68 protein-coding genes and 2 other annotated features (1 of these 70 cut by a window edge) are annotated in these 56,476 nt (G+C 44.7%); all 68 genes read left to right on the forward strand.

Annotated elements, in window-relative coordinates:
• Window positions 1–163: 163 nt before the first annotated feature.
• Window positions 164–409 (forward strand): hypothetical protein, encoded by a 246-nt coding sequence (locus tag IRE19_RS17585; protein WP_191716843.1) that lies wholly within the window; start codon window positions 164–166, stop codon window positions 407–409.
• Between the two features lie 152 nt (window positions 410–561).
• Window positions 562–1,032, forward strand: coding sequence for a CtsR family transcriptional regulator (locus tag IRE19_RS17590; RefSeq protein WP_191716844.1), 471 nt, complete (start codon window positions 562–564; stop codon window positions 1,030–1,032).
• Between the two features lie 12 nt (window positions 1,033–1,044).
• Window positions 1,045–1,578 (forward strand): UvrB/UvrC motif-containing protein, encoded by a 534-nt coding sequence (locus tag IRE19_RS17595; RefSeq protein ID WP_191716845.1) that lies wholly within the window; start codon window positions 1,045–1,047, stop codon window positions 1,576–1,578.
• Window positions 1,568–2,659 carry a protein-arginine kinase McsB gene (mcsB, locus tag IRE19_RS17600; RefSeq protein ID WP_203341392.1) on the forward strand — a complete coding sequence of 364 codons (1,092 nt, stop codon included), beginning with the start codon at window positions 1,568–1,570 and terminating at the stop codon, window positions 2,657–2,659. Before IRE19_RS17595 ends, mcsB begins: the two co-directional genes overlap by 11 nt.
• Complete coding sequence (locus IRE19_RS17605) at window positions 2,656–5,118, forward strand: ATP-dependent Clp protease ATP-binding subunit (protein ID WP_191716847.1); 2,463 nt, start codon at window positions 2,656–2,658, stop codon at window positions 5,116–5,118. The genes mcsB and IRE19_RS17605 overlap by 4 nt, the downstream gene beginning before the upstream one ends.
• 61 nt (window positions 5,119–5,179) lie before the next feature.
• Window positions 5,180–6,556: a DNA repair protein RadA gene (radA, locus tag IRE19_RS17610; RefSeq protein ID WP_203341393.1), complete on the forward strand. Its 1,377-nt coding sequence runs from the start codon at window positions 5,180–5,182 to the stop codon at window positions 6,554–6,556.
• Between the two features lie 91 nt (window positions 6,557–6,647).
• Complete coding sequence (locus IRE19_RS17615) at window positions 6,648–7,742, forward strand: PIN/TRAM domain-containing protein (RefSeq protein ID WP_191716849.1); 1,095 nt, start codon at window positions 6,648–6,650, stop codon at window positions 7,740–7,742.
• A gap of 16 nt (window positions 7,743–7,758) precedes the next feature.
• On the forward strand, window positions 7,759–8,454 hold the full coding sequence (gene ispD / locus IRE19_RS17620) for a 2-C-methyl-D-erythritol 4-phosphate cytidylyltransferase (protein ID WP_191716850.1): 696 nt from the start codon (window positions 7,759–7,761) through the stop codon (window positions 8,452–8,454).
• Window positions 8,451–8,951, forward strand: a complete 501-nt coding sequence (gene ispF, locus IRE19_RS17625) for a 2-C-methyl-D-erythritol 2,4-cyclodiphosphate synthase (RefSeq protein WP_191716851.1) — start codon at window positions 8,451–8,453, stop codon at window positions 8,949–8,951. The genes ispD and ispF overlap by 4 nt, the downstream gene beginning before the upstream one ends.
• A 39-nt stretch (window positions 8,952–8,990) precedes the next feature.
• Window positions 8,991–10,454: a glutamate--tRNA ligase gene (gltX, locus tag IRE19_RS17630; RefSeq protein ID WP_203341394.1), complete on the forward strand. Its 1,464-nt coding sequence runs from the start codon at window positions 8,991–8,993 to the stop codon at window positions 10,452–10,454.
• A 43-nt stretch (window positions 10,455–10,497) separates the two neighbouring features.
• Window positions 10,498–10,716: a binding site (T-box leader), on the forward strand.
• 53 nt (window positions 10,717–10,769) lie between these two features.
• Window positions 10,770–11,432, forward strand: a complete 663-nt coding sequence (gene epsC, locus IRE19_RS17635; protein WP_203341395.1) for a serine O-acetyltransferase EpsC — start codon at window positions 10,770–10,772, stop codon at window positions 11,430–11,432.
• On the forward strand, window positions 11,429–12,829 hold the full coding sequence (cysS, locus tag IRE19_RS17640) for a cysteine--tRNA ligase (RefSeq protein WP_203341396.1): 1,401 nt from the start codon (window positions 11,429–11,431) through the stop codon (window positions 12,827–12,829). The genes epsC and cysS overlap by 4 nt, the downstream gene beginning before the upstream one ends.
• Window positions 12,830–12,834: 5 nt before the next feature.
• A complete protein-coding gene (locus tag IRE19_RS17645; RefSeq protein WP_191716855.1) occupies window positions 12,835–13,254 on the forward strand; it encodes a Mini-ribonuclease 3 in 420 nt (139 codons plus the stop codon).
• Complete coding sequence (gene rlmB, locus IRE19_RS17650) at window positions 13,251–14,006, forward strand: 23S rRNA (guanosine(2251)-2'-O)-methyltransferase RlmB (RefSeq protein ID WP_191716856.1); 756 nt, start codon at window positions 13,251–13,253, stop codon at window positions 14,004–14,006. The genes IRE19_RS17645 and rlmB overlap by 4 nt, the downstream gene beginning before the upstream one ends.
• Window positions 14,007–14,010: 4 nt before the next feature.
• Entirely contained in the window at window positions 14,011–14,520 is a 510-nt protein-coding gene (locus tag IRE19_RS17655; protein ID WP_191716857.1) for an NYN domain-containing protein, read from the forward strand.
• Between the two features lie 71 nt (window positions 14,521–14,591).
• Window positions 14,592–15,242: an RNA polymerase sporulation sigma factor SigH gene (sigH, locus tag IRE19_RS17660; protein WP_191716858.1), complete on the forward strand. Its 651-nt coding sequence runs from the start codon at window positions 14,592–14,594 to the stop codon at window positions 15,240–15,242.
• Window positions 15,243–15,322: 80 nt separating this feature from the next.
• Window positions 15,323–15,457 (forward strand): 50S ribosomal protein L33, encoded by a 135-nt coding sequence (rpmG, locus tag IRE19_RS17665; RefSeq protein WP_203341411.1) that lies wholly within the window; start codon window positions 15,323–15,325, stop codon window positions 15,455–15,457.
• Window positions 15,458–15,516: 59 nt separating this feature from the next.
• Window positions 15,517–15,702 carry a preprotein translocase subunit SecE gene (secE, locus tag IRE19_RS17670; protein ID WP_191716859.1) on the forward strand — a complete coding sequence of 62 codons (186 nt, stop codon included), beginning with the start codon at window positions 15,517–15,519 and terminating at the stop codon, window positions 15,700–15,702.
• Window positions 15,703–15,805: 103 nt separating this feature from the next.
• Window positions 15,806–16,339: a transcription termination/antitermination protein NusG gene (gene nusG, locus IRE19_RS17675; RefSeq protein ID WP_142830501.1), complete on the forward strand. Its 534-nt coding sequence runs from the start codon at window positions 15,806–15,808 to the stop codon at window positions 16,337–16,339.
• Between the two features lie 164 nt (window positions 16,340–16,503).
• The gene (gene rplK / locus IRE19_RS17680; RefSeq protein ID WP_006828906.1) at window positions 16,504–16,929 is read left to right on the forward strand and encodes a 50S ribosomal protein L11; all 426 of its coding nucleotides are present in this window, start codon (window positions 16,504–16,506) and stop codon (window positions 16,927–16,929) included.
• 105 nt (window positions 16,930–17,034) lie between these two features.
• A complete protein-coding gene (rplA, locus tag IRE19_RS17685; RefSeq protein ID WP_191716860.1) occupies window positions 17,035–17,733 on the forward strand; it encodes a 50S ribosomal protein L1 in 699 nt (232 codons plus the stop codon).
• A gap of 42 nt (window positions 17,734–17,775) precedes the next feature.
• Window positions 17,776–17,924 (forward strand) — a sequence feature (ribosomal protein L10 leader region).
• 31 nt (window positions 17,925–17,955) lie between these two features.
• Window positions 17,956–18,456: a 50S ribosomal protein L10 gene (gene rplJ, locus IRE19_RS17690; protein ID WP_191716861.1), complete on the forward strand. Its 501-nt coding sequence runs from the start codon at window positions 17,956–17,958 to the stop codon at window positions 18,454–18,456.
• 56 nt (window positions 18,457–18,512) lie between these two features.
• Window positions 18,513–18,872 carry a 50S ribosomal protein L7/L12 gene (gene rplL, locus IRE19_RS17695; RefSeq protein WP_191716862.1) on the forward strand — a complete coding sequence of 120 codons (360 nt, stop codon included), beginning with the start codon at window positions 18,513–18,515 and terminating at the stop codon, window positions 18,870–18,872.
• A 126-nt stretch (window positions 18,873–18,998) separates the two neighbouring features.
• The gene (locus IRE19_RS17700) at window positions 18,999–19,601 is read left to right on the forward strand and encodes a class I SAM-dependent methyltransferase (protein WP_203341397.1); all 603 of its coding nucleotides are present in this window, start codon (window positions 18,999–19,001) and stop codon (window positions 19,599–19,601) included.
• A gap of 214 nt (window positions 19,602–19,815) precedes the next feature.
• Window positions 19,816–23,370: a DNA-directed RNA polymerase subunit beta gene (gene rpoB, locus IRE19_RS17705; protein WP_191716864.1), complete on the forward strand. Its 3,555-nt coding sequence runs from the start codon at window positions 19,816–19,818 to the stop codon at window positions 23,368–23,370.
• Window positions 23,371–23,477: 107 nt separating this feature from the next.
• The gene (gene rpoC / locus IRE19_RS17710; protein WP_203341398.1) at window positions 23,478–27,083 is read left to right on the forward strand and encodes a DNA-directed RNA polymerase subunit beta'; all 3,606 of its coding nucleotides are present in this window, start codon (window positions 23,478–23,480) and stop codon (window positions 27,081–27,083) included.
• A 137-nt stretch (window positions 27,084–27,220) separates the two neighbouring features.
• On the forward strand, window positions 27,221–27,469 hold the full coding sequence (locus tag IRE19_RS17715) for a ribosomal L7Ae/L30e/S12e/Gadd45 family protein (RefSeq protein WP_191716866.1): 249 nt from the start codon (window positions 27,221–27,223) through the stop codon (window positions 27,467–27,469).
• A gap of 98 nt (window positions 27,470–27,567) precedes the next feature.
• Window positions 27,568–27,987 (forward strand): 30S ribosomal protein S12, encoded by a 420-nt coding sequence (rpsL, locus tag IRE19_RS17720; protein WP_049694534.1) that lies wholly within the window; start codon window positions 27,568–27,570, stop codon window positions 27,985–27,987.
• Window positions 27,988–28,031: 44 nt separating this feature from the next.
• Entirely contained in the window at window positions 28,032–28,502 is a 471-nt protein-coding gene (gene rpsG / locus IRE19_RS17725) for a 30S ribosomal protein S7 (protein WP_008432480.1), read from the forward strand.
• Between the two features lie 50 nt (window positions 28,503–28,552).
• Complete coding sequence (fusA, locus tag IRE19_RS17730; RefSeq protein ID WP_191716867.1) at window positions 28,553–30,631, forward strand: elongation factor G; 2,079 nt, start codon at window positions 28,553–28,555, stop codon at window positions 30,629–30,631.
• A 116-nt stretch (window positions 30,632–30,747) separates the two neighbouring features.
• Window positions 30,748–31,935: an elongation factor Tu gene (gene tuf, locus IRE19_RS17735; RefSeq protein ID WP_203341399.1), complete on the forward strand. Its 1,188-nt coding sequence runs from the start codon at window positions 30,748–30,750 to the stop codon at window positions 31,933–31,935.
• 325 nt (window positions 31,936–32,260) lie between these two features.
• The gene (gene ilvE / locus IRE19_RS17740) at window positions 32,261–33,160 is read left to right on the forward strand and encodes a branched-chain-amino-acid transaminase (protein ID WP_191716869.1); all 900 of its coding nucleotides are present in this window, start codon (window positions 32,261–32,263) and stop codon (window positions 33,158–33,160) included.
• 344 nt (window positions 33,161–33,504) lie between these two features.
• Window positions 33,505–35,232: a biosynthetic-type acetolactate synthase large subunit gene (gene ilvB / locus IRE19_RS17745; protein WP_203341400.1), complete on the forward strand. Its 1,728-nt coding sequence runs from the start codon at window positions 33,505–33,507 to the stop codon at window positions 35,230–35,232.
• Window positions 35,229–35,741 carry an acetolactate synthase small subunit gene (gene ilvN, locus IRE19_RS17750; RefSeq protein ID WP_191716871.1) on the forward strand — a complete coding sequence of 171 codons (513 nt, stop codon included), beginning with the start codon at window positions 35,229–35,231 and terminating at the stop codon, window positions 35,739–35,741. Before ilvB ends, ilvN begins: the two co-directional genes overlap by 4 nt.
• A gap of 27 nt (window positions 35,742–35,768) precedes the next feature.
• Complete coding sequence (ilvC, locus tag IRE19_RS17755) at window positions 35,769–36,803, forward strand: ketol-acid reductoisomerase (RefSeq protein WP_203341401.1); 1,035 nt, start codon at window positions 35,769–35,771, stop codon at window positions 36,801–36,803.
• Complete coding sequence (locus tag IRE19_RS17760; RefSeq protein WP_203341402.1) at window positions 36,790–38,331, forward strand: 2-isopropylmalate synthase; 1,542 nt, start codon at window positions 36,790–36,792, stop codon at window positions 38,329–38,331. Before ilvC ends, IRE19_RS17760 begins: the two co-directional genes overlap by 14 nt.
• A gap of 31 nt (window positions 38,332–38,362) precedes the next feature.
• On the forward strand, window positions 38,363–39,463 hold the full coding sequence (leuB, locus tag IRE19_RS17765) for a 3-isopropylmalate dehydrogenase (RefSeq protein WP_203341403.1): 1,101 nt from the start codon (window positions 38,363–38,365) through the stop codon (window positions 39,461–39,463).
• A gap of 18 nt (window positions 39,464–39,481) precedes the next feature.
• A complete protein-coding gene (leuC, locus tag IRE19_RS17770) occupies window positions 39,482–40,900 on the forward strand; it encodes a 3-isopropylmalate dehydratase large subunit (protein WP_203341404.1) in 1,419 nt (472 codons plus the stop codon).
• 25 nt (window positions 40,901–40,925) lie between these two features.
• On the forward strand, window positions 40,926–41,519 hold the full coding sequence (gene leuD, locus IRE19_RS17775; RefSeq protein WP_203341405.1) for a 3-isopropylmalate dehydratase small subunit: 594 nt from the start codon (window positions 40,926–40,928) through the stop codon (window positions 41,517–41,519).
• A gap of 250 nt (window positions 41,520–41,769) precedes the next feature.
• The gene (locus IRE19_RS17780; RefSeq protein ID WP_203341406.1) at window positions 41,770–43,092 is read left to right on the forward strand and encodes a Na+/H+ antiporter family protein; all 1,323 of its coding nucleotides are present in this window, start codon (window positions 41,770–41,772) and stop codon (window positions 43,090–43,092) included.
• Window positions 43,093–43,346: 254 nt separating this feature from the next.
• Window positions 43,347–43,655 carry a 30S ribosomal protein S10 gene (gene rpsJ / locus IRE19_RS17785; RefSeq protein WP_042478628.1) on the forward strand — a complete coding sequence of 103 codons (309 nt, stop codon included), beginning with the start codon at window positions 43,347–43,349 and terminating at the stop codon, window positions 43,653–43,655.
• A 49-nt stretch (window positions 43,656–43,704) separates the two neighbouring features.
• Window positions 43,705–44,334 (forward strand): 50S ribosomal protein L3, encoded by a 630-nt coding sequence (rplC, locus tag IRE19_RS17790; protein ID WP_191716878.1) that lies wholly within the window; start codon window positions 43,705–43,707, stop codon window positions 44,332–44,334.
• 29 nt (window positions 44,335–44,363) lie between these two features.
• Window positions 44,364–44,987, forward strand: coding sequence for a 50S ribosomal protein L4 (rplD, locus tag IRE19_RS17795; RefSeq protein WP_203341407.1), 624 nt, complete (start codon window positions 44,364–44,366; stop codon window positions 44,985–44,987).
• Window positions 44,987–45,271 carry a 50S ribosomal protein L23 gene (rplW, locus tag IRE19_RS17800; RefSeq protein ID WP_006828930.1) on the forward strand — a complete coding sequence of 95 codons (285 nt, stop codon included), beginning with the start codon at window positions 44,987–44,989 and terminating at the stop codon, window positions 45,269–45,271. The genes rplD and rplW overlap by 1 nt, the downstream gene beginning before the upstream one ends.
• 45 nt (window positions 45,272–45,316) lie before the next feature.
• Window positions 45,317–46,147 carry a 50S ribosomal protein L2 gene (gene rplB, locus IRE19_RS17805; protein ID WP_203341408.1) on the forward strand — a complete coding sequence of 277 codons (831 nt, stop codon included), beginning with the start codon at window positions 45,317–45,319 and terminating at the stop codon, window positions 46,145–46,147.
• Between the two features lie 60 nt (window positions 46,148–46,207).
• Window positions 46,208–46,486 carry a 30S ribosomal protein S19 gene (gene rpsS / locus IRE19_RS17810; protein WP_068871362.1) on the forward strand — a complete coding sequence of 93 codons (279 nt, stop codon included), beginning with the start codon at window positions 46,208–46,210 and terminating at the stop codon, window positions 46,484–46,486.
• 19 nt (window positions 46,487–46,505) lie between these two features.
• Complete coding sequence (rplV, locus tag IRE19_RS17815; RefSeq protein ID WP_008432509.1) at window positions 46,506–46,847, forward strand: 50S ribosomal protein L22; 342 nt, start codon at window positions 46,506–46,508, stop codon at window positions 46,845–46,847.
• A gap of 3 nt (window positions 46,848–46,850) precedes the next feature.
• Window positions 46,851–47,507: a 30S ribosomal protein S3 gene (gene rpsC, locus IRE19_RS17820; protein WP_006828934.1), complete on the forward strand. Its 657-nt coding sequence runs from the start codon at window positions 46,851–46,853 to the stop codon at window positions 47,505–47,507.
• 1 nt (window position 47,508) lies between these two features.
• Entirely contained in the window at window positions 47,509–47,943 is a 435-nt protein-coding gene (gene rplP / locus IRE19_RS17825) for a 50S ribosomal protein L16 (RefSeq protein ID WP_038701916.1), read from the forward strand.
• Window positions 47,933–48,133 (forward strand): 50S ribosomal protein L29, encoded by a 201-nt coding sequence (gene rpmC / locus IRE19_RS17830; protein WP_006828936.1) that lies wholly within the window; start codon window positions 47,933–47,935, stop codon window positions 48,131–48,133. Before rplP ends, rpmC begins: the two co-directional genes overlap by 11 nt.
• Before the next feature lie 24 nt (window positions 48,134–48,157).
• On the forward strand, window positions 48,158–48,421 hold the full coding sequence (gene rpsQ, locus IRE19_RS17835; RefSeq protein ID WP_008432511.1) for a 30S ribosomal protein S17: 264 nt from the start codon (window positions 48,158–48,160) through the stop codon (window positions 48,419–48,421).
• Between the two features lie 47 nt (window positions 48,422–48,468).
• Window positions 48,469–48,837 (forward strand): 50S ribosomal protein L14, encoded by a 369-nt coding sequence (rplN, locus tag IRE19_RS17840; RefSeq protein ID WP_006828938.1) that lies wholly within the window; start codon window positions 48,469–48,471, stop codon window positions 48,835–48,837.
• A 35-nt stretch (window positions 48,838–48,872) separates the two neighbouring features.
• Window positions 48,873–49,184, forward strand: a complete 312-nt coding sequence (rplX, locus tag IRE19_RS17845) for a 50S ribosomal protein L24 (protein ID WP_058386721.1) — start codon at window positions 48,873–48,875, stop codon at window positions 49,182–49,184.
• A gap of 27 nt (window positions 49,185–49,211) precedes the next feature.
• Complete coding sequence (gene rplE, locus IRE19_RS17850; RefSeq protein ID WP_191716881.1) at window positions 49,212–49,751, forward strand: 50S ribosomal protein L5; 540 nt, start codon at window positions 49,212–49,214, stop codon at window positions 49,749–49,751.
• A gap of 19 nt (window positions 49,752–49,770) precedes the next feature.
• Window positions 49,771–49,956 (forward strand): 30S ribosomal protein S14, encoded by a 186-nt coding sequence (rpsN, locus tag IRE19_RS17855; RefSeq protein ID WP_006828941.1) that lies wholly within the window; start codon window positions 49,771–49,773, stop codon window positions 49,954–49,956.
• A gap of 29 nt (window positions 49,957–49,985) precedes the next feature.
• Window positions 49,986–50,384, forward strand: a complete 399-nt coding sequence (gene rpsH / locus IRE19_RS17860; RefSeq protein ID WP_006828942.1) for a 30S ribosomal protein S8 — start codon at window positions 49,986–49,988, stop codon at window positions 50,382–50,384.
• Between the two features lie 30 nt (window positions 50,385–50,414).
• A complete protein-coding gene (gene rplF, locus IRE19_RS17865; protein ID WP_191716882.1) occupies window positions 50,415–50,954 on the forward strand; it encodes a 50S ribosomal protein L6 in 540 nt (179 codons plus the stop codon).
• Between the two features lie 33 nt (window positions 50,955–50,987).
• Window positions 50,988–51,350 (forward strand): 50S ribosomal protein L18, encoded by a 363-nt coding sequence (gene rplR, locus IRE19_RS17870; protein ID WP_191716883.1) that lies wholly within the window; start codon window positions 50,988–50,990, stop codon window positions 51,348–51,350.
• A 20-nt stretch (window positions 51,351–51,370) separates the two neighbouring features.
• Entirely contained in the window at window positions 51,371–51,871 is a 501-nt protein-coding gene (gene rpsE, locus IRE19_RS17875) for a 30S ribosomal protein S5 (RefSeq protein ID WP_191716884.1), read from the forward strand.
• A 14-nt stretch (window positions 51,872–51,885) separates the two neighbouring features.
• Entirely contained in the window at window positions 51,886–52,068 is a 183-nt protein-coding gene (rpmD, locus tag IRE19_RS17880) for a 50S ribosomal protein L30 (RefSeq protein WP_038701926.1), read from the forward strand.
• 33 nt (window positions 52,069–52,101) lie between these two features.
• A complete protein-coding gene (gene rplO / locus IRE19_RS17885; RefSeq protein ID WP_038701928.1) occupies window positions 52,102–52,542 on the forward strand; it encodes a 50S ribosomal protein L15 in 441 nt (146 codons plus the stop codon).
• Entirely contained in the window at window positions 52,542–53,837 is a 1,296-nt protein-coding gene (gene secY / locus IRE19_RS17890) for a preprotein translocase subunit SecY (protein ID WP_191716885.1), read from the forward strand. The genes rplO and secY overlap by 1 nt, the downstream gene beginning before the upstream one ends.
• A gap of 61 nt (window positions 53,838–53,898) precedes the next feature.
• Entirely contained in the window at window positions 53,899–54,552 is a 654-nt protein-coding gene (locus IRE19_RS17895; RefSeq protein ID WP_191716886.1) for an adenylate kinase, read from the forward strand.
• A 399-nt stretch (window positions 54,553–54,951) separates the two neighbouring features.
• Window positions 54,952–55,170 (forward strand): translation initiation factor IF-1, encoded by a 219-nt coding sequence (infA, locus tag IRE19_RS17900; RefSeq protein ID WP_006828950.1) that lies wholly within the window; start codon window positions 54,952–54,954, stop codon window positions 55,168–55,170.
• A 37-nt stretch (window positions 55,171–55,207) separates the two neighbouring features.
• The gene (gene rpmJ / locus IRE19_RS17905) at window positions 55,208–55,321 is read left to right on the forward strand and encodes a 50S ribosomal protein L36 (protein ID WP_006828951.1); all 114 of its coding nucleotides are present in this window, start codon (window positions 55,208–55,210) and stop codon (window positions 55,319–55,321) included.
• A gap of 23 nt (window positions 55,322–55,344) precedes the next feature.
• Window positions 55,345–55,710, forward strand: coding sequence for a 30S ribosomal protein S13 (gene rpsM / locus IRE19_RS17910; RefSeq protein WP_006828952.1), 366 nt, complete (start codon window positions 55,345–55,347; stop codon window positions 55,708–55,710).
• Window positions 55,711–55,735: 25 nt separating this feature from the next.
• Window positions 55,736–56,125 carry a 30S ribosomal protein S11 gene (gene rpsK, locus IRE19_RS17915; RefSeq protein ID WP_006828953.1) on the forward strand — a complete coding sequence of 130 codons (390 nt, stop codon included), beginning with the start codon at window positions 55,736–55,738 and terminating at the stop codon, window positions 56,123–56,125.
• Window positions 56,126–56,255: 130 nt separating this feature from the next.
• On the forward strand, window positions 56,256–56,476 hold the 5' end (the start) of the coding sequence (locus tag IRE19_RS17920; protein ID WP_191716887.1) for a DNA-directed RNA polymerase subunit alpha. The gene runs 724 nt beyond the window's last position; 221 of the gene's 945 nt are visible here — the first part of the coding sequence; its start codon is at window positions 56,256–56,258; its stop codon lies beyond the right edge, outside the window.

The raw sequence follows: 56,476 nt of genomic DNA on the forward strand, positions 1-56,476 counted from the left end.
GAGTAAGACGTCGCTGGGCACATGAATGAAAGTCGTTACCGATTCCGGTAACGGCTTTTTTCTTTGATGAAAAAAACGTTGTTCTATAAAAGTTATTTATAATAATTGAGAATCAGGATTGAAGAGGATGTGAAATGGGAAAAGCAGGAGTGAGGTGAGGATTATGAAACCCGGTATTTATAGAGTCGAAGCTATTGATAAAAGAACAGCATTGTTAAAAACAATTGAAAATGGGGAAGAACAGTATACTTTTCCAATAACAGATTTTACTCATAATGTTTCAGTTGGCGATGTAGTGGAGGTCTGGCAGGAAGGCATTAAGTGGAAGACTAAGTACATGGAAGAAAAAACAGAATCTGTATCCAGCCATGCAAAAGATTTTGTGAAAAGAATATTGGATCAGGAATAAACAGGAAGTCTTGAAGCGAAATTGCTTCGGGACTTTTTTGATTGTAAATTCTGATTCGTACTATTTGATATCCGCAAAAAGCTTGGTGTATAATTAAGTCAAATATAGTCAAAGTCAACTTTGACATATTATGTATCGAAGAGGTGAAAGCGATGCGGAATATTTCGGATGTAATAGAAGGTTATTTGAAGCAGGTTATCGAATTAAGCGAGAGAGACCATATTGAAATTAAACGCAGTGAAGTAGCTGAAAAGTTTCAATGTGTTCCTTCTCAAATAAACTACGTCATCAATACTCGATTTACAGTTGACCGTGGATATTTGGTAGAAAGTAAGCGCGGTGGTGGCGGGTATATTCGAATTAAACGAATCAGGCTTCATCAAAAATCAGATGTAATCGCAGATGTGATTCAGCGCTTAGAACATGGTGCCACTCAAGTAATGGCAGAAGATATTGTTTTTAGGCTGCTGGATGAAGAGGTTATTTCTAAAAGAGAAGCAAAGCTGATTCTCAGTGCTGTAGATCGCGCGACGCTGCTTTTGCCTCTTCCGACGCGTGATGAAGTCCGAGCTCGTATTCTTATAGCGATGCTCTTTACAATTAAGTATCAAACCACGATATAAAGGGGTGAAAAGATGATTTGCGATCAATGCGGAGAACGTTCTGCATCAGTAATAGTTAAACAACAGCAACAAGGACAGATAACGGAGCTTCATTTATGCCATATCTGTGCAGCTGAAAACCATAGCATTAATATTGCTTTTGAACAGGATCCATTGGCTATTCATCAGCTATTATCAAATTGGTTCCCTAATTCGCAGGCATCCGTTAACCCTGTCAGAAAAGAAGCGGTGACCTGTCCATCCTGCGGATTTAGTTTTCCGAAGTTCCTGCAGCTTGGCAAGTTTGGTTGTGCTTCTTGTTATGATGCATTTTCCTCCCAATTGGATGAAATATTTAAAAGGTTTCATAATGGGAATACAGAACACACTGGGAAGATCCCTGCTTCTTATGGCACAACTTTAAAAATAAAAAAAGAAATAGAGGAACTGCGCAAGCAAATGCAGGTTTCTGTGAGTGAAGAGGATTTTGAGGAAGCTGCACGGCTAAGAGATGAAGTAAAAGTTTTGAGTTCCAAGCTTGAGGGAGGTGCTTCCAATGGCAGTTGAACGGTTTCTCCAACCTCGAGCAAGCAGCTGGATGGCGAATGATGGAGAGAATGTTGATATTGCAATGAGTACAAGAATCCGGTTGGCTAGAAATTTAGAGAATTTCAAGTTTCCGTATTCTTTTACTGAAGATGAGGCACTTAAAGTAGATAAAGAGATTTCATCTGTATTACTGGATAAAGGTGGCGAGTTGGACTATACTTTCAGCCATATCAGTATTGAAGAACTTGCTAAACTCCAAAAGGAAGTACTGGTGGAAAAGCACCTAATCAGTCCTTATCTGGCCAATAGCCAACATTCCGGTTCTGTTTTATTGTCTGATAACGAAGAGCTGAGTATTATGGTAAATGAAGAGGATCATTTGCGGATACAAAGTCTGCAGTCAGGATTCCATCTTCAGAAAGCGTATAAGATAGCGAATGAGTTAGATTCCTTATTGGAAAAGAACTTATCTTATGCCTTTCACGAAAAATACGGCTACTTAACTAGTTGCCCTACGAATGTAGGGACTGGAATGAGGGCTTCAGTCATGCTCCATTTGCCGGCATTGACGATGTCCCATCAAATTCAACGGATCATTCCAGCAATTTCAAGGCTTGGCATGGTAGTTCGTGGCATTTATGGTGAAGGCAGTGAAGCATTAGGAAATGTTTATCAAATATCCAATCAATTGACGCTAGGTAAGTCTGAGTACGAAATTCTTCAGGATTTGGAGAATATGACAGAACAGATTATCCAACAGGAACGCAAAGCGCGGGAAGCAATTCTGTTGAATTCGCCGCTGGTGTTGGAAGATCGTGTCTATCGGTCACTTGGGACTCTTACCCATTCGAGACTGCTGACGACGGAAGAAGCTGCCACTTGTTTGTCAGATGTTCGATTGGGTATTGATTTAAAGATGATCCAAGATGTAGACATGTCGATTTTAAATGAATTGATGATTTTTATGCAGCCGGCCTTCCTGCAGCAATATGCAGATAAGCCGCTGCAGCCGAAAGAACGCGATTTTGCCCGGGCGAAGCTGTTCCGGGAGCGATTGAATAAAGAAGGTATAAATAGTGAAGGAGAGGATCTTGCATGATGTTTAATCGATTTACACAACGCGCACAAAAAGTTCTTCAGTTAGCTCAAGAAGAGGCCATTCGCATGAAACATGAATCAATCGGTACAGAGCACATTCTTCTCGGTTTAATTCGCGAAGGCGGCGGTATTGCTGCTAAAGCTCTGGAAGCGATTGAAGTGAATACACAATTGATTGAAGAAGGCGTTAAGGAACTTGTCGGTGTCGGCGAAAAAGATGTGGGCCCGATTGTGCATTATACGCCGAGAGCGAAAAAAGTCATTGAATTGTCAGTAGATGAGTCCCGCAAATTGGGCCATTCTTATATTGGTACAGAACACTTGCTGTTGGCGTTGATTCGCGAAGGTGAAGGCGTTGCAGCGCGTGTATTAGGTAATGCAGGCGTCAGCTTGAACAAAGCACGCCAGCAGGTGTTGCAGCTTCTGGGCAACAATGAACAGGCGTCTACAGGCACAAGCCCGAATGCTTCGGCAAATACCCCGACGCTGGATGGCCTGGCACGTGATTTGACTCAGGTGGCCCGTGATGGCGGCTTGGATCCGGTCATCGGCCGCAGTGATGAAATCACACGCGTTATTGAAGTATTGAGCCGCAGAACGAAAAACAATCCTGTATTGATCGGGGAACCAGGTGTCGGTAAAACAGCGATTGCAGAAGGTTTGGCTCAACAGATCGTCAACAATGAAATCCCGGAAACTTTGCGCGACAAGCGCGTTATGGTCTTGGATATGGGTACAGTGGTTGCTGGAACCAAATACCGTGGCGAGTTTGAAGATCGCTTGAAAAAAGTGATGGATGAAATTCGCCAAGCGGGCAATGTCATTCTCTTCATTGATGAGCTTCACACGTTAATCGGAGCAGGTGGGGCAGAAGGTGCGATTGATGCATCCAATATCCTGAAACCTTCCCTATCGCGTGGAGAACTTCAGTGTATCGGTGCTACAACTTTGGATGAGTACCGCAAGTACATTGAAAAAGATGCGGCTCTTGAACGCCGTTTCCAACCGATTCAAGTGGATGAGCCTACTGTTGAAGAGTCGATTCAGATTATCCGCGGATTGCGTGATCGCTATGAAGCGCATCACCGTGTGAAAATCACGGATGAAGCAATTGAAGCGGCAGCTAAAATGTCAGACCGCTACATTTCGGATCGTTTCCTTCCGGATAAAGCGATTGACCTGATTGATGAGGCAGGCTCTAAAGTAAGACTTCGCTCTTATACAACTCCACCAGATTTGAAGGAGTTGGAAGCACGCTTGGAAGCTGCACGTTCTGAGAAAAATGAAGCAGTGCAAAGCCAGGAATTTGAAAAAGCGGCTTCGCTCCGTGATGCAGAACAGAAATTGCAGAACCAATTAGATAAAACGAAGAAAGAATGGAAAGAAAAGCAAGGCAAAGAAGAGTCTGAAGTAACAGTGGAGGACATTGCGAAAGTCGTGTCCATGTGGACCGGCATTCCGGTTTCAAAACTGGCTCAAACAGAATCTGATAAATTGCTCAACCTGGAATCGATTCTTCACAACCGCATCATCGGGCAGGAAGAAGCTGTTACATCGATTTCGAAAGCGATCCGTCGTGCTCGTGCTGGATTGAAAGATCCTAAACGTCCAATCGGCTCATTTATTTTCCTTGGACCAACAGGTGTCGGTAAAACGGAATTGGCACGTGCACTCGCTGAATCTATGTTCGGGGATGAAGATGCGATGATCCGCATTGATATGTCCGAGTATATGGAAAGACATTCGACATCACGTCTGGTCGGTTCACCTCCAGGATATGTGGGCTATGAAGAAGGCGGACAGTTGACTGAAAAAGTTCGCAGAAAACCATATTCAGTGGTCTTGCTTGATGAAATTGAAAAAGCTCACCCTGATGTCTTCAATATCTTGCTGCAAGTCCTTGAAGATGGCCGTTTGACGGATTCTAAAGGCCGCAGAGTCGATTTCCGCAACACTGTCATCATCATGACGTCAAACGTTGGTGCAGAAGAGCTGAAATACAATAAATACGTCGGATTCAATTTAGAGGATTCGAAAACAGATTATAAAGACATGAAAGGCAAAATGCTTGCTGAATTGAAGAAAGCATTCCGCCCAGAGTTCTTGAACCGTATTGATGACATGATCGTCTTCCACTCTCTTGAAAAAGAGAACTTGAGAGAGATCGTGAATTTGATGACCAAGCAATTGGTGGAACGCTTGAAAGAGCAGGATATCGATTTGGAGCTGACCGATGCTGCGCTTGAAAAAGTCGCTAAAGAAGGATATGACCCGGAATACGGGGCGCGTCCACTTCGTCGTTCTCTTCAAAAACACGTGGAAGACCGCTTGTCAGAAGAGTTGTTAAAAGGTACAGCCCTCTCAGGCCAACGCATTATCTTCGATGTGGAGGACGATGACTTCATCGTTCGCACAAAAGCAACAGAAGAAGTGAAAGAAGCGGTAGTGGAAAAACAATAAGAACATTCCGCTCGCCGGAGACGCTCTCCGGCGAGCGGTTTTTCTATTTTAGGAGGTACACATGGCTAAGAAAAAGACGAAATTCATCTGTCAGTCTTGTGGCTATGAATCAGCCAGATGGATGGGGAAATGTCCGGGTTGTGCGGCATGGAATACGATGACTGAGGAAATGGAAGTGGCTGCACCGAAAGGGACACGCGGCGCTTTTCAGCACAGTGCATCGGTTCCTCAGAAAGCGACGCCGATCAATGCCATTGAAACACAGGATGAACCAAGAGTAGAAACAGAATTGAGTGAATTGAACCGTGTCCTCGGCGGGGGAATTGTGCCGGGCTCGCTGGTGCTGATTGGTGGAGATCCGGGTATCGGTAAATCGACTTTGCTGTTACAGGTATCGGCGATGCTTGCCAATAGCGGAAGCCGGGTATTATACATTTCCGGAGAAGAATCAATCCGCCAGACCAAGTTGCGGGCAGAACGTCTCGATGCTTCGTCTTCAGAGCTGTTCATTTATGCAGAAACGAATCTTGAATTGATTCATCATACCATTGAAGATGTAGCTCCTGATTTTGTCATTGTCGATTCGATTCAAACGGTTCACCACCCTGAAGTGACTTCTGCGCCAGGCAGTGTGACACAGGTTAGGGAAAGTACGGCCGAATTGATGCGGATTGCAAAAACGAAGAATATTGCCATTTTCCTCGTGGGCCACGTAACAAAAGAAGGCCAGATTGCAGGGCCGCGTATCTTGGAGCATATGGTGGATACTGTTCTGTATTTCGAAGGTGAACGCCATCATACGTACCGGATTTTGCGCAGCGTCAAAAACCGTTTTGGCTCGACCAATGAAATCGCTATTTTCGAGATGCTCCAGAGCGGCTTGAAAGAAGTGTTGAACCCATCTGAACTGTTCCTGCAGGAGCGGACGAGTGGTTCAGCCGGTTCGACAGTCGTCGCTTCAATGGAAGGCACACGTCCGATATTAGTTGAAATTCAGGCGTTGGTGACGCCATCGAGTTTCAACTATCCGAAACGCATGGCAACAGGCATCGATGTCAACCGTGTGTCGCTGCTGATGGCTGTGCTGGAAAAACGGGTGGGCATGCTGCTGCAGTCACAGGATGCGTACATCAAAGTGGCAGGCGGCGTGAAGCTGGATGAACCCGCTATCGATTTAGCTGTTCTCGCAAGCATTGTTTCCAGTTTCCGTGACAAGGCTCCAAATGTGTACGATTGCATCATCGGCGAAGTAGGATTGACCGGTGAAGTAAGGCGTGTGTCGCGTATTGAACAGCGCGTGCAGGAAGCAGCTAAGCTCGGCTTTAAACGGGCAATTGTTCCAGCGTCAAATTTAGGTGGTTGGGATTATCCGGAAGGGATTCGCGTAGTCGGTGTAGAAAGTGTTAATGATGCGTTAAAAGAGATTTTTCCACAGTAAGGAGGCTATATGCCTCCTTTTATTTCTAAATAAGGGTCATTAAAGCGTTTCAGATTTAAAATGTGTATAATTAAAAAAGGAGGTGGAGCGCGTGTTAAGACCTATTATTAAAATTATGTTTTTACTTATTGGTGCGACAGTCGGAATCTTATTATTGCCATCTGCATTTGAACTTATTCCCCTTCTCGACAATCCATGGATCAGTAACCCTTACGTAGCAGCAATTGTTGGTGCTCTGGTCTTTTTCCTGTTATCTTTATTATTTGTAGATTCTTTGATAAATTTCATGAAGTGGATGGAAGAGAAACTGCTTCATGCACCGACGCCGGATTTATTGTTCGGTACGGTTGGAATGATTATTGGCCTTGTGGTGGCGTTCCTGATTGGCTTTGCGCTGAGTACCGTTGATATTCCATTGGTGGCCACTGTGGCACCGTTAATATTATCTGTAGTGCTTGGTTATTTAGGTTTTCAGGTAGGCTTCCAAAAACGCGAAGAAATGCTGACGATGTTGACGCCGGCGAAGTTTGCCCCGGTGAAAAAGCTGGAGCCGGAAGAACCGGTTGAGAAAGTGTCTTATAAGCTGCTTGATACCAGTGTCATCATTGATGGTCGGATTGCGGACATCTCGGCAACTGGTTTTATGGAAGGCACCTTTGTCGTTCCGCAATTTGTGTTATCTGAGCTTCAGCATATTGCCGATTCTTCGGACACGCTGAAACGGACGCGCGGCAGGAGAGGCTTGGACATTTTGAAACGGCTTCAAAGTGAACGCGTAGATGCGATTATGATTACAGAAGAAAGCTTTGACGAAGTCAGCGAAGTCGATTTAAAATTGATGCGCGCTGCAAAAAAAATGGGCGGCAAAGTGGTCACCAATGATTTTAATCTCAATAAAGTATGTGAACTTCATAATGTACCTGTCTTGAATATCAATGACTTGGCAAACGCTGTGAAACCGGTTGTGATTCCGGGGGAAGATATGCATGTAGTGGTCATCAAAGACGGCAAAGAGCAAAATCAGGGTGTAGCTTATCTGGATGATGGCACGATGATTGTGATTGAAGATGGCAAAGGGTTTATTGGCCAGGCGATCAATGTCACTGTCACCAGCGTTTTACAGACTTCTGCAGGACGGATGATTTTTGCGAAGCCGCGAGACGGCAAACAAACTGCAACAAATTGATAAAGGATGTTATCCAATGAACTATACAGTCGTCCTGCCTGCTGCCGGCAGCGGGAAACGAATGAAAGCAGATAAAAATAAATTATTGCTCGAACTTTTCGGCAAACCGATTTTTCTCTATACGCTGGAAGTTTTTGAGCGGGATCCGAATTGCGAGGCTATTTGGCTGGCGGTAAAAGAGCACGAACGGGAACTGATCGAAGAGTATGTAAAACGCTATGATATTACGAAAGTGAAAGGGTACGCTGCAGGTGGAACGGAGCGGCAGGATAGTGTTAGAGCCTGTCTTGAAGCGATTCCGCCTTGTGGCGTTGTTTTGGTTCATGATGCTGCCCGGCCTTTCATCGATCACGAAGTCATTGCACGCTTGGTAGAGGCAGCGCAGGAATCCGGAGCTGCCGTCGCTGGAGTGCCGGTCAAAGACACTATCAAAAAAGTGGAAAATGGCGTCATTTCTGAAACGGTCGACCGCAATCAATTGTGGATGATCCAGACGCCGCAGGCTTTCCGCTATTCATTGATCTTAAAAGCGGCTCAGGCAGCGCACAATGATGGATTCATGGGAACCGACGAGGCGATGCTTGTTGAACGTATGGACTACCCGGTAGCTATTATTGAAAGTACATACGAAAATATTAAAATGACGACGCCGGATGACTTGATTTATGGACGAGCTATTTTGGAGAGTCGCATACAGGAGGAACAGAAATGATTAGAATTGGACAAGGTTATGACGTGCATCAACTGGCAGAAGGACGCCCATTTATTTTAGGCGGCGTGGAGATTGAACATGATCGAGGGCTTCTTGGCCATTCAGATGCGGATGTCTTGCTGCATACCATTACAGATGCAGCGCTTGGCGCAATTGGCGGAGGGGATATCGGCAAGCATTTCCCGGATACCGATCCTGAATTTAAAGACGCCGATTCCCGAAAATTGCTGACGCATATTTGGGAATATGTAAAAGAGCAAGGCTATGAGCTGGGCAATGTCGATTGCACAGTCATCGCCCAAAAACCGAAGCTGGCTCCTTATATCGAACAAATGCGCGAATCGATTGCGAACTTATTGGAAGCGGATATTTCGCAGGTCAATGTTAAAGCGACGACTTCTGAGCATCTTGGGTTTACTGGCCGTGAAGAAGGAATTGCAGCATTAGCGGTGATCCTATTGAACAAACGTCCGGTTTCGCTTGATGTCCCAGAGTGATAGAATAACAGAAGGATAGATAATTTAGGAGGAACTTACATGACACAAGAAGTACGCGTACGTTATGCGCCAAGTCCGACAGGCCATTTGCACATCGGCGGCGCACGTACAGCATTATTCAATTACTTATTTGCACGCCATAATAACGGGAAATTCATTGTACGCATTGAAGATACCGATACAGCCCGCAATATCGAAACCGGCATTATGTCTCAGCTGGATAACTTGAAATGGCTCGGCATCGAGCACGACGAGTCGATTGATATCGGCGGAGAATACGGTCCTTATCGCCAGATGGAACGGTTGGATACGTACAAAGAGCATTCAGATCAGATGCTTGAAAAAGGCTTGGCTTATAAATGCTTCTGTACACCTGAAGAATTGGAAGCAGAACGCGATGCGCAAAAAGCATCCGGTATCGCAGCGCCTCAATACAGCGGCACTTGCCGCAACTTGACAGCTGAAGAAGTGGCTGAAAAAGAAGCGGAAGGCAAGTCGTTTACGATTCGTGCGAAAGTTCCTGCTTCAGTAACATATGAGTTCAACGATTTAGTGCGTGGTCCGATTTCATTCGAATCAAAAGATGTCGGCGATTGGGTCATGGTGAAAACCAACGGTATCCCAACATATAACTTTGCTGTGGTCATTGATGATCATTTGATGAAAATTTCCCATGTGTTCCGAGGAGAAGAGCATTTATCGAATACACCAAGACAGATGATGATCTATGATGCATTTGGTTGGGAATATCCAAGTTATGGCCACATGACCTTAATCATCAACGAGGACCGCAAAAAATTATCGAAACGCGATGAGTCGATTCTGCAGTTCATTTCGCAGTACAAAGACCTTGGCTATATTCCGGAAGCTTTGTTTAATTTCTTTGCGCTTCTTGGCTGGTCTCCAGAAGGCGAAGAAGAGATTTTCTCGAAAGAAGACTTGATCCGCATCTTCGATGTAGAGCGTCTGTCTAAATCGCCATCGATGTTCGATAAGCAGAAATTAATGTGGATGAACAACCAATACATCAAGCAATTGCCGCTTGAAGAAGTGGTGAAATTGTCTCTTCCGCATTTGCAGAAAGCAGGCAAGCTGCCGGAAGAAATGACGCCGGAGCAAGCGGAATGGGCGAACAAGCTGGTGGCTTTGTACCATGAACAGTTGAGTTATGGAGCAGAAATCACTGAGCTTTCCGAGCAGTTCTTTACAGAAGAATTGTCTTATGGGGAAGCCGAAAAAAAAATTTTGGCTGCTGAACAAGTGCCTGAAGTGATGACGGCATTCAAAGAGCAATTGGCTTCATTGGAAAACTTTGAGCCGGCTGAGATCAAAGCCGCAATCAAGGCGGTCCAAAAAACAACTGGCCATAAAGGCAAAAACCTGTTCATGCCAATCCGTGTCGTAATCACTGGACAAATGCATGGGCCTGAATTGCCGGATGCCATTTCCTTGTTAGGAAAAGACAAAGCCATCGCCCGTGTTTCACAATACGCAAGTGCCTAACGTTGACTTATTGAGCTGACGGTGTAAAATGAATTTACCATTAATAAAAACGTTGACGAGAAGAAGTACATGCAGAAAGCTCTCAAGAGAAGGTCCCCACCGGCTGAAAGGGATCTGGGCCGCTGCTGCATCGAAATGCCTCTCTGAGTGCTGAGTCGAATCAAGTAGACCAGACGTCTTGCCTGCGTTATAGGCCTTCGAGAGAAAAGGGTGCAGTTGCCCTTTTAATCAGAGTGGAACCGCGCAGCTATGCGTCTCTGTCATGTAATGTGACAGGGGCGCTTTTTATTTTGGATACGAAAGGGAGCGATAGAGATGTTTAAATTATTGAAAGATGACGTTGATGTTATTTTCGAGCAGGATCCGGCAGCCCGCAATTATTTGGAAGTCATTTTGACGTATTCCGGTTTGCACGCCATCTGGGCGCATCGGCTGGCACATTTTTTCTTCAAGAATAAACTATTTTTCATTGCCCGTGTCATTTCACAGATCAGCCGCTTTTTCACGGGAATCGAAATCCATCCGGGTGCGGTCATTGGCCGCCGCTTCTTTATTGACCACGGGATGGGCGTGGTCATTGGAGAAACTTGTGAAATCGGTGACAATGTCACCTTGTACCAGGGCGTTACGTTAGGCGGTACCGGGAAAGAACGCGGGAAACGCCATCCGACATTGGAAGACAATGTGCTGGTTGCCACTGGCGCCAAAGTACTTGGATCGATCGTTGTCGGTGCCAATTCCAAAGTTGGAGCGGGATCAGTGGTGTTGAAGAACGTACCGATGAATTCGACAGTAGTCGGGATTCCGGGGAAAGTGGTGATTCAAAACGGCGTCAGAATTAAGCCGGATTTGAACCATCAGAATATGCCGGATCCCGTTATGGATAAATGCGAAAGCATGGAAATGAAGATTGCCAGATTACAGCAAGAAGTTGAAGAGTTAAAAAAAGCTAGGCAGGAAGAAGGGCAACGTTTATGACTATACAGATTTTTAATTCATTGTCACGGCAAAAAGAAGAGTTCGTTCCTTTAGAAGAAGGAAAAGTAAAAATGTATGTCTGCGGACCGACTGTTTATAATTACATCCACATCGGCAACGCGCGTCCGGTAATCGTCTATGATACAGTGCGCCGCCATCTGGAATACCGCGGCTATGATGTGAAATATGTATCAAACTTTACTGACGTTGATGATAAATTGATCAAAGCGGCCAACGAACTCGGCCAGGAAGTACCGGAAATTGCAGAGCGGTTTATCGCTGCTTATTTTGAAGATACGAAAGCGTTGGGCTGCGCAGAAGCGGACGTCCACCCACGTGTAACCGACCATATGGTGCAGATCATCGATTTTATTGCAGCGTTGATTGAAAAAGGTTATGCCTATGAGTCGCAGGGAGACGTCTATTACCGTACCCGGAAATTTGAAGGCTACGGCAAACTGTCCCACCAGTCAGTCGACGAACTGAAAGTCGGTGCGCGCATTGAAACCGGCGACAAAAAAGAAGATGAATTGGATTTCGTGTTGTGGAAAACAGCGAAGCCGAAAGAGATTTCATGGGACAGCCCATGGGGCAAAGGGCGTCCGGGCTGGCATATTGAATGCTCGGTCATGGCACGTGAGCATTTGGGTGATACCATCGATATCCATGCAGGCGGACAGGATCTGACTTTCCCGCATCATGAAAATGAAATTGCCCAATCGGAAGCTTTAACCGGTAAACCTTTTGCGCGTTATTGGATGCATAATGGGTATATTAATATTGATAACGAAAAAATGTCGAAGTCACTGAACAACTTTGTGCTGGTGAACGATATATTGAAGGAACTTGATCCACAAGTGTTGCGTTTCTTCATGCTGTCGGTTCATTACCGCCACCCGATCAACTACTCGCAGCAATTGGTGGAAGATGCCATTGCCGGATTGGAGCGGCTGCGTACGGCGTATGCCAATTTAAAGCATCGCTTAAGCACATCAGCTGATCTGGGTGACCATTCCGATATTTGGATCGATAAAATCGAAACCATTAAAACAGCTTTCGTTGAAACGATGGATGACGATTTCAATACGGCAAATGCCATTTCAAGTTTATTTGATTTGTCCCGTTTGTCGAATACGTATTTGCTGGAGAAGCAGACAGCAACAACGGTTCTGGAAACCTTTATTGCCGTCTTTGATGAATTAGCCGGCGTGTTGGGGGTTCCATTCAGCCAAGAGGAAGAATTGCTGGATGAAGAAGTCGAGGCTTTGATGGCAGAGCGCATCGAAGCGCGCAAAAACCGCGATTTTGCCCGGGCTGATGAAATCCGTGATTTATTTAAAGAGAAAAATATCATTTTGGAAGATACGGCACAAGGTACACGCTGGAAGAGAGGGTAATAAAGTTGAATGTTTTACGAAAAAATGATGTAGACCAACTGAACGCGTTGGCTCTTGCCTACATGGGGGATGCCGTTTATGAGCAGTCCATCCGCGAACATTTATTGCGTTCGGGACGCGTTAAACCAAATATCCTGCACCGCCAGTCGACCACTTTCGTTTCTGCCAAAGCGCAGGCGATGGTCCTGAAGCGGCTGACGGAAGAAGGATTTCTGACAGAAGCGGAATTGGCGGTCATGAGACGGGGGCGCAATGCCAAGTCGGGATCGGTTCCGAAAAACACCGACGTTCAGACTTATAATTTCAGTACGGCTTTTGAAGCGGTGCTGGGCTGGCTATACTTAAAAGAAGAACAAGCGCGTGTGGACGAAATCATTTCCTATGCGATTGAGATTGTCGAAGAGCTGGGAGGCGTGTTGAAATGACGGAAGAAGAATTGGCACCAGAGATAATCGGCGGCAAGAATCCGGTTTTGGAAGCGCTGCGTGCAGACCGGGATATCAATAAAATCTGGATTGCAGAAGGCGTCCAGAAAAAAGGCATCACCGAATTGCTGCAACTGGCAAAAGACAAAGGCGTTATCGTCCAGTCCGTGCCGAAGAAGAAAATCGACGGTTTGACGGACACCAACCACCAAGGCATTGCAGCAGCAGTGGCTGCCTATAATTACGCGAGCCTGGATGATTTGTTCGAGGCAGCTGCTTCAAAAAATGAAGATCCGTTTTTCCTGATTCTAGATGAGTTGGAAGATCCGCATAATTTGGGTTCCATTATGAGAACGGCTGATGCGATCGGCGTGCATGGTTTGATTATTCCGAAGCGCCGCGCTGTCGGCTTGACGGGTGTGGTAGCAAAAGCTTCAACAGGAGCGATTGAACATGTGCCCGTTGTACGCATCAATAATTTGTCGCAGACCGTGGATGAGTTGAAAAAGCGTGGAGTTTGGATTGCTGGTACAGATGCCAAAGAATCGGTGGATTACCGAAGAATGGATGCAGCTCTTCCGTTGGCCGTCATCATCGGCAGTGAAGGAAAAGGAATGAGCCGGATTTTACGCGAAAAATGCGATTTCCTTTACCAATTGCCTATGGTCGGCCATGTAACTTCATTGAATGCTTCAGTAGCAGCAAGCTTATTGATGTACGAAGTTTACAGAAAGCGCAATCCACTGGTTTAATGCCATGAATATTCTGCTGGTTGATGGGTACAATATCATTGGAGACTGGGTGGAACTGCAAGAACTGAAGAAAGACAAATTGGCCAATGCCAGAGACCGGCTCATAGAGCGCATGGCTGAATACCGGAGTTACAAAGGATGGCGTGTCATCATCATTTTTGATGCCCACCTGGTTCCAGGCATTGAAGCCAAGAATCTGCACCACGATGTTGAAGTCATTTTCACAAAAGAAAGCGAAACGGCAGATGAACGGATCGAGAAACTGGCGACCAGTTTAAACAACCGCCGCGACCAGATTTATGTAGCCACGTCGGATCTGACCGAGCAATGGGTCATTTTCGGCAAAGGCGCCTTGCGAATTTCAGCCCGTGAGTTGGAAATCGAAATGATTGAAATTCAGGAGAACATCACTAAAAAAGTAAAAGAAATCCAGGAGCAGCGCGGGATTTCCAAAATACCGCTGTCCGGCGAAGTAGCGGAAATTTTCGAAAAATGGCGAAGAGGCTTGAAATGAACGGTTGACGCTCATTTTTTTCTTCCTGTATACTGAAGATATCGAGGCTCACGCAATCGGAGGGATCACCCGTGGAGATTAATGATCAAGTTCAGCCCCAACGATTCACCGACATGACAGATGAGGAACTTGTCAGTTCAGTCCACAGTGGAAACACGGAAGCATTGGATTTTTTGATTACAAAGTTCCGGCCTTTTGTTCGAATGAAAGCCCGCTCGTATTTTTTGATCGGTGCCGATAAGGAAGACATCATCCAGGAAGGCATGATCGGCCTGTATAAGGCTATCCGTGATTTCCGAAGTGATAAATTATCTTCGTTCCGTGCGTTTGCAGAACTTTGCATCATCCGGCAAATCATCACGGCCATTAAAACGGCCACACGCCAGAAGCACATCCCGTTGAATTCTTATGTATCTTTGGATAAGCCGATTTATGATGAAGAATCTGACCGTACCTTGATGGACGTACTGACTGGAAACGGTGTGGACGACCCGGAAGATTTGATCATCCATAACGAGGAATTTCAGTATATGGAAGAGAAGATGGGAGAAGTACTGAGTGAACTTGAGCGTGAAGTGCTGGCCCTTTATCTGGATGGCCAATCCTACCAGGAAATTTCGGAAAAGCTTGAGCGCCACGTAAAATCAATTGACAACGCGCTGCAGCGGGTCAAGCGAAAACTCGAACGCCACTTGCAGATCAACGAGATGCCGAGCTCTTGACGCGCGGTTGACAGGTCTGTTTGAAGGTGATAACCTTGAAAAAGCTGTAAACTTGAATAAGGTGATAACATGGCTAAAAAATTGTTTTAAGCTGCTCGAAATGTGCATCCCGCAATTACACGGTTCCTGCGAAAGCGGAATCCAGCACACGTTTGGAACTCAAAAAATTCTGTGCTCATTGCAATGGGCATACCGTGCATAAACAAACGATATGAATTTTAACTGAATGCCGGACGATATAGAGTGATTTTGAAATTCGGAGGTTTTTTAAACAATGGGTAACATTGGCGGTTTCTTTAAAAATGTCGTTTCGGAAATGCGGAAAGTTAGCTGGCCGAAGCGAAAAGAACTAACTCGTTATACGATCGTTGTTCTTTCTACTTGTATTTTCATGGCCCTCTTCTTTGCAGTAATTGATGCAGGCATCTCGGAAATATTCCGTTGGTTCTTAGCACTTTAAGTCATCCGACAAGAATAACGCATAAAAAATAGCCCGTCATTCTATGAGAACGGGTTTTTTCATTTGGTAAAAAAGGAGGGATGGACGTTCAGTCCGCTCGATTATGGAGAAAAATTGGTATGTAGTCCATACGTATTCCGGGTACGAAAACAAAGTTAAAGCTAACCTGGAAAAACGTGTAGAAACAATGGGTATGGAAGATCTGATTTTCCGCGTCATCATTCCGGAAGAACAGGAAACAGATTTTAAAGACGGCAAGAAACGCACAGTCATGCGCAAAACATTCCCTGGGTATGTCCTTGTGGAATTGATCATGACAGATGAATCTTGGTATGTCGTCAGAAATACCCCAGGAGTTACAGGGTTTATCGGGTCATCAGGCGGGGGAGCAAAACCAACGCCATTATTAGACGAAGAAGTTGATTTCATTCTGAAACAAATGGGAATGACTGAACGCAAAGTGGATATTGACTTTGCAGTTGCCGATACAGTTGAAGTAATGGAAGGGCCATTCGCCAACTTCCAAGGGAAAGTGGAAGAAATCGATGATACAAAAGGCAAAGTTAAAGTGTCGATTGATATCTTCGGCCGCGAAACCAAAATGGAACTGGATTTCGAGCAAGTTCAAAAAGTATAAAAGCCCCTTGCTATTCTCAAGTATTAATGGTATTATTTCAGAGGTCAGACTGTCCTAGGATAATCTGTACAATTTAGCTAATTCTATCAACATCGTTGACAGACAGATATTGAGTGGGAGGGGAAACCCTATTACCACATCACGGACTTAAGGAGGTGTGTTTCGTGGCTAAAAAAGTTGTTAAAGTTGTAAAATTGCAGATTCCTGCAGCAAAAGCTAATCCAGCGCCACCAGTTGGTCCAGCATTGGGTCAAGCAGGTGTTAACATCATGGGCTTCTGTAAAGAGTTCAACGCGCGTACGGCAGACCAAGCAGGACTGATCATTCCAGTTGAGATTTCAGTATTTGAAGATCGTTCATTTACATTCATTACGAAAACTCCACCCGCAGCTGTTCTATTAAAAGTAGCAGCCGGTATTGAATCAGGTTCAGGCGAACCGAACCGCAATAAAGTAGCGACTGTGAAACGCGACAAAGTTCGCGAAATCGCAGAAACTAAAATGCCAGATCTAAATGCTGCTTCAGTAGAAGCTGCAATGTTGATGGTTGAAGGTACTGCTCGCAGTATGGGCATTACAATCGAAGACTAATTCTAGCAGTTGTTTTTGGATGGGTTGCGCAGTTCATCATGAGCCGCGCAGCCTTTAATCGTGGGAGGTTCATTCCGTTATACCACAACAAGGAGGACGTTTAAAATGGCTAAAACAGGCAAAAAGCTGCAAGAAGCAGCAAAATTGATCGACCGTTCAAAACAATACGAAGCTAAAGAAGCAATCGAACTTGCGAAAAAAGCAAGCACAGTGAACTTTGACGCTACAGTAGAAGTGGCTTTCCGTCTTGGAATCGACACGCGCAAGAACGACCAGCAAATCCGTGGAGCAGTAGTACTTCCAAACGGAACTGGTAAAACTCAAAGCGTATTGGTTTTCGCTAAAGGCGAAAAACTGAAAGAAGCTGAAGCAGCTGGCGCAGATTTCGTAGGCGATGCTGAATATATCCAAAAAATCCAACAAGGATGGTTTGACTTCGACGTGATCGTTGCAACTCCTGACATGATGGGTGAAGTTGGTAAACTTGGACGCGTTTTAGGGCCAAAAGGCTTAATGCCAAACCCGAAAACAGGCACAGTTACATTTGATGTAACCAAAGCTGTTCAGGAAATCAAAGCTGGTAAAGTGGAATACCGTGCAGACAAAACAGGTATCATCCACGCGCCAATCGGGAAAGTTTCTTTTGATGACAGCAAACTTGCTGAAAACTTGGAAGCAATCTATGACGTAGTCCTAAAAGCGAAGCCATCTTCTGCTAAAGGCACTTACATCAAATCATTGAATGTTACTACTACAATGGGGCCTGCTGTTAAAGTTGACCCAACTAAAGTGGTTGCTAAATAAGATATTGACATTACATTTCCGCTCTGCTATACTAGCGGAGTTGTGAAATACCCATTTGTACCGCAGACAGTAGGGGCGCCAGTCGCTTAATTTATCCCTGCCGAGGACATGATGAATTCAGATAACATCTTTTGGATGCTGATTTTATGCCTCTGTGTCTGTAATGGACCAGAGGCTTTTCTTATGGACGGTATAAATGAAAAATCTATAGGAGGTGCCAAAATGAGCAAAGCAGTTGAAACGAAAAAAGTTGTCGTGCAAACAATCGCTGATAAATTCGGCGCTGCAGCTTCGGTTGTAGTTGTTGATTACCGTGGATTGAACGTTGCGCAATTAACAGAACTTCGTAAACAGCTTCGTGAAGAAGGCATTGAGTTTAAAGTTTACAAAAACTCAATGACTCGTCGTGCAACAGAAATGCACGGTCTTGAAGCGATCAACGAACACTTTACAGGACCAAACGCAATTGCATTTTCTAACGAAGATGTAGTAGCGCCAGCAAGAATCATCAACAACTTCGCTAAAGCGAACGAAGCGCTTGAAATTAAAGCAGGTATCATCGAGGGTGCGGTAGCATCTGCTGAAGATGTGAAAGCATTGGCAGAACTTCCATCACGCGAAGGCTTGCTATCTATGCTACTCAGCGTACTACAAGCTCCAGTCCGCAACTTTGCAGCTACTACAAAAGCAGTTGCAGATCAAAAAGAAGAACAAGGCGCTTAATAAGTTAGCCGGCTAAGCACGAAAAAAATATTACCTATCAATAGGAGGAAACTATAATGACACAAGAACAAATCTTAGACGCAATCAAAGAAATGACAGTTCTTCAATTAAACGACCTAGTAAAAGCAATCGAAGAAGAGTTCGGCGTAACTGCTGCTGCTCCAGTTGCTGCTGCAGCTGCTGGCGGTGCTGCTGCTGAAGAACAAACTGAATTCGACGTAATCCTAGCTTCTGCTGGCGATTCAAAAATCAAAGTAATCAAAGCAGTACGCGAAGTAACTGGTCTTGGTCTTAAAGAAGCGAAAGCTCTTGTAGACGAAGCTCCTAAAGCAATCAAAGAAGGCGTTTCTAAAGAAGATGCTGAAGAAATCAAAGGCAAACTTGAAGAAGTTGGCGCATCAGTAGAAGTTAAGTAATTTTATAAAATATGAAAAAAAGGAGGGGAAGTTCGTCAGGTTATACCGACGGGCTTTTCTTCTTTTTCAATTTATTTGCATCGCGGGCATTTGTCCGTAATATGGTGAATGTAAGGAGGGCTTTAAATGTCCCAACATTATTATTCCAAAAATCCTCAAACAAAAAGCAATCCTCGAGAATGGACAGACGTATTGCGCGGCGAGAAATTCCGGTTCCAGACTGACGCAGGCGTTTTCAGCAAAAGTGAAGTTGATTTTGGTTCGCGTTTATTGATTGAAACATTCCAGGGATCTGAAATAGATGGACCGGTGCTGGATGTGGGCTGTGGTTACGGGCCAATCGGAATGGCGGTCGCCAAAGCATTCCCTCAAAAACAAGTTCATATGGTGGACGTGAATACGCGGGCTATTGAACTGGCAAAAACAAATGTTGAAAAAAATGATATTTCCAATTCCGAGATTTACGAAAGTGATGGGTTGAGTGCTGTGGAGGTTTCCGGGTTTTCCGCTATTCTCACAAACCCGCCAATTCGGGCAGGGAAAGACACCATTTTCCGGTTTTATGAAGAAGCTGCTGAAAAGTTAGCGGATGGTGGATCGTTGTGGGTAGTTATCCAGAAAAAGCAGGGTGCGCCTTCTACGCAGGTGAAACTGGAAGAGCTTTTCGGAGAAGTAAAAGTGGCCGATAAGAAGAAAGGTTACTTTATTTTCGAAGCGAGAAAAGTTTGACTTGACAAAACGCCTGTGTTATTATAATGAAATGCAAAATTTATTATTTTGAGGTCGTTTGCCCTTTTTCGGGCATGGCATGGCGACAGAGCTAGTCACGTGTAAACCGAAAATGAGCTAATTTAGTCTCGTTTTCTTTTTGTCTTTTCGATATCATACACTATTTTGTGGAAATCGCAAAGACCTATAATCGTTTTATTGAGGGGTGAATAAGTTGGTAGGTCAACTAGTTCAGTACGGTCAACATCGTCAACGCAGAAGTTTTTCGAGAATCAGTGAAGTGCTGGATCTTCCGAACTTGATCGAAATTCAATCGTCATCTTACGAATGGTTCCTTGAAGAAGGACTTCGCGAAATGTTCCGGGATATCTCGCCGATTGAAGATTTCACAGGAAATCTATCACTCGAGTTTGTTGATTACAGTCTCGCGGAACCGAAGTATCCAGTCGATGAATCGAAAGAACGTGACGTTACTTACGCAGCGCCGTTGCGTGTCAAAGTGCGTCTACACAACAAAGAAACAGATGAAGTGAAAGAACAGGATGTCTTTATGGGGGATTTCCCATTAATGACAGAAACGGGTACTTTCGTCATCAACGGCGCAGAGCGCGTCATCGTTTCCCAATTGGTTCGTTCGCCAAGTGTTTATTTCCACGACAAGACAGACAAAAACGGTAAAAAAGGCTTTGGAGCAACTGTTATTCCGAACCGTGGAGCATGGTTGGAATATGAGACAGATGCGAAAGATGTCGTGTACGTCAGAATTGACCGCACACGTAAATTGCCGGTAACGGTTCTTTTGAGAGCTCTTGGCTTCGGATCTGACCAAGAAATCATTGATTTACTTGGCGATAACGAATTCCTTCAAAATACGCTTGAAAAAGATAACACAGAGAGCACAGAAAAAGCGCTTCTTGAAATTTACGAACGCTTGCGCCCTGGTGAGCCACCGACGGTTGAAAGTGCGAAGAGCTTATTGTATTCACGCTTTTTCGACCCGAAACGCTATGACTTAGCAAATGTCGGCCGTTATAAAATGAACAAAAAACTTCATATTAAAAACCGTCTTTTCAACCAAACCATTGCTGAAACATTGGTGGACCCTGAAACTGGCGAAATTTTAGTTGAAGCTGGCACATTGATTGACCGTCGTGTACTTGATCGTTTGATCCCGAACTTGGAAAATGGAGTTGGTTTCCATACTGTTTCTCAAGTAGGCGGAGTTCTGGAAGGCGAAGTTACCTTGCAGTCGGTCAAAATCTACGCGCCAAACAGTGAAGACCAGAAAGAAATCACTGTCATCAGTAATGCTTATATAGAAGATAAGATCAAACATGTAACACCGGCTGATATTATTTCTTCTATCAGTTACTTCTTTAACCTACTTTACGGTGTCGGAAACACGGATGATATCGATCATCTTGGTAACCGTCGTCTTCGTTCAGTAGGGGAATTGCTTCAGAACCAATTCCGTATTGGATTGTCCCGTATGGAGCGCGTTGTGCGCGAACGGATGTCCATTAACGATACACAGGCAATCGTTCCTCAGCAATTGATCAATATCCGTCCGGTTATTGCATCAATTAAAGAGTTCTTCGGCAGCTCGCAGCTTTCACAGTTTATGGATCAAACCAATCCATTGGCTGAATTGACACACAAACGCCGTCTGTCGGCGCTTGGGCCCGGTGGTTTAACGCGTGAACGTGCTGGATTTGAAGTGCGTGACGTTCACTATTCGCATTATGGCCGCATGTGTCCAATTGAAACACCTGAGGGTCCGAACATTGGATTGATCAATACCCTGTCAACATTCGCGAAAGTGAATAAGTTCGGTTTCATCGAAACCCCTTATCGCCGTGTAGACCCTGAGACAGGGCTTGTTACCTCACAAATTGATTACCTGACTGCGGACGAAGAAGATAACTATGTAGTGGCTCAGGCCAACTCGAAGCTGAATGACGATGGTTCATTTGCCGACGATGGTGTTGTGGCACGTTTCCGCGGTGAAAACACCGTTTATAAACGCGGCAGCATCGATTACATGGATGTTTCTCCAAAACAGGTCGTTTCTGTAGCGACAGCTTGTATCCCGTTCCTTGAAAACGATGACTCCAACCGAGCATTGATGGGAGCGAACATGCAGCGTCAGGCAGTCCCGTTATTGAATCCGGAAGCTCCTTTTGTTGGAACCGGTATGGAACACCTGGCAGCTCGTGATTCTGGTGCAGCTGTCGTTGCAAAACATGATGGCATTGTAGAATACGTGGAAGCTAAGGAAATTTCAGTCCGCCGCATCGAAGTTGTGGATGGCAATGAAGTCCGAGGCGACCTGGATACCTACAAATTGCAGAAATTCGTCCGTTCTAACCAAGGGACAAGTTATAACCAACGCCCGATCGTCAAAGTCGGAGACCGTATTTCCAAACGCGACATTCTTGCTGACGGACCTTCAATGGAACGTGGGGAGATGGCATTAGGAAGAAACGTACTGGTTGCCTTCATGACATGGGATGGCTTTAACTACGAAGATGCGATCATCATGAGTGAGCGCTTAGTGAAAGACGATGTTTATACATCTGTCCATATCGAAGAGTACGAATCCGATTCACGTGATACGAAATTGGGGCCGGAAGAAATTACGCGTGATATCCCGAACGTTGGGGAAGACGCATTGCGTAACCTGGATGACCGAGGAATTATCCGTGTCGGAGCTGAAGTGAAAGATGGAGATATTCTAGTTGGTAAAGTAACACCTAAGGGCGTTACGGAATTGACTGCTGAAGAACGTCTTCTTCATGCGATCTTCGGTGAAAAAGCACGTGAAGTGCGCGATACTTCATTGCGGGTGCCTCACGGCGCTGGCGGTATTGTACTGGATGTTAAAATCTTCAACCGTGAAGATGGAGACGAATTGCCACCGGGTGTAAACCAGTTGGTTCGTGCATATATCGTTCAAAAACGTAAAATCTCCGTCGGCGATAAAATGGCTGGACGCCACGGAAACAAAGGTGTTATTTCAAGAATTCTTCCTGAAGAAGATATGCCATTCATGCCAGACGGCACACCGGTCGACATCATGTTGAACCCACTTGGTGTACCATCGCGTATGAATATCGGCCAGGTACTTGAACTGCATCTTGGAATGGCTTCCCGTTCACTTGGAATTCATATGGCTTCATCTGTATTTGATGGAGCGAATGAAGAAGATGTACTGGAAACAATGGAAGAATCAGGTATGCCGCGCGATGGCAAAACAATTCTCTATGATGGCCGTTCTGGTGAAGCATTCGATAACCGTGTGTCTGTAGGGATCATGTATATGATCAAACTTGCCCACATGGTCGATGATAAATTGCACGCCCGTTCAACTGGACCTTACTCATTGGTTACACAACAGCCATTGGGTGGTAAAGCACAATTCGGCGGACAGCGTTTTGGTGAAATGGAAGTATGGGCACTTGAAGCATATGGTGCTGCACATACATTGCAGGAAATCTTAACCGTGAAGTCGGATGACGTCGTAGGCCGCGTGAAAACGTATGAAGCGATCGTCAAAGGTGAAAGTGTACCGGAACCAAGTGTGCCGGAATCATTCAAAGTTTTGATTAAAGAGCTTCAAAGTTTAGGTATGGATGTCAAGATGCTGACGATTGATGATGAAGAAATCGAATTGCGCGACCTGGATGAAGAAGAAGATCTTCAGCCTGCGGATTCATTGAACATCCTTCCGATTGCAGATACAGAAGCACCGGTTGGAACGATTGATTAATGCCCATTGGAATCGAACGGCTTTAAACGGCCGTTCTCCATTTATTCGTTTAGCCATTACCGAGGAAGAGCCGTACAGAAACTCGAGACAAAAGGGAGGTAGGCTCCTTGATAGATGTTAATAATTTTGAGTATATGAAAATCGGATTAGCGTCACCCGATAAAATTCGCTCATGGTCTTATGGAGAAGTCAAAAAGCCAGAAACAATCAATTACCGTACACTGAAACCTGAAAAAGATGGTTTGTTCTGTGAACGTATTTTCGGTCCTACAAAAGACTGGGAATGCCATTGTGGTAAATACAAGCGTGTCCGTTATAAAGGCGTTGTCTGCGATCGCTGCGGCGTTGAAGTAACACGTTCAAAAGTTCGCCGCGAACGCATGGGACATATTGAATTAGCAGCTCCTGTTTCGCATATCTGGTATTTCAAAGGAATTCCAAGCCGCATGGGACTTATCTTGGATATGTCTCCACGTTCACTTGAAGAAGTCATTTACTTTGCTTCTTATGTGGTAATCGATCCTGCGGATACACCGCTTGAAAAGAAACAGCTTCTTTCTGAAAAAGAATACCGCGCTTACCGTGATAAGTTTGGCAAGAAATTCCAAGCTGCCATGGGAGCGGAAGCAATCAAACGTCTATTGCAGGAAATTGACCTTGAACGCGAAACGGATTCTTTGAAAGAAGAGTTGAAAACGGCTCAAGGCCAACGCCGCACCCGTGCGATCAAACGCCTTGAAGTGGTTGAATCATTCCGTAACTCAGGCAACAACCCTGACTGGATGATTCTAGACGTACTTCCTGTTATTCCACCTGAACTTCGTCCGATGGTTCAATTAGACGGCGGCCGCTTTGCGACTTCCGATTTAAACGACCTTTATCGCCGCGTAATCAACCGGAATAACCGTCTGAAACGTCTTTTGGACCTTGGTGCACCAAGCATCATCGTTCAAAACGAAAAACGTATGTTGCAAGAAGCTGTTGATGCGTTGATCGACAACGGCCGCCGCGGCCGTCCGGTCACAGGACCTGGTAACCGTCCATTGAAATCTCTTTCTCATATGCTGAAAGGGAAACAAGGGCGTTTCCGCCAAAACCTTCTTGGTAAACGAGTTGATTACTCAGGCCGTTCCGTTATCGTAGTTGGACCTAACCTGAAGATGTATCAATGTGGTTTGCCGAAAGGAATGGCAATCGAGTTGTTCAAGCCTTTCGTTATGAAAGAATTGGTTGAACGCGGATTGGCCCATAACATCAAGAGCGCGAAACGCAAAATCGAACGTCTTCATTCTGAAGTTTGGGATGTATTGGAAGATGTCATCAAGGAGCATCCGGTTCTATTGAACCGCGCACCGACTCTTCACAGATTGGGTATTCAGGCATTTGAACCGACATTGGTTGAAGGTAAAGCGATTCGTCTGCATCCGCTTGTATGTACCGCATACAACGCCGATTTCGATGGTGACCAAATGGCTGTCCACGTACCTCTATCATCCGAAGCTCAGGCAGAAGCACGACTGTTGATGCTTGCAGCTCAGAACATCTTGAACCCGAAAGACGGAAAACCTGTTGTAACACCATCTCAGGATATGGTTCTAGGAAACTATTACTTAACTCTAGAGCGTAAAGGTGCTACAGGCGAAGGCGCTACTTTCTCAGGACCTGAAGAAGTGATGATCGCTTACCAAACAGGCCATGTCCACTTGCATACACGTATTGCAATTCAGGCTGGATCCGTCAACAACCCGACATTCACAGAAGAACAGAACAAAATGCTTTTATTGACTACTGTTGGTAAAATCATTTTCAACGAAATTCTGCCGAAGTCATTCCCGTACATCAACGAACCGACTGATTACAATCTGCAGGTGGAAACACCAGCGAAATATTTTGTCCCTACAACGACTGATATTCGCAAGCATATTGAAGAAGCGGAACTTGTAACTCCATTCAAGAAGAAAATTCTTGGGGAAATCATTGCGGAAGTCTTCAAGCGTTTCCACATCACGGAAACTTCGAAGATGCTTGACCGCATGAAGAGCCTTGGATTCAAATATTCGACACAAGCTGGCATCACTGTTGGTGTAGCGGATATCGTAGTTCTTCCTGACAAAGGAGAAATTTTGGTTGATGCACAAGAAAATGTCGATAAAGTAATGAAACAATTCCGTCGCGGATTGATTACTGAAGAAGAGCGATATGCACGCGTTATTTCGTATTGGAGCAATGCAAAAGATATCATCCAGAGCAAACTGATGGCATCTCTTGATAATTTGAACCCAATCTTTATGATGAGTGATTCCGGAGCTCGTGGTAACGCATCTAACTTTACGCAGCTTGCGGGTATGCGTGGATTGATGGCCAACCCGGCTGGGCGCATCATTGAACTTCCGATTAAATCTTCCTTCCGTGAAGGATTGACAGTACTTGAATATTTCATCTCTACTCACGGTGCTCGTAAAGGTCTTGCCGATACAGCACTGAAAACAGCCGATTCTGGTTACTTGACTCGTCGTCTGGTAGACGTTGCGCAAGATGCAATTGTCCGCGAAAACGACTGTGGAACGGACAGAGGCTTGCTGGTAGGGGCGTTGATGGAAGGCACAGAAGTGATTGAAGAGCTGGATGAGCGTATCGTTGGCCGCCATGCTAAGAAAACAATCCGCCATCCGGAAACAAAAGAAGTTATTGTAGCGAAAGATGAATTGATTACACAAGACCTGACTCGCCTTATTGTCGAAGCAGGCATTAAAGAAGTAACAATTCGCTCTGCGTTTACATGTAATACAAAACACGGCGTTTGTAAGAAATGCTACGGCACGAACTTGGCAACTGGAGACGAAGTTGAAGTAGGCGAAGCAGTAGGTATTATTGCAGCTCAATCAATCGGTGAGCCAGGAACTCAGTTGACGATGCGTACATTCCATACAGGCGGGGTAGCAGGAGACGATATTACACAAGGTCTTCCGCGTATCCAGGAAATCTTCGAATCGCGTAATCCGAAAGGCCAAGCAGTCATTTCTGAAATTACAGGTACTGTTACTGAAATTGACGAAATTCGCGAAGGCCAGAAAGAAGTAACGATTCAAGGGGATGTTGAAACCCGTAAATATCTAGCTCCTTACAATGCACGCATCAAAGTTCAAGTGGATGACGCCATTGTACGAGGCGAAGTATTGACTGACGGTTCAATTGATCCGAAGCAATTGCTTCAAGTAAAAGACGTTCAAGCTGTTCAAGTGTACCTATTGAAAGAAGTTCAAAAAGTATACCGTATGCAAGGGGTAGAAATCGGCGATAAGCACGTAGAAGTTATGGTTCGTCAAATGTTCCGTAAAGTTCGCGTTATTGAAGCCGGTGACACTGAATTGCTGCCAGGTTCACTATTGGATATTCACCAATTCACTGAAGCCAACGTCAAAGCGGTTCTAGAAGGCAATCTGCCAGCGACAAGCCGTCCTGTTATCCTGGGTATCACTAAAGCTTCCCTTGAAACAGAATCCTTCCTATCTGCCGCATCCTTCCAGGAAACAACTCGTGTCCTAACTGATGCAGCGATTAAAGGAAAACGTGATGAACTTCTCGGATTGAAAGAGAACGTCATTATCGGTAAACTTGTTCCAGCTGGAACAGGAATGCAGCGTTACCGCCAGATTAAGATTGCTCAAAGCGAAAAAGCGGAGAAGCAGGAAATAGTCGGCACAGAATCATAAAATGAAATAATGGATTCCGGGGGTTTCCTGAATAATCTCCCCGGGATTTTTTAAGATTCCTGTTGACAGCATTGTCATAGAATGATAATATGTTGAGGGTTGATGGTTAACGGTCTGACGCTTTGGAGGATATGAAAATGTCTAATGAAAAAGTAAAACAGGCAAGTCAAATAATCATCGGTACAAAGCAGACAGTAAAAGCATTAAAGAGCGGTATTGTCCAAGAAGTAATAGTGGCAAGAGACGCGGACGATCGAATGACCGAACAGATTATCCTACTAGCCTTAGAAAAAGGTATTCGGATCGAATTTGCAGATTCACGATTGAAGCTTGGCAAAGCATATGGCATTAATGTCGGTGCAGCTGCTGTGGCTATTACTGGATAACAGTTTTTGTGTAAAACACAAAGACTTTGTTTTTTACCCAAAAATGAACCACCTGGATATGTGGTATTAGAACACCTTTTGAGAGGAGGAAAAAATCGATGCCTACAATTAACCAATTAGTTAACAAGCCTCGTAAACCAAAGAGCACGAAATCAGATTCACCAGCGTTAAACAAAGGGTACAACAGCTTTAAAAAGTCTCAGACTAACGTGACATCACCACAGAAACGTGGAGTATGTACTCGTGTTGGTACGATGACACCGAAAAAACCAAACTCCGCATTGCGTAAATATGCGCGTGTACGTTTGACTAACCAAATCGAGGTTAATGCTTACATCCCTGGAGAAGGCCACAACCTTCAAGAGCACAGTGTAGTTCTTCTTCGCGGCGGACGCGTAAAAGATTTACCGGGTGTGCGTTACCATATCGTACGTGGAGCACTTGATACAGCTGGAGTAAACGGCCGTATGCAAAGCCGTTCTAAATACGGAACTAAACGTCCTAAAGTAAAAAAATAATAAGTTAATTTAACGAAGAGAATTCGTTGAAAGGAGGAACATACATGCCTCGTAAAGGTCCTGTAGCTAAACGTGACGTGTTGCCAGATCCAATTTACAATTCGAAATTGGTGACACGCTTAATTAATAAAATGATGGTTGACGGAAAAAGAGGTACTTCACAAAAGATCCTATACGGAGCGTTTGAGTTAGTTAAAGAACGCAGCGGTAAAGATCCGATTGAAGTATACGAACAAGCATTGACTAACGTTATGCCAGTTCTTGAAGTACGCGCTCGCCGTGTTGGTGGAGCTAACTACCAAGTACCGGTTGAAGTTCGTCCTGAACGCCGTACAACTCTAGGTCTTCGCTACCTTGTAAACTATTCACGTCTTCGTGGAGAGAAAACAATGGAAGAGCGTTTGGCTAATGAAATTCTAGACGCTGCTAACAACACTGGTGCAGCTGTTAAGAAACGTGAAGATATTCATAAAATGGCGGAAGCAAACAAAGCATTTGCTCACTATCGCTGGTAATTTCTTTCGAGATGTTTACATCTTAAACCGAAACGGAAGGTGAAAAAAACATGACTAGAGAGTTCCCATTAGACAAGACACGTAATATCGGGATCATGGCACACATCGATGCCGGTAAAACGACTACTACGGAACGTATTTTATACTACACTGGTAAAATCCACAAAATTGGAGAAACGCACGAAGGTGCTTCTCAAATGGACTGGATGGAGCAAGAGCAGGAACGTGGAATTACAATCACGTCTGCTGCAACAACTGCTTCATGGAAAAACCACCGTGTAAACATCATCGATACTCCAGGACACGTAGATTTCACTGTTGAAGTTGAACGTTCATTGCGCGTACTTGATGGCGCTGTTACAGTTCTTGATGCTCAATCAGGTGTTGAGCCTCAAACTGAAACAGTTTGGCGTCAAGCTACAACATACGGAGTTCCTCGTATCGTATTTATCAACAAAATGGATAAAATCGGTGCTGATTTCCTTTACTCTGTAGGCACATTGCATGAACGTCTACAAGCTAATGCTCACCCGATCCAATTGCCAATCGGCGCAGAAGATGACTTTTCAGCAATCATCGATTTAGTTGAAATGAACACTCGCTTCTACGCAAACGATTTGGGAACTGAAATCACAGAAGGCGAAATTCCTGAAGAGTACAAAGAACTTGCTGAAGAATGGCACACTAAATTAGTGGAAGCTGTTGCTGAGCTTGACGAAGACTTGATGGAAAAATACCTTGGTGGGGAAGAAATCACTAAAGAAGAACTTAAAGCGGCTATCCGTAAAGGAACATTAGACGTTGAGTTTTACCCAGTGGTTTGCGGAACTGCTTTCAAAAATAAAGGGGTTCAATTAATGCTTGATGCAGTAATTGATTACCTACCATCACCATTGGATGTACCTCCAATGACTGGTGTTCTTCCTGATTCAGACGAAGAGGTATTGCGTAAACCTAGCGAAGACGAACCATTCTCTGCGTTGGCGTTTAAAGTAATGACAGATCCATACGTTGGGAAATTGACTTTCTTCCGTGTGTATTCTGGATCTCTTAAATCTGGTTCATATGTTCAGAACTCTTCTAAAGGCAAGCGTGAGCGCGTAGGACGTATCCTTCAGATGCACGCAAACTCTCGTGAAGAAATTTCTGAAGTATACTGCGGAGATATCGCTGCTGCTATCGGCCTTAAAGATACATCAACAGGTGATACTTTAAGTGACGAGAAACAACAAGTAATTCTTGAGCGCATGGTCTTCCCAGAACCTGTTATTTCTCTTTCTGTGGAACCTAAGTCTAAAGCCGATCAAGATAAAATGGGTCAAGCCCTTGCGAAATTGCAAGAAGAAGATCCAACTTTCCGTGCGCACACTGACCAGGAAACTGGCCAAACAATCATCGCGGGTATGGGTGAACTTCACCTTGATATCCTTGTTGACCGTATGCGCCGTGAGTTCAACGTAGAAGCTAACGTGGGTGCGCCTCAGGTATCTTATCGTGAGACATTCCGTCAGTCTGCTAAAGTTGAAGGTAAATTCGTACGCCAATCTGGTGGACGTGGACAATTCGGACACGTTTGGATTGAATTCTCTCCAAACGAAGAAGGAGCAGGTTTTGAATTTGAAAATGGTATCGTTGGTGGTGTTGTTCCACGTGAATACATCCCAGCAGTTGAAGCGGGTCTTCGCGACTCACTAGACAACGGTGTTATCGCCGGATATCCATTGATCGACATCAAAGCTCGTTTGTTCGACGGATCTTACCATGATGTTGACTCGAATGAGATGGCATTTAAAGTTGCTGCTTCTATGGCGCTTAAAAATGCAATTTCAAAAGTTAATCCGGTTCTTCTTGAGCCAATTATGCGCGTTGAGGTTGTTATTCCTGAGGAATACCTTGGGGATATCATGGGTGACATCACGTCACGCCGCGGCCGTGTAGAAGGTATGGACGCTCGCGGAAACGCGCAAGTAGTTCGTGCTATGGTACCTCTTGCAGAAATGTTCGGTTATGCAACTTCATTGCGTTCAAACACGCAAGGCCGTGGTGTGTTCTCAATGCACTTCGATCACTATGAAGAAGTACCGAAATCAATTTCTGAAGAAATCATCAAAAAAAATAAAGGTCAATAATTGAATTTTGATCTTTAATCAAGTATAAATAATTTGTATGCCTGGAATAATAGGGCCCTATTATTCCGGCGCTTCAAATGAAAACATTCACTTACATTTTGAGGAGGATTTTTCTAATGGGAAAAGCTAAATTTGATCGCTCTAAAACACACGCGAATATTGGTACAATTGGTCACGTTGACCATGGTAAAACAACTTTGACTGCAGCAATCGCTACAGTTTTAGCTAAAAAATCAGGCGGGGAAGCTCGTTCTTACGCTCAAATCGACAACGCTCCTGAAGAAAAAGAGCGCGGTATCACAATCAATACTTCACACGTTGAGTATGAAACTGAAACTCGCCACTACGCACACGTTGACTGCCCTGGACACGCCGATTATGTTAAAAACATGATCACTGGTGCTGCTCAAATGGACGGCGGGATCCTAGTAGTATCTGCTGCTGACGGCCCAATGCCACAAACTCGTGAGCACATCCTACTTTCACGTCAAGTTGGTGTTCCTTACCTAGTAGTATTCATGAACAAATGCGATATGGTAGATGACGAAGAACTTCTTGAACTAGTTGAAATGGAAGTTCGCGACCTTCTTTCTGAATATGACTTCCCTGGCGATGACATTCCTGTTATCAAAGGTTCTGCTCTTAAAGCTCTTGAAGGAGAAGCAGAATGGGAAGATAAAATCGTTGAATTGATGAACGCGGTTGATGAGTACATTCCTACTCCACCACGTGACACTGACAAACCATTCATGATGCCTGTTGAGGATGTATTCTCAATCACTGGCCGTGGTACGGTTGCTACTGGACGCGTTGAACGCGGACAAATCAAAATCGGTGATAACGTTGATATCATTGGTCTTACTGAAGAACCAAAATCTACAACTGTAACTGGTGTAGAGATGTTCCGTAAATTGCTTGACTATGCTGAAGCTGGCGACAACATTGGTGCACTTCTTCGTGGGGTTTCTCGCGACGACGTACAACGTGGACAAGTATTGGCTAAACCAGGCACAATTACTCCACACACTGAATTCACAGCTGAAGTTTACGTTCTTTCAAAAGAAGAGGGTGGACGTCACACTCCATTCTTCACAAACTACCGTCCGCAGTTCTACTTCCGTACAACTGACGTAACTGGCGTTTGTAACCTTCCTGAAGGTGTAGAAATGGTTATGCCTGGAGACAACATCGAAATGATCGTTTCTCTAATCTCTCCAATCGCACTTGAAGAAGGAACTAAGTTCTCTATCCGTGAGGGTGGACGTACTGTAGGCGCTGGCGTTGTTGCTAAAATCACTAAGTAATAACTGCTGAGTGTTGATTTAAGACCCTGTCTCATTATTATGAGACAGGGTCTTTTTTTGCGTTTTCCCAACTGGCTTGGGGGAAATTCACTGAAAATACAAGCTGTTCATAAAATATTCAAACTTTTTAAAAAATCTTTAAAAGCCAGTGTTGGCAACAATGAAAACGGATACATAGTTTATGAATATTCAAAATTCATAAAAAAATAGCCGATAGTTGATTGACACGCTTTGAAATAGGCGATATGATAGCAACAATTTACTAGACGCAAACAGAATTCGATATATTGCATATTATAAAACTTTCGAGAAAGAAGTGGACATCATGAGCGAACAAGTAATTTATCTAAATGGCGAATTTGTTAAAAAGGAAGACGCTAAAATTTCAGTCTACGATCACGGGTTTTTATACGGTGATGGAGTGTTTGAAGGAATCCGTTCTTACAACGGAAATGTCTTTCGGCTGGAAGAACATTTAGAGCGGCTTTACGATTCAGCAAAATCGGTAATGCTCGAGATTCCCCACACTTTTGAAGAAATGACGCAAATTGTTGTTAACACATTACGAGAAAATAAATTCAAAGACGCTTATATCCGCCTCATCGTTTCAAGAGGCGTAGGAAACTTAGGACTGGATCCTTACAGTTGCTCGCATCCCAGTGTAATTGTAATCGCCGAACCTTTGTCTCTGTTCCCTAAATCAATGTACGAAACAGGAATCGAGATTGTATCGGTTGCGACACGCAGAAGCCGTTCGGATGTATTGAGTCCAAAAGTGAAATCTTTGAACTACATGAACAATATCCTGGTTAAGCTGGAAGCTCATCTGGCAGGTGTCTCAGAAGCATTGATGCTGAATGATCAAGGGTATGTAGCTGAAGGCTCAGCAGATAACATCTTCATTGTCCGTAAAAACAAATTATTGACTCCTCCTGGTTATGTAGGAGCACTCGAAGGAATTACACGCAATGCAATCATGGATGTAGCTGCAGAAAAAGGCTACGACATCCAAGAAGGTGTTTTCACAAGACACGATGTGTATGTAGCGGATGAGGTGTTCCTGACAGGAACAGCTGCAGAAGTGATCGCGGTAGTGAAAGTGGATGGCCGAGTAATTGGCGAAGGGAAGCCCGGACCGGTTACAAACGACTTGCTTGAATCATTCAGAGAACTGGTTCAGAACGATGGAGTAAAAGTGTATAGCGATCATTTAAACGCAGTATAAAAAAATAGAAGTTCAACTCAATGACGAGGTTAAAGTAGATGGATACTGTATTCACAGAGAGCCGGTACAGGTGGAAGCCGGTAATACAACCATTTGCGACATCCCCTCTGAGTGGATTGCTGAAAAGCTTCGGCTGTTTAGGTAGTCCCGGTGGTTTGCAAGTTAGAAATCATCGTTATCAGCGGATAAGCAATGCTTATCCATGAGGCTGCGGTTGCGCAGTGAAATAGGGTGGTACCATGAAGCTTTTTCATCCCTATGCGAAGAACATGTTTCTTTGTGTAGGGATGAAAAAGCTTTTTTGTTTTCATGCCACCGGAGACTTAGAAAAGGAGGCGGAAGGATTGGGAGTAAACGTACAAGTTAGAGAAGAAGTTAAACAGAAGCTGACAGGCAATGGTGCAGATGTACTGATTCAATCTTTAAAAGGTCAGGGTGTTGAAATGATTTTCGGCTATCCAGGAGGCGCGGTACTGCCAATTTATGATGCCTTGCACAAAAATCCAATACGCCATGTATTGGCTAGACATGAACAAGGTGCCATACACGCCGCAGAAGGCTACGCAAGAGTATCTGGAAAAGCCGGAGTTGTTCTTGCCACATCAGGACCAGGCGCAACAAATTTAGTGACAGGCATAGCGGATGCCATGTTGGACTCCTTGCCGCTGGTCATTTTCACAGGCCAGGTCGCAACTTCAGTAATAGGGACCGATGCTTTCCAGGAAGCAGACATTATTGGCATCACACAACCGATTACGAAGCATAATTACCAAGTGAAAAAAGTATCGGATCTTCCAAGAATCATTAAAGAAGCTTTCTATATTGCTTCTACTGGACGTCCAGGACCGGTCTTGGTCGATATACCGAAAAATATAGCAACTGAGTTGTTCTTATCCAATAAAGAAGAAGAGGCAGTATATCTTCCAGGGTATCAACCAACGACGAATCCGAACTACCTGCAAATCCAAAAAGCGGCTCAATTATTGTCACAGGCGAAAAGACCATTGATTTTAGCTGGAGCCGGTATCTTGGCGGCAAAGGCAACAGAAGAGTTGAAAGTCTTCTCTGAACGCAATCAAATTCCGGTTACCAATACATTGTTGGGCTTAGGCAGCATTGCTGGCGAACATGAACTATTCCTCGGAATGGCCGGCATGCACGGAACTTACACAGCGAATACAGCAATATGTGATTGTGATGTCTTGTTGAATATTGGTGCACGATTCGATGACCGGTTGACCGGAAATCTTGCAAGCTTTGCGCCAAATGCACAAGTAATCCATATTGATATCGACCCGGCAGAAATCGGAAAAAACGTTCCGACAGCCGTCCCGATTGTTGCGGATGCCAAAGAGGCGCTGCTTCAATTGCTTAATCAATCATTTAGAAGCCCCGACACTGCAGAATGGCTTGAAATGCTATCCGGGAACCAAGTGGAATACCCGCTTCAATACCATGCAAGAGATCGGGAAGGAATCATGCCTCAACAAGCCGTAGAGTTGATCCATCGACTGACCGGAGGCAATGCAGTTGTCACAACAGATGTAGGGCAGCATCAAATGTGGGCGGCTCAATACTACCGCTTCAATAACCCTCATAACTGGGTGACATCAGGCGGCCTCGGCACAATGGGCTTTGGTTTCCCTGCCGCCATCGGTGCCCAATTGGCGAAACCGGATGAGCAAGTTATCTCTATAGTAGGGGATGCCGGATTCCAAATGACTTTGCAGGAACTGTCTCTACTTCAAGAGCTGCGGCTGCCAGTGAAGGTTGTTATCCTGAACAACCAAAGCTTGGGAATGGTTAGACAATGGCAGGAAACATTTTATGAAGGGCGTTATTCACAATCTTTGATTCCTGTTCAACCGGATTTTGTGAAGTTGGCGGCGGCTTATGACATCAAAGGCTATAAAGTTGAAACGATGGAAGAAGCGGAAGCGGTTTTTGCAGAAGCATTTAATTCAAACGAGCCCGTGTTGATCGATTGCCGGGTGGTGCAGATGGAATGTGTTTATCCGATGGTTGCACCAGGCAAAGGCTTGAATGAAATGATCGGAGTGAAAGGCGAATGAAACGAGTCATTACAACAACGGTGATCAACCAAAGCGGGGTGTTGAACCGCGTTACAGGCTTATTGATGAAACGGCAGTTCAACATCGAAAGCATTTCGGTCGGTCACACAGAGCAGCCTGGCATGTCGAAAATGACTTTTGTGGTCAATGTAGAAGATAAAGGCAAGCTGGAGCAATTGCTGAAACAGCTGCAGAAACAAATTGATGTCATTAAAGTAAATGACATTACCGATAAGGCGATGGTGATGAGGGAACTGGCGTTGGTGAAAGTGGTAGTGCCGCCAGCAGTCAGAAACGAAGTATTGAGCATCGTCGAACCGTTCCGGGCGACAGTCGTCGACATGAGCAAAAATGTAACAACATTCCAAGTAACAGGCGACCCGGAAAAAATTGAAGCTTTTATTGATCTGATGAGACCGTATGGTGTGAAAGAACTGACCCGAACCGGAGTATCCGCGTTTGTCAGAGAAACACAAAAAGCACAAACACCGCAATTGAACATCCTATAAAACCCAAACCCGAGGAGGAAATTAAAAATGGCTAAAATGTATTATAACCAAGATGTAAACGAACAGGTACTTAAAGGAAAGACAATCGCGGTGATCGGCTATGGTTCTCAGGGCCATGCACATGCTCAAAACTTGAAAGAATCCGGATTTGATGTAGTAGTTGGAGTGCGCCAGGGTAAATCATTCGATCAAGCTAAAAACGACGGCATGAAAGTGGCTACAGTAAAAGAAGCGGCAGAAGCGGCAGACGTGATCATGATCTTAGTGCCTGATGAAAAACAGACGCAAATCTACAACGCAGAAATCAAACCGGCATTAACAGCTGGGAAATCCCTTGTTTTTGCACACGGCTTCAACGTTCACTTTAACCAAATCGTGCCACCTGCAGATGTGGATGTATTCTTGGTAGCTCCAAAAGGACCTGGACATCTTGTTCGCCGTACGTATGAAGCAGGTGCTGGAGTTCCTGGATTGATCGCGATCCATCAGGACGTTTCAGGACAAGCTCAGGAAATTGCCCTTGCTTATGCAAAAGGAATCGGAGCTACACGTGCAGGCGTCTTGGAAACGACATTCAAAGAAGAAACGGAAACGGATCTATTTGGAGAACAAGCTGTTCTTTGCGGCGGTGTCACTTCACTTGTAAAAGCTGGATTTGAAACATTGGTTGAAGCGGGCTACCAACCGGAACTTGCCTACTTCGAATGTATGCACGAATTGAAACTGATCGTTGACCTTATGTACGAAGGTGGCTTGTCAGGAATGCGCTACTCAATTTCCGATACAGCGCAGTGGGGAGATTTTGTTTCAGGGCCGCGCATTGTGGATGCAGATACGAAAGCTCGCATGAAAGATGTGCTTACGGATATCCAAACAGGGAAATTCGCAAAAGGCTGGTTGCTTGAAAACCAATTGAATCGTCCAGAATTCACAGCAATCGAAAAAGCGGAAGAAGCTCACCAAATCGAACAAGTGGGCCGCGAATTGCGTGCAATGATGCCTTTCGTTAATGAAGGCAAAAAAGCTAAACAAAAAGAGGTGGTCGCCAATGTCACAAATTGATATTTTCGATACGACATTACGAGACGGGGAACAGTCGGCCGGGATCAACTTGAATACAGCAGAGAAAATCGAAATCGCCCGCCAGCTTGAACGTCTGGGAGTGACGATTATCGAATCAGGATTTCCTGCTTCATCTCCAGGAGATTTTGACGCTGTGCAGCGAATCGCAGGCACAGTGAAGAATTCCATCGTAACGGGCCTGGCCCGCTCGATGCAAAGTGATATTGATCGGACCTGGGAAGCGCTAAAAGGAGCGGAACAGCCGCATATTCATATCTTTTTGGCTACTTCACCTATCCATATGGAAACGAAATTATTCAAAACACCGGAGCAAGTCGTTGAACTTGCTGTAGAGTCGGTAAAATACGCGCGTAAGTTCTTCCCGTTGGTCCAATGGTCAGCGGAAGATGCTTCCCGTTCAGACCCTGAGTTTTTAGCCCATATTATCCGCAAAGTGATTGAAGCAGGAGCGACGACCATTAACCTTCCAGATACAGTCGGTTATGCAACGCCTCAAGAATACGGGGCAATGTTCAAGTACATGACCGATCATGTAGCGGGAATTGAAAAAGTGAAGCTGTCAGCCCATTGCCATAATGACTTGGGGATGGCTACTGCCAATACCTTGGCTGCTATCGAAAATGGCGCAACTCAAATCGAGGGAACCATTAATGGCATCGGTGAACGTGCCGGCAACGTAGCGCTTGAGGAGATTGCGGTTGCTTTGCATATCCGCAAGCAGATCTTCAATGTTGAAACAGGGATCAACCTACATGAAATCAAACGCACAAGCCAATTGGTCAGCCAATTGACAGGCAGCTTGATTCAACCGAATAAAGCGGTTGTCGGCAAAAATGCATTTGCCCATGAATCAGGTATCCACCAGGATGGCATGCTGAAGAATCCGTTGACGTATGAAATCATCACGCCGGAACTGATCGGCGATGCAGTGACTGAATTGGTGCTTGGCAAACATTCAGGGCGCCATGCCTTTAAAGACCGGGCCGTTAAAATGGGCTTTGATTTAACAGACGAAAAGCTGAACAATGCATTTGCTGAATTCAAAAAGTTGGCTGATCGCAAGAAAGAAATTTTGGAAGATGATTTATATGTATTGCTGACTGATCAGCAAATTCATGATACGGAAACACCGGTTTACAAATTGGAAAGTGTTCAGGTTCAATATGGCACAGCCAATATCCCGACGGCGACCGCTTCTGCCTATCACCCGAATGGTGAATTGATCAGCGAAGCAGCTACTGGCGCTGGATCAGTTGAAGCGATTTTCAATACGCTCGAACGAATTGTAGAAGGCAAAGTCCATATCTTGGACTACCGTGTCACTTCCATCGGCAAAGGGCGCGACGCCTTAGGTGAAGCAGTCATCAATATGAGCTATGACGGAGAGACCGTAACGGGCCGGGATGTCGCACAGGATGTTCTGGAAGCAACAGCAAAAGCATACTTGAATGCAGTCAACCGTCAAATTGTCCAGGTAGGAAAGAAAGTCAGGATGTCGGCAGTGTAAAAAGAACAGATCGAAAGAGGAGGAATTTAAAATGAAAAAAACAATAGCGGTATTGCCAGGAGACGGAATCGGACCAGAAGTAACAGATGCGGCGGTAAAAGTGCTGCAATCCATTGCAATGCGTTATGGACATACTTTTCATTTAAAGCACGCGGCAATCGGAGGTACAGCGGTTGATCAATTCGACAACCCGCTGCCTCAGCAAACCATTGATGTTTGTGAAGAAAGTGACGCGATTCTCCTCGGTGCAGTCGGAGGAACAAAATGGGACAGCAATCCTGCTCACCTTCGTCCTGAAAAAGGGCTTTTGAACATCCGGAAGCACTTCGATTTGTTTGCCAATATCCGTCCGGTTAAAGCAGTGCCGGCTTTGCTTGCTTCTTCGCCATTAAAAGAAGAGGTGGCAAAAGAAGTGGATATGGTCATTGTCCGTGAATTGACGAGCGGTTTGTATTTTGGAGAACCGAAACGCCGTTCAGAAAAATCAGCGGTGGACACATTGGTTTATACGAGAGAAGAAATCGAACGCATCGTCAACCAGGCGTTTGAAATTGCCCGCACACGCAGAGGCAAAGTGACTTCAGTCGATAAAGCCAACGTACTGGAAACCAGCAAACTATGGCGCGAAGTTGTGGAAGAACGCAGAAAAGCCTATCCCGATATCGAAGTGGAACATATGCTGGTTGATTCAGCAGCGATGAAATTGATTACCGATCCACGTACTTTCGATGTCGTAGTGACTGAGAATATGTTCGGTGATATCTTGAGCGACGAAGCTTCGGTCATTACAGGTTCACTTGGCATGCTGCCATCTGCGAGCATCCGTTCAGACGGTTTTGGCCTTTACGAACCCGTACACGGTTCAGCACCGGATATCGCAGGACAAAACAAAGCGAATCCGGCAGCGGCCATTTTGTCCGCAGCAATGATGCTGAAGCATTCATTCGGCCTTCATACAGAAGCGGCTGCTATCGAAAAAGCGGTCATGGATGTCTTGGAAGACGGATATTGCACAGGTGATTTGGCAGGCGACGGGAAACGCACCGTTTCGACCGATCACTTCGTCACCAAAGTAGTGGAAGAACTGGAAAGAGAATTTGTATCAGAACACATCATGTACTCTTATGTGTAAGTGGAAGGAGCGGTTCGCATGGCAAAAACAATCATAGAGAAAATTTGGGAACAGCATATCGTCTTCGAAGAGCAAGGAAAGCCGGACCTGCTATATATCGATCTTCATTTATTGCATGAGGTGACATCTCCGCAAGCGTTTGAAGGGCTTCGGTTGAACGGACGCAAAGTCCGCCGGCCGGATCTTTGCTTCGCAACGATGGACCATAATGTTCCGACCCGTAACCGGGAGACGATCACCGATCCCATTTCACGGAAACAGATCAAAACCTTGCAGGACAATTGTGATGAGTTCGGTGTTCCGCTTGCGGGCATCAACCATCCGGATCAGGGAATTGTCCATGTGATCGGACCGGAACTGGGCTTGACGCAGCCAGGAAAGACCATTGTCTGCGGCGACAGCCATACTTCGACACACGGAGCCTTTGGCGCTCTGGCATTCGGTATCGGCACCAGCGAAGTGGAGCATGTGCTTTCTACTCAGACGCTATGGCAATCAAAACCAAAAACCATGGAAGTACGGATCGATGGCAAGCTCGGTTTTGGCGTTTCTTCAAAAGACGTCATTCTGGCCATCATTTCTAAATTCGGCATCGATATGGGAACCGGCCATATTATGGAATACACAGGAGAGGCTATTCGCGGCCTATCCATGGAAGAGCGGATGACCATCTGCAATATGTCGATTGAAGCTGGGGCACGCGCCGGGTTGATCAGTCCGGATGAGACAACAGTAGAGTACTTGAGAGGGCGCAGACATGTGCCTGAAGGCGAAGCGTTTGAAAAAGAAGCTGCCCGTTGGCTGGCTCTTGCAACAGACGAAGGCGCACAGTACGATACGTCTGTCACAATCCATGCAGATGAGATTTCTCCATTCGTTACATGGGGAACCAACCCTTCGATGGGTTCAGGCATTGCCGAACGAGTTCCATCCGCTGCGGATTACGATAAGCAGTCGGATAAAGATGCGTTAAAGCAAGCTTTGGCTTATATGCACCTGGAAGAAGGGACGCCTCTTTCTTCAATCGATATTCAGCATGTCTTCATCGGCTCCTGCACGAACGCCCGTCTTGGTGATTTGCGCGCTGCCAGTGAAATCATTAAAGGCAAGAAAGTGCATCCATCCGTAACGGCAATTGTCGTACCTGGGTCTGAAACGGTCAAACGTGCAGCAGAACAGGAAGGCTTGGATCGAGTATTTCTTGAAGCTGGCTTTGAATGGCGTGAAACGGGATGCAGTATGTGCCTGGCGATGAATGAAGATTCGGTTCCTGCGGGTGAACGTTGTGCATCTACATCCAACCGGAATTTTGAAGGACGCCAAGGAGCGGGATCGATGACGCATCTGGTGAGCCCTGTGATGGCGGCAGCGGCTGCTATTGAAGGCCACTTGACAGATGTCCGCAATTACATGAAAGAGCCCGTACCATCAGCATGACAGGCATAAATGAGGAGGCCCATCGATGAAACCGATCAATAAAATCTCAAGCGTCTTGACGCCGCTTGAACGCAAAAACGTAGATACTGACCAAATCATTTCGAAAGAGTTTCTAAAGCGTATTGAACGAACAGGATTCGGCAAATATCTCTTTTATCATTGGCGCTTCCATGCCGATGGTACACCCATAGAAGACTTTGTGCTGAATGACCCACGATTCAACGACTCCGAAATTCTGGTCGCACAAGAAAATTTCGGCTGCGGTTCTTCTCGTGAACATGCTCCTTGGGCGATTTTGGATTACGGATTCCGCGTAGTCATCGCTCCCAGCTATGCAGACATCTTCTATAATAACTGCGTGAAAAACGGCATCCTTCCGATCCGTTTGAAAGATCAGGAAGTCAACGATCTGATTGATAAAGGGCAGCGCCAGGAATTCAAGTTGGAAATCAATTTGGAAGACCAGACTGTCACTGGCCAGGACGGTACGCGTTATGAATTCGATATCGATCCTTACTGGAAGGAAATGCTGCTGAAGGGCTGGGATGAGATCGCGTTGACGTTCCAATACGACTCCTACATTGCAGCTTATGAAGAAAAGCAGCGGCAGGCTAACTAAAGAATGCGCATCCAGACGGCTGCTGTTCGAATAACTTGTCTTATCAATAAACCCTTTGCCTAATGAATTGCCCCTCCATTGTTAGTTATGCCTAATGATGGAGGGGCAGTTCATCTAACCGTAAAGGGTTTTTATTTTTGGACTTTTTTGTATTTCAATAATCTAGCTATAGGATATTGACAAGCTATTCGGGTTTTGGTAATTTAAAGTGTGTACTTTAACGCTTTAGCAAACTAAAGGAGAGTTACTTATGAATGCAGTTGTTATCGCTGTCTTAATCATGCTCGTATTGAGCTTGTTGCGTGTGAATGTCGTCTTTGCTTTATTGATTGGGGCGCTTGCAGGCGGATTGAGCGGCGGATTATCATTTATGGATACATTAACATCATTTACAGATGGATTGGGAGCAGGGGCGACTATAGCACTCAGCTATGCGATGCTTGGTGGATTCGCCGTAGCAATTTCACGGACCGGCATACCGGAGCTGCTGGTGTCCGGCGTCTTGAAATTGGTCAATAAAGACGGTGAAGCGACACGGGCGAATTTAGCGAAAGCTCTTATCATTCTGGCGCTGCTGGCAATGGCCATCTTTTCGCAAAACCTGATTCCGATTCACATCGCTTTTATTCCGTTACTGGTTCCACCGATTCTGCACATCTTGAATGAGTTGCGGATCGACCGCCGCTTGATCGCGGCTGTCTTGACGTTCGGTCTGACAGCTCCTTATATTTTATTGCCTTATGGCTTTGGGCTGATTTTTCATGAGATTGTTTTTACGCAGATGGAACTTGCAGGTTTGGCGATTGATATGGCCGATATTCCAAAAGCCATGGCCATTCCAGTCGCAGGTCTATTGGTCGGATTGGTCATTGCAGTATTCATCTCTTACCGCAAACCACGTGATTATCATAAAGCATCTACTTCTATAGAAGAAACTCTGAAAAAGACAGCTTCCACAAAAGATGTCATCGTGACGATCGCAGCCTTGATTGCAGCTTTGATTGCTCAGATCCAGACGGATTCGATGATCATCGGTGCACTTGCCGGAATTCTTGTGCTGTATGTCTTCGGTGCCATGAAATGGCGTGAAGCGGACGACGTACTTACGGAAGGCATGCGCATGATGGCTTTTATCGGTTTTGTTATGATTAGTGCAAATGGATTTGCCTCGGTCATCCAGGCAACAGGAGCCGTTGCACCATTGGTTGCCAGTGTATCTGAACTGTTTGCCGGCAACAAGGGTGTTGCGGCACTGGCAATGCTGATCGTTGGCCTGTTCGTGACGATGGGCATCGGCTCATCGTTTGCAACGATTCCGATTATTGCCGCCATCTTTGTACCTTTGAGCCTGGAGTTCGAATTCTCCACAATGGCGATCATTGCACTGATTGGCACAGCAGGGGCGCTAGGAGATGCTGGGTCGCCAGCTTCTGACTCAACTTTGGGCCCGACAGCCGGATTGAACGTCGACGGACAGCACAACCATATCTGGGATACATGCGTGCCGACCTTCCTCCACTACAATATACCGCTAGTGATTTTCGGTTGGATTGCTGTCATGGTGCTGGGTTAAGCTCGAAATGTTCGGACTATTATCGTCATGCTTGAAGTTCTAAAATATCCTGTTATAATAAAAAAAGCGAATAAGAAAGAATTTCGTGGAAACACTTGCGGAATTCTTTTTTCTTTTGTATAATGGTTAATGTTGGTCTTTGACTGCGATGAAGCGAGAGGTTACCGATACACCCGGCCGCTTTGCCATGGCGAGTGATTGGAAAATTTTCGTGGAGAATGTCTATCAAAAATAGGCGAAAAGGAGGGAAAATAATGGCAAAACAAAAAATTCGTATCCGTTTAAAAGCATATGATCATAGAATTCTAGATCAGTCTGCTGAGAAAATTGTAGAAACCGCTAAACGTTCAGGTGCAAGCGTATCGGGTCCGATACCGTTGCCGACTGAAAGATCGGTCTACACAATCTTGCGTGCTGTCCATAAGTACAAAGATTCTCGTGAGCAATTTGAAATGCGCACACACAAACGTCTAATCGATATCGTTAACCCGACACCACAAACTGTCGATGCGTTGATGAAACTTGATTTACCGTCAGGCGTTGACATTGAAATTAAACTTTAATCGGTAAACGAAAATAGAAAACATAAATAATCACAGGAGGTGTGACAACATGACCAAAGGAATCTTAGGTAGAAAAATCGGTATGACGCAAGTTTTTGCTGAGAACGGTGATTTAATCCCTGTAACTGTTATTGAAGCTGCTCCAAACGTAGTACTTCAAAAGAAAACAGTTGAGGTTGACGGCTACGAAGCAATCCAATTAGGTTTTGAAGACAAGCGCGAAAAGCTTTCCAACAAACCTTCTAAAGGACACGTAGCAAAAGCGAACACTGCTCCTAAGCGCTTCATTCGCGAACTTCGCAATGTAAACTTAGCTGATTACGAGATTGGTCAAGAAGTCAAAGTAGATGTATTCGCAGAAGGCGATGTAGTAGATGTCACAGGAACAACAAAAGGTAAAGGTTTCCAAGGTGTTATTAAACGCCACGGACAATCTCGCGGACCAATGACACACGGTTCACGTTACCACCGTCGTCCTGGTTCAATGGGTCCGGTTGCTCCTAACCGCGTATTCAAACAGAAGAAATTACCTGGTCAAATGGGTGGCACGACAATTACGATTCAAAACCTTTCAATCGTGAAAGTTGATCTTGAACGTAACCTGCTTCTTGTTAAAGGTAATGTTCCTGGTTCTCGCAAAGCATTGATCCGTGTTAAATCGGCAATTAAAGCGAAATAATAATTTTTTAGAGAAAGGAGGAAACAAGAATGCCTAAAGTAGCTTTATTAAATCAAACAGGTTCACAAGTTGGCGACATCGAATTGAACGACTATGTATTCGGTATCGAACCAAATGAATCAGTGTTATTTGACGCAGTAGTGTCTCAACGCGCTTCACTTCGTCAAGGTAACCATAAAGTAAAAAATCGTTCTGAAGTAGCTGGTGGTGGTAAAAAACCATGGCGTCAAAAAGGAACTGGCCGTGCTCGTCAAGGGTCGATCCGTTCACCACAATGGCGCGGAGGCGGTATCGTATTCGGTCCAACTCCACGTAGCTATAGCTACAAACTTCCTAAGAAAGTCCGTCGTTTGGCTCTACGCTCTGCGCTTTCATCTACAGTAGCTGGAGAAAACCTGATGGTACTTGAAGGGTTGACATTTGATGCACCAAAAACAAAAGCATTCAACCAGTTGATCCAAGATCTTTCAATTGGCAAAAAAGCTTTGTTCGTAACTGCGGACCTTGAGGAGAACGTTGCAAAATCTGCACGTAACCTTAAAGGAATGACAGTGGTAGCAGCAGATGGCATTAACGTTTTAGACTTGCTTGGACATGACAAGATTGTTATGACAAAAGCAGCGATTGAAAAAATTGAGGAGGTGCTTAGTTAATGGAAGCACGTGATGTAATAAAGCGTCCGGTCATTACTGAGCAATCATCTGAAGTAATGGCAGAGAAAAAGTACACTTTTGAAGTGGACACTCGCGCAAACAAAACACAAGTTAAACAAGCCGTGCAGGAGATCTTTGGCGTGAAAGTTGAGAAAGTCAACATCATGAACTACAAAGGCAAATTCAAGCGTATGGGCAAACACGCAGGATACACAAACAAACGCCGTAAAGCGATTGTTAAATTGACTGCTGAATCTAAAGATATCGAGTTGTTCGAAATTTAATTTCGATAAGTTCTTAAAGAACTACTAAAGAAGGAGGGAAACAACGTGGGCATAAGAAAATATAAACCTACCACTAACGGTCGTCGTAACATGACAACTTCAGATTTCGCTGAAATCACTACGAACAAACCTGAAAAATCGCTTTTACGACCTGTAAAGCGTAAAGGCGGCCGTAACAACCAAGGTAAAATTACTGTACGCCACCACGGTGGTGGACATAAACGCCAATACCGTGTGATTGATTTCAAACGTAACAAAGATGGCATTCCAGGACGCGTTGCTACAATCGAGTACGATCCAAACCGTTCTGCAAACATCGCTTTGATTCATTACGCTGATGGTGAGAAACGTTACATCCTAGCTCCTAAAGGAGTCGAAGTTGGAACTCAAATCATGTCAGGTGTTGAAGCAGACATCAAGGCAGGTAACGCTTTGCCGTTGTCAAACATCCCAATGGGTTCTACAATCCATAACATCGAATTGAAGCCAGGCGGCGGCGGACAACTAGTTCGTTCTGCAGGAACTTCAGCTCAAGTATTGGGTAAAGAAGGTAAATACGTAACAGTTCGTTTGCAATCAGGCGAAGTTCGCATGATCCTTGCTACTTGCCGCGCTACTATCGGTTCAGTAGGAAATGAGCAGCACGAATTGATCAACATTGGTAAAGCAGGACGTAACCGCTGGAAAGGCAACCGCCCAACAGTCCGCGGATCTGTAATGAACCCTAACGATCACCCACACGGTGGTGGTGAAGGACGTTCGCCAATCGGACGTAAATCACCTATGTCTCCATGGGGCAAACCTACTCTTGGATACAAGACACGTAAGAAAACGAACAAATCCGATAAATTCATCGTGCGTCGTCGTAAAAAATAATTTGATTCCGCTACGGTTCGCCGAAAGAACCGTGGTGCAATCACGAAGGGAGGATCCCACATGGGCCGCAGCTTGAAAAAAGGACCTTTTGTTGATGATCATCTTATGAAAAAAGTTGAAGCACAAAAGGACTCTGAGAAAAAACAAGTGATCAAAACTTGGTCTCGCCGTTCTACAATTTTCCCGACATTCATCGGACAAACAATCGCAGTATACGATGGTCATAAACACATTCCAGTATATGTGACTGAAGACATGGTGGGCCATAAACTAGGCGAATTCGCTCCAACACGCAAATACGCTAGTCATGGTGCAGACGATAAGAAAACAAGACGTTAATTGAGAGGAGGATTTCCCTATGCAAGCAAAAGCTGTCGCTAGAACAGTACGTATTGCTCCTCGTAAAGTCCGTTTAGTTGTAGATTTAATTCGAGGCAAGCAAATTGGCGAAGCTGTTGCGATTTTGAACCACACTCCGAAAGCAGCATCTGTTGTTGTTGAGAAGTTATTGAAATCTGCAGCTGCTAACGCTGAACACAACTACGAAATGGATCTGAATGACTTGGTCATCAGTGAAGTATTCGTTGACGAAGGACCAACACTTAAACGTTTCCGTCCACGTGCAATGGGACGCGCAAGCGCAATTAATAAACGCACAAGCCACATTACACTAGTGGTATCTGACCAGAAGGAGGGATAATTCGTGGGACAAAAAATACATCCAATTGGGATGCGTATCGGAATCATTCGTGATTGGGAATCTAAATGGTACGCTGAGAAAGATTATGCGACACTTCTTCACGAAGATATTAAAATCCGTGAATATGTTGAAGCACGTTTGAAAGAAGCTTCAGTTTCTAAAATCGAAATTGAACGCGCTGCAAACCGTGTCAACGTAACTATTCACACTGCGAAACCAGGTATGGTAATCGGTAAAGGTGGATCTGAAGTAGAAGTACTTCGCAAACAGCTTAACTCTATGACTGGCAAGCGTGTACACATCAACATCATTGAAATTAAAAGAGCTGACCTTGATGCAAGATTGGTTGCTGAAAGTGTTGCACGTCAACTGGAAAACCGTGTGTCTTTCCGTCGTGCACAAAAACAAGCGATCCAACGCACTATGCGTTCTGGCGCTAAAGGAATCAAAACTCAAGTATCTGGACGTCTAGGCGGCGCTGACATTGCGCGTGCTGAACACTACAGTGAAGGTACTGTTCCGCTCCATACGCTCCGCGCTGATATTGATTATGCGCATGCTGAAGCAGACACAACTTATGGTAAGCTCGGCGTAAAAGTATGGATCTACCGCGGTGAAGTCCTTCCAACTAAGAAGAAATCTGAGGAAGGAGGCAAATAATATGTTAATGCCTAAACGCGTTAAATATCGTAGAGAGCACCGAGGCAAGATGCGCGGCGAAGCTAAAGGCGGTAAAGAAATCGCATTCGGCGAATTTGGTCTCCAAGCATTAGAATCATCTTGGATCACTAACCGTCAAATCGAAGCTGCACGTATTTCCATGACTCGTTACATGAAACGTGGCGGTAAAGTCTGGATCAAAATTTTCCCGCATAAACCATATACGAAAAAGCCTCTAGAGGTTCGTATGGGATCTGGTAAAGGTTCACCTGAAGGCTGGGTAGCCGTTGTCAAAACTGGTAAAATCATGTTCGAACTTGGTGGAGTATCTGAAGAAGTGGCACGCGAAGCATTGCGCCTTGCATCTCACAAACTTCCAATCAAAACGAAGTTCGTAAAACGCGAAGAAATTGGTGGTGAATCGAATGAAAGCTAATGAAATCCGTGACCTAACCACTGCTGAGATTGAACAAAAAGTGAAATCACTGAAAGAAGAGCTTTTCAACCTTCGCTTCCAATTGGCTACTGGTCAATTAGAAAACACTGCTCGCATCCGCGAAGTACGTAAAGCGATTGCCCGTATGAAAACTGTGATTCACGAAAGAGTACTCAGTGGCAATAACTGATAAATCGAGAGGAGGTTTGCAAGTATGACTGAGCGTAACCAACGCAAAGTATACACAGGCCGTGTTGTGTCTGACAAAATGGACAAAACCGTTACAGTAATGGTTGAAACTCAAAAGAAGCACGCATTCTATGGCAAACGTGTAAAATACTCTAAGAAATATAAAGCTCATGATGAGCTAAACGAAGCGAAAATGGGCGACGTAGTTCGCATCATGGAAACTCGTCCGTTATCAGCTACAAAACGTTTCCGCGTATTGGAAATTGTAGAAAAAGCGGTTATCATCTAATTTAAATAATTTCGGAACCTAAGAAATTCCGGAGGGAGGTTACCTAAGTGATCCAACAGGAAAGTCGTTTAAAAGTTGCAGACAACTCGGGTGCTCGTGAAGTACTAACGATTAAAGTACTTGGTGGTTCTGGTCGCAAGACTGCAAACATCGGAGACGTAATCGTTTGTACCGTGAAAAAAGCAACACCAGGTGGCGTTGTTAAGAAAGGTGAAGTCGTTAAGGCTGTCATCGTTCGCACGAAAAGCGGAGCTCGCCGTAAAGACGGTACTTATATCAAATTTGATGAAAATGCATGTGTCATTATCCGTGACGACAAAGGTCCACGCGGAACTCGTATTTTCGGACCTGTTGCCCGCGAACTTCGCGATAACAGCTTCATGAAAATCGTATCACTTGCTCCTGAAGTTCTTTAATAAATCAATGTGCCATACCAAGGAGGTGCGACAGAATGCATGTTAAAAAAGGCGATACAGTTAAGGTAATCTCAGGCAAAGACAAAGGCAAAACAGGCGTTGTTTTGACTGCTTTACCTAAGAAAGACCGTGTGCTTGTTGAAGGTGTCAACATCATCAAAAAGCATACAAAACCGAACCAGGCAAATCCGCAAGGTGGAATTGTCAGCCAAGAAGCAGCAATTCATGTTTCTAACGTTATGTTACTTGACCCTAAATCCGGCGAGCCGACTCGTGTAGGATACAAGGTTGAAGATGGTAAAAAAGTTCGTGTTGCAAAAAAATCCGGCGAAAAATTAGATAAATAAAATTCCTGAATGAAGGGAGGTACACACATGAACCGCCTAAAAGAAAAATATGTGAATGAAATCACTCCTGCTCTAGTGAGCAAGTTTGAATATAAATCTGTAATGCAGGCACCCCAAGTAAACAAAATTGTTATCAACATGGGTGTAGGCGAAGCTGTTCAAAACACTAAGTCACTTGACTCTGCTGTTGAAGAATTACAAACAATCACTGGTCAAAAACCAGTTATTACTAAAGCTAAAAAATCTATCGCTGGCTTCCGTCTTCGTGAAGGTATGCCAATCGGATGTAAAGTTACACTACGCGGAGAGCGTATGTACGACTTCCTGGATAAATTGATTGCTATCTCACTTCCACGTGTACGTGACTTCCGTGGCGTATCGAACAAATCGTTCGACGGACGCGGTAACTACACACTTGGCGTAAAAGAACAATTGATCTTCCCTGAAATCGACTACGATAAAGTTAACAAAGTACGCGGTATGGATATCGTAATTGTAACAACTGCGAACTCTGATGAAGAAGCTCGTGAGTTATTAACACAATTCGGAATGCCGTTCCAAAAGTAAACATGAGGGAGGCGTAAACGTGGCTAAAAAATCTATGATCGCAAAACAAAAACGCACGCCAAAGTTTAAAGTACAAGAGTACACACGCTGTGAACGTTGCGGACGTCCGCATTCAGTATTACGCAAATTTAAACTTTGCCGTATTTGTTTCCGTGAACTTGCATATGTGGGACAAATTCCTGGCGTCAAAAAAGCCAGCTGGTAATCCCCTAATTTGGGAAGGAGGTAAAAGTAATGACAATGACAGATCCGATTGCAGATATGCTGACACGCATTCGTAACGCAAACATGGTTCGTCACGAGAAATTAGAGCTTCCGGCTTCTAATGTGAAAAAAGACATCGCTGAAATCCTTAAGCGTGAAGGTTTCGTTCGTGACGTAGAATATGTTGAAGATGATAAACAAGGCATGATCCGGATTTTCCTTAAATACGGAGCTAACAACGAACGCGTTATTACTGGATTGAAACGCATTTCAAAACCAGGACTACGTGTTTACGCTAAAACTAACGAGGTGCCACGTGTACTAAACGGTCTTGGAATCGCTTTAGTCTCAACATCACAAGGTTTGGTAACTGATAAAGAAGCCCGCGCGAAACAAATCGGCGGAGAAATCATAGCATACGTTTGGTAATAAGCAACAAACGAATGGAGGTGCAACAGAATGTCACGTGTAGGTAAAAAACCAATCGAGGTTCCTGCTAACGTTACCGTAACTCTTGGAGACAAGAATGCCGTAACTGTTAAAGGCCCTAAAGGCGAGTTGACTCGCGTATTCAACAAAGATATTACAATCACACAAGAAGATAACGTCCTAACATTGTCACGTCCTTCAGATTCTAAAGATCACCGCACAAACCACGGTACATCCCGTGCTTTGCTTGCAAACATGGTTACTGGAGTTTCAGAAGGATTCCAACGCACACTTGAATTAGTAGGTGTTGGTTACCGTGCTCAATTACAAGGCTCAAAATTGGTTCTTAACGTAGGTTACTCTCATCCGGTTGAATTCACTCCGGAAGACGGCGTAACAGTTGAAGTTCCAGCAAACACAAAAGTCATCGTCAAAGGCATCGATAAAGAACGTGTTGGAGCTCTTGCTTCGAACATCCGCCAAGTACGTCCGCCAGAGCCATATAAAGGCAAAGGTATCCGTTACGAAGGTGAAGTTGTTCGCCGCAAAGAAGGTAAAACAGGTAAATAATGCTGCTTAGGCAGGCTGAAAGGAGTGACCTCAGTGATTACGAAACTCGATAAAAACGCATCTCGTAAAAAACGTCATGCACGCGTACGTTCTAAAATTACAGGCACAGCACAACGCCCACGTTTAAACGTATTCCGTTCGAATAAATACATCTACGCTCAATTGATCGACGATATGAATGGCGTTACACTTGCAAGTGCATCATCTATGGAGAAGGATTTCTCAGTAGAATCTACTGGCAACGTGGAAGCGGCAGCTAAAGTCGGCGAAACAATTGCAAAACGCGCTACTGAAAACGGCTTAAAATCGGTTGTTTTCGACCGCGGTGGTTATTTATATCATGGACGTGTAAAAGCATTAGCAGAAGCTGCCCGTGAAAATGGTTTAGAATTCTAAAAAAAGGAGGGACACATTTCATGAGTCGTATTGATCCAAACAAACTTGAACTTGAAGAACGCGTAGTTACAATCAATCGCGTAGCTAAAGTTGTAAAAGGTGGACGTCGTTTCCGTTTCTCCGCATTAGTTGTTGTAGGCGACAAAAATGGTAATGTTGGTTTTGGTACTGGTAAAGCTCAAGAAGTTCCAGATGCAATCCGCAAAGCTATCGAAGATGCGAAGAAAAACCTTATTGAAGTACCAATGGTTAAGGGTACAACTCCACACTTAGTAATCGGTCGTTTTGGCGCAGGCCAAATTCTTATCAAACCTGCTTCTCCAGGTACCGGTGTAATTGCTGGCGGACCTGTTCGTGCGGTACTTGAATTAGCTGGAGTACAGGATATCTTGTCTAAATCTCTAGGTTCAAGCACACCAATCAACATGGTACGTGCAACTATTAACGGTTTAACTCAATTGAAGAGTGCTGATGAAGTTGCAAAACTTCGCGGCAAATCAGTTGCAGAACTGTTAGGATAAGGAGGGAAAATCACATGGCAACTAAATTGGAAATTACCCTCACAAAAAGCGTAATCGGTTCTAAACCGGCACAACGCAAAACTGTTCAGTCTTTGGGATTGCGCAAAATGCACCAAACTGTTGAGCACCAAGACAATGCAGCCGTTCGCGGTATGCTTGATAAAGTCGCTCACTTAGTAACTATCAAAGAAGTTTAATTACGGATTTCTATAGAAGGAGGTGCCAACCAAATGAAACTTCATGAATTAAAACCAGCAGAAGGTTCACGCAGCTCGAGAAAGCGTATCGGACGCGGTATCGGTTCAGGTACTGGTAAAACAGCAGGTAAAGGTCATAAAGGTCAAAACGCTCGTTCAGGCGGCGGTGTTCGTCCTGGATTTGAAGGTGGACAAAACCCTTTGTTCCGTCGTTTGCCAAAACGTGGATTTACCAACATCAACCGTAAAGACTATGCAGTTGTAAACATCGAAGTGCTTAACCGTTTCGACGAAGGCACAGAAGTAACACCAGCATTGTTGATCGAAACAGGTGTTGTGAGCAATGAACGTTCTGGAATCAAAATTCTGGGCAACGGTAGCTTAGAAAAGAAATTGACAGTAAAAGCTCACAAATTCTCTGGATCAGCTAAAGAAGCGATTGAAGCTGCCGGCGGACAAACCGAGGTGGTTTAATGTTTCAGACAATCTCTAATTTTATGCGCGTGACTGATATTCGAAATAAAATATTCTTTACATTATTGATGCTCATCATTTTCCGTATTGGAACTTTTGTTCCAGTACCGAATGTTGACGCTTCGGTTTTGCAAGCTACTGACCAGATGGGTCTGGTTGGATTCTTAAATACTTTCGGTGGAGGTGCCCTAGCTAACTTTTCGATTTTAGCGATGGGAATTATGCCATACATTACAGCATCAATCATTGTGCAATTATTGCAGATGGATGTTGTACCGAAATTTGCAGAGTGGGCGAAACAAGGAGAAGTCGGAAGACGGAAACTTGCTCAATTCACTCGCTACTTCACAATTGTTCTTGCCTTTATTCAAGCAATCGGTATGTCTTATGGGTTTAACCAAATGTACGGCGGTTCTTTAATCCAGAACGACACGATTTCAACTTATGTTGTCATCGCTATTGTCTTGACTGCTGGTACGGCGTTCCTATTGTGGCTTGGTGAGCAGATTACGGCAAAAGGTGTGGGGAACGGTATTTCGATTATCATCTTCGCAGGGATTGTCGCTGCAGTACCAGGCGCTATTAACCAATTGTATGCACAGCAGATCCAAGGAGCTGGAGATCAGCTTCCGATCAATATTGCCATCATGGCATTGCTTGCATTAGCTGTTGTTGCCATTACGGTTTTGGTCATTTACGTTCAACAAGCGTTGCGTAAAATACCGATTCAGTATGCGAAGCGAGTTGCTGGCCGTGGCCAGACGACAAGCGGGCAGCAAACGCATTTACCTTTGAAAGTGAACGCGGCCGGAGTTATCCCGGTAATCTTTGCAGTAGCGTTTATCATTACGCCACAAACCATTGCTTCTTTCTTTGGTGCTAACGCGTTTACGGAAGCGGTTCAGAGTACGTTCGATTATACGCGCCCTGTCGGCATGATCATTTATGTCGCTTTGATCGTAGCATTTACGTATTTCTACGCATTTATTCAGGTTAATCCTGAGAACGTGTCAGACAACTTGAAAAAGCAAGGCGCATATATTCCGGGAATCCGTCCGGGTAAAAATACGCAGGATTATTTAACAAGTGTGTTATACCGACTGACATTCGTCGGTGCCATCTTCCTGGCAGTCATCGCTATTCTACCGATTTTCTTCATTAACATTGCGAATTTACCGCAATCGGCGCAAATCGGCGGAACAAGCCTTCTGATTGTTGTAGGGGTAGCACTGGAGACGATGAAACAATTGGAATCTCAACTTGTGAAACGTCATTACAAAGGCTTTATGAAATAATCAATGGATCTAGAGGGACGTGAAAGCGTCTCTTGTCCAATTGTCTGAGGGGGACAAACGTATGAATATCGTATTAATGGGTCTACCGGGTGCCGGAAAAGGTACTCAAGCAGACGAAATTGTTAAGAAGTACGACATCCCTCATATTTCTACAGGTGACATGTTTCGAGCTGCTATAAAAGGCGGAACGGAACTGGGCTTGAAAGCAAAATCATTCATGGATCAAGGTGCTCTAGTGCCTGATGAAGTGACTATCGGCATTGTCCGAGAACGGCTTAGCGAAAAGGACTGCGAGGATGGCTTCTTATTGGATGGCTTTCCGCGTACTGTTCCTCAAGCTGAAGCGTTGGAATCTCTTTTGGCCGATCTTGATAAGCGAATCGAGCATGTCGTAAATATTCAAGTCGAACAAGATGAATTAATTGCACGTTTGACAGGCCGATGGATCTGTAAAGTTTGTGGAACTGCTTACCATACTGTGTTCAACCCGCCGGCAACTGCTGGTGTGTGCGACAAAGATGGTGGAGAACTCTACCAGCGTGAAGATGATAAGCCTGAAACCGTCACTAAACGTTTAGAAGTAAATATGCAACAAACGCAGCCGCTTCTTGATTTCTATGAAAGCAAAAACGTGCTGCAGAATATAGATGGACAGCAGGACATCCAAAAAGTATTTGCTGACATTGATGCTCTTCTAAAGGGCGACCGAGGCTAATCCCCGGCGCCGGGCGCAGTTAGTTGCCTCCATGTGGCTTTAAGGAGCACCGGAGATATGAATTTTCGAGAGCTGCAAAAGCAAACAAGGCTCAGAGTATGAACGTTGATGCAAGGTGCGCATTCGTGCAATCGTGCATCGAAACTAGTATAATGGGTTTCGTGGAAGCATCTGTGTAACGGGTTTGGAACTCATCCAAAGCAGTCCGGGCAGTCGAGGATACATGAGACAGACTGGCTTTGCCGGATTACCCCCGGCCCGCTGATCTGCGGGACTCGGAGAATGTCTTTCGAATGTCACTCATGCATTTCTTGTGAATGAATGTACTACTACTATTCAATCAGCAAATACTGTTTGAAGATGAGAACCTGATTTGTATACAGAAGGGAGACTGGGTCGATGGCGAAAGACGATGTAATTGAAATCGAAGGAACTGTCGTTGAGACTTTGCCTAACGCGATGTTTAAAGTGGAATTGGAAAACGGCCATACGATTCTTGCGCACGTATCAGGCAAGATTCGCATGCATTTCATCCGCATTCTGCCAGGAGATAAAGTGACAGTGGAACTTTCTCCTTACGATTTAACACGCGGTCGTATCACATACCGTTTTAAATAATCTTTTGCACTCCGGACTACTAAGGAGGTTGGGTTAGATGAAAGTGAGACCATCTGTAAAACCGATCTGTGAAAAATGTAAAGTTATTCGCAGAAACGGTAAAGTAATGGTAATCTGTGAAAATCCGAAACACAAACAAAGACAAGGCTAATTTGAAGGAGGTGCATCGCACACATGGCACGTATTGCTGGTGTTGACATTCCGCGCGACAAACGCGTTGTTATTTCATTAACATACATTTTCGGTGTTGGTAAAACAACTGCACAGAAAGTTCTTTCTGCTGCTGGTATCTCTGAAGAGACACGCGTTCGTGATCTTACAGAAGACGAGTTGAACAATATCCGTGAACAATTAGATCAATACAAAATCGAAGGTGACCTTCGCCGTGAAGTTTCAATGAACATCAAACGCTTGATGGAAATTGCTAGCTTCCGAGGAATCCGTCATCGTCGTGGACTACCGGTCCGCGGTCAAAATACGAAGAACAATGCGCGTACGCGTAAAGGTCCTCGTAAAACTGTAGCTAACAAGAAAAAATAATCAGTAAAGGAGGTTTCTTCTTAACATGGCACGTAAACAACAAACTCGTAAGCGTCGTGTGAAAAAGAATATCGAATCTGGTATTGCTCACATCCGCTCAACATTCAATAACACAATCGTTACTATCACTGACATGCAGGGTAACGCTGTTTCATGGTCAAGTGCAGGGGCTCTAGGATTTAGAGGTTCACGTAAATCTACTCCTTTCGCTGCTCAAATGGCTGCTGAAACTGCTGCTAAAACATCAATCGAACACGGTCTTAAAACTCTAGAAGTTACAGTTAAAGGTCCTGGTTCAGGTCGTGAAGCTGCAATCCGTGCACTTCAAGCTGCCGGACTAGAAGTTACAGCTATCAAAGATGTAACTCCAGTACCTCACAACGGTTGCCGCCCACCAAAACGCCGTCGCGTATAATCGTTAATCTGAATAGGATTTTTGAACATCACGACTTACTGGATGGGTTCTGAATCGTAGCGAAAGTCTGTGACTATCGAATTCTTTGATGAAACGAAAAAAACCGACGTTTTGAAGGAGGGTAAAATGAATGCTCGAAATAGAAAAACCAAAGATTGAAACGGTTGAGATCGACAGCAGTTCCAAGTTCGGAAAATTTGTTGTTGAACCTCTTGAGCGTGGATATGGAACCACTTTAGGAAACTCCTTACGTCGAATCTTACTTTCATCTTTACCTGGCGCAGCTGTTACTTCAATTCAAATTGATGGCGTTCTGCATGAATTCTCCACTGTTGAAGGTGTAGAAGAAGA

The sequence above is a fragment of the Planococcus beijingensis genome, assembly GCF_016820615.1.
Taxonomy (GTDB): Bacteria; Bacillota; Bacilli; order Bacillales_A; family Planococcaceae; genus Planococcus; species Planococcus notacanthi.

Excerpts from the sequence above, each read along its gene's own strand:
- IRE19_RS17585 (WP_191716843.1), top strand. The coding sequence starts at position 164 with ATGAAACCCGGTATTTATAGAGTCGAAGCTATTGATAAAAGAACAGCA.
- IRE19_RS17590 (WP_191716844.1), top strand. The coding sequence starts at position 562 with ATGCGGAATATTTCGGATGTAATAGAAGGTTATTTGAAGCAGGTTATC.
- IRE19_RS17595 (WP_191716845.1), top strand. The coding sequence starts at position 1,045 with ATGATTTGCGATCAATGCGGAGAACGTTCTGCATCAGTAATAGTTAAA.
- mcsB (WP_203341392.1), top strand. The coding sequence starts at position 1,568 with ATGGCAGTTGAACGGTTTCTCCAACCTCGAGCAAGCAGCTGGATGGCG.
- IRE19_RS17605 (WP_191716847.1), top strand. The coding sequence starts at position 2,656 with ATGATGTTTAATCGATTTACACAACGCGCACAAAAAGTTCTTCAGTTA.
- radA (WP_203341393.1), top strand. The coding sequence starts at position 5,180 with ATGGCTAAGAAAAAGACGAAATTCATCTGTCAGTCTTGTGGCTATGAA.
- ispD (WP_191716850.1), top strand. The coding sequence starts at position 7,759 with ATGAACTATACAGTCGTCCTGCCTGCTGCCGGCAGCGGGAAACGAATG.
- ispF (WP_191716851.1), top strand. The coding sequence starts at position 8,451 with ATGATTAGAATTGGACAAGGTTATGACGTGCATCAACTGGCAGAAGGA.
- gltX (WP_203341394.1), top strand. The coding sequence starts at position 8,991 with ATGACACAAGAAGTACGCGTACGTTATGCGCCAAGTCCGACAGGCCAT.
- epsC (WP_203341395.1), top strand. The coding sequence starts at position 10,770 with ATGTTTAAATTATTGAAAGATGACGTTGATGTTATTTTCGAGCAGGAT.
- cysS (WP_203341396.1), top strand. The coding sequence starts at position 11,429 with ATGACTATACAGATTTTTAATTCATTGTCACGGCAAAAAGAAGAGTTC.
- rlmB (WP_191716856.1), top strand. The coding sequence starts at position 13,251 with ATGACGGAAGAAGAATTGGCACCAGAGATAATCGGCGGCAAGAATCCG.
- IRE19_RS17655 (WP_191716857.1), top strand. The coding sequence starts at position 14,011 with ATGAATATTCTGCTGGTTGATGGGTACAATATCATTGGAGACTGGGTG.
- secE (WP_191716859.1), top strand. The coding sequence starts at position 15,517 with ATGGGTAACATTGGCGGTTTCTTTAAAAATGTCGTTTCGGAAATGCGG.
- nusG (WP_142830501.1), top strand. The coding sequence starts at position 15,806 with ATGGAGAAAAATTGGTATGTAGTCCATACGTATTCCGGGTACGAAAAC.
- rplA (WP_191716860.1), top strand. The coding sequence starts at position 17,035 with ATGGCTAAAACAGGCAAAAAGCTGCAAGAAGCAGCAAAATTGATCGAC.
- rplJ (WP_191716861.1), top strand. The coding sequence starts at position 17,956 with ATGAGCAAAGCAGTTGAAACGAAAAAAGTTGTCGTGCAAACAATCGCT.
- rplL (WP_191716862.1), top strand. The coding sequence starts at position 18,513 with ATGACACAAGAACAAATCTTAGACGCAATCAAAGAAATGACAGTTCTT.
- IRE19_RS17700 (WP_203341397.1), top strand. The coding sequence starts at position 18,999 with ATGTCCCAACATTATTATTCCAAAAATCCTCAAACAAAAAGCAATCCT.
- IRE19_RS17715 (WP_191716866.1), top strand. The coding sequence starts at position 27,221 with ATGTCTAATGAAAAAGTAAAACAGGCAAGTCAAATAATCATCGGTACA.
- rpsL (WP_049694534.1), top strand. The coding sequence starts at position 27,568 with ATGCCTACAATTAACCAATTAGTTAACAAGCCTCGTAAACCAAAGAGC.
- rpsG (WP_008432480.1), top strand. The coding sequence starts at position 28,032 with ATGCCTCGTAAAGGTCCTGTAGCTAAACGTGACGTGTTGCCAGATCCA.
- fusA (WP_191716867.1), top strand. The coding sequence starts at position 28,553 with ATGACTAGAGAGTTCCCATTAGACAAGACACGTAATATCGGGATCATG.
- tuf (WP_203341399.1), top strand. The coding sequence starts at position 30,748 with ATGGGAAAAGCTAAATTTGATCGCTCTAAAACACACGCGAATATTGGT.
- ilvE (WP_191716869.1), top strand. The coding sequence starts at position 32,261 with ATGAGCGAACAAGTAATTTATCTAAATGGCGAATTTGTTAAAAAGGAA.
- ilvN (WP_191716871.1), top strand. The coding sequence starts at position 35,229 with ATGAAACGAGTCATTACAACAACGGTGATCAACCAAAGCGGGGTGTTG.
- ilvC (WP_203341401.1), top strand. The coding sequence starts at position 35,769 with ATGGCTAAAATGTATTATAACCAAGATGTAAACGAACAGGTACTTAAA.
- IRE19_RS17760 (WP_203341402.1), top strand. The coding sequence starts at position 36,790 with ATGTCACAAATTGATATTTTCGATACGACATTACGAGACGGGGAACAG.
- leuB (WP_203341403.1), top strand. The coding sequence starts at position 38,363 with ATGAAAAAAACAATAGCGGTATTGCCAGGAGACGGAATCGGACCAGAA.
- leuC (WP_203341404.1), top strand. The coding sequence starts at position 39,482 with ATGGCAAAAACAATCATAGAGAAAATTTGGGAACAGCATATCGTCTTC.
- leuD (WP_203341405.1), top strand. The coding sequence starts at position 40,926 with ATGAAACCGATCAATAAAATCTCAAGCGTCTTGACGCCGCTTGAACGC.
- IRE19_RS17780 (WP_203341406.1), top strand. The coding sequence starts at position 41,770 with ATGAATGCAGTTGTTATCGCTGTCTTAATCATGCTCGTATTGAGCTTG.
- rpsJ (WP_042478628.1), top strand. The coding sequence starts at position 43,347 with ATGGCAAAACAAAAAATTCGTATCCGTTTAAAAGCATATGATCATAGA.
- rplC (WP_191716878.1), top strand. The coding sequence starts at position 43,705 with ATGACCAAAGGAATCTTAGGTAGAAAAATCGGTATGACGCAAGTTTTT.
- rplD (WP_203341407.1), top strand. The coding sequence starts at position 44,364 with ATGCCTAAAGTAGCTTTATTAAATCAAACAGGTTCACAAGTTGGCGAC.
- rplW (WP_006828930.1), top strand. The coding sequence starts at position 44,987 with ATGGAAGCACGTGATGTAATAAAGCGTCCGGTCATTACTGAGCAATCA.
- rpsS (WP_068871362.1), top strand. The coding sequence starts at position 46,208 with ATGGGCCGCAGCTTGAAAAAAGGACCTTTTGTTGATGATCATCTTATG.
- rplV (WP_008432509.1), top strand. The coding sequence starts at position 46,506 with ATGCAAGCAAAAGCTGTCGCTAGAACAGTACGTATTGCTCCTCGTAAA.
- rplP (WP_038701916.1), top strand. The coding sequence starts at position 47,509 with ATGTTAATGCCTAAACGCGTTAAATATCGTAGAGAGCACCGAGGCAAG.
- rpmC (WP_006828936.1), top strand. The coding sequence starts at position 47,933 with ATGAAAGCTAATGAAATCCGTGACCTAACCACTGCTGAGATTGAACAA.
- rpsQ (WP_008432511.1), top strand. The coding sequence starts at position 48,158 with ATGACTGAGCGTAACCAACGCAAAGTATACACAGGCCGTGTTGTGTCT.
- rplX (WP_058386721.1), top strand. The coding sequence starts at position 48,873 with ATGCATGTTAAAAAAGGCGATACAGTTAAGGTAATCTCAGGCAAAGAC.
- rplE (WP_191716881.1), top strand. The coding sequence starts at position 49,212 with ATGAACCGCCTAAAAGAAAAATATGTGAATGAAATCACTCCTGCTCTA.
- rpsH (WP_006828942.1), top strand. The coding sequence starts at position 49,986 with ATGACAATGACAGATCCGATTGCAGATATGCTGACACGCATTCGTAAC.
- rplF (WP_191716882.1), top strand. The coding sequence starts at position 50,415 with ATGTCACGTGTAGGTAAAAAACCAATCGAGGTTCCTGCTAACGTTACC.
- rpsE (WP_191716884.1), top strand. The coding sequence starts at position 51,371 with ATGAGTCGTATTGATCCAAACAAACTTGAACTTGAAGAACGCGTAGTT.
- rpmD (WP_038701926.1), top strand. The coding sequence starts at position 51,886 with ATGGCAACTAAATTGGAAATTACCCTCACAAAAAGCGTAATCGGTTCT.
- rplO (WP_038701928.1), top strand. The coding sequence starts at position 52,102 with ATGAAACTTCATGAATTAAAACCAGCAGAAGGTTCACGCAGCTCGAGA.
- secY (WP_191716885.1), top strand. The coding sequence starts at position 52,542 with ATGTTTCAGACAATCTCTAATTTTATGCGCGTGACTGATATTCGAAAT.
- IRE19_RS17895 (WP_191716886.1), top strand. The coding sequence starts at position 53,899 with ATGAATATCGTATTAATGGGTCTACCGGGTGCCGGAAAAGGTACTCAA.
- infA (WP_006828950.1), top strand. The coding sequence starts at position 54,952 with ATGGCGAAAGACGATGTAATTGAAATCGAAGGAACTGTCGTTGAGACT.
- rpmJ (WP_006828951.1), top strand. The coding sequence starts at position 55,208 with ATGAAAGTGAGACCATCTGTAAAACCGATCTGTGAAAAATGTAAAGTT.
- rpsM (WP_006828952.1), top strand. The coding sequence starts at position 55,345 with ATGGCACGTATTGCTGGTGTTGACATTCCGCGCGACAAACGCGTTGTT.
- rpsK (WP_006828953.1), top strand. The coding sequence starts at position 55,736 with ATGGCACGTAAACAACAAACTCGTAAGCGTCGTGTGAAAAAGAATATC.